The following is a 56859-nucleotide window of genomic DNA, read 5'->3' as shown; positions in this document are numbered from 1 at the left end:
CGTCGCCGGCCTTCAGCTTCGGGACGAAGGAGTACGGATGCCCGCACTTGGTGCAGAAGCCCTCCGTCCGGCCCTCCCGCTCGCCGCGCGCCCGGCCCACCGGCGCCCCGCAGTCGGAGCGTGAGCAGAACCGCTTGCGCTCGGGCACCTCCGGGTTGTCGAGGACCATCGCGCGCGGGTCGGGACGCGGCACCTGCGGCACCGAGACCAGGCCCACCCCGAGCCGGGCCCGCCCCGAGGAGCCGGCCGTGGAACCGGAACTGCGCACCGACACCGAACGGCCGGTGGACTTGCCCGACAGCGACCGCGAGAGCCGCCCGGACACCGAGCGGCGCGACTTCGAGGACTGCGAGGAGGTGCGCGAACTGCGGGCGCTGCGCGCGCTGGAGCTGGAACCGCTGCCGGTCGAGCCCCCGCCCCCGCGGGTCAGCCCGGTCGGGGGCGACCCGACCATGCCTCCCCCGGAGGGGGGACCTCCGGACGCGACGACGGGCGCCAGACCGCAGGTGTCGCAGTACAGCTCGCCGCCGCCCACGTCCTCGTACGAGCCCTCACAGCCCGGTCGCTGGCACGTCTGCCCTTCCTGACTCATGACCTCTGCTCCCCCCTGTGGTCCTGAGGTCCGCCCTGCTCGGGCACGCGCGGTGCGGCGAGCAGTTCGGCGGCCGCCTGCTGGTAGCGCAGGACGGCCTGTTCGGCGACGCGCAGATCGCAGGGCGCGCTCCACAGCATCCGCCGGGCCGCGTCGTAGCGCTCGATGAGGAACGGGTCCTCGGCGAGCCCGTGCCGGGCGACCTTCGCCTTGTACGCGTCGAGACGGCCGCGCAGTTCCGCGCGGACCGCGAGCGGCGCGGTGACCGCGGTCAACGACTCGCGGGCGCGCAGCAGTTCGTCCTCCGCCTTGCGCTCCAGGGACTCCAGGAGCGGGGACAGACGGTGCCACTGGCCGTGCCGGCGGTACTCGGAGGCCGCCGCCACCTGCTCCTGGAGCACGGTCGGCGGGCCGCCGACGACCGGCACCTCCGTCGCGGCGATCTTCGCGAGCACCTCGCCGCGCGCGGTGCGCGCCTCGGCGAGGGTCCGGTCCGCGCGGCTGAGCACGTCCCGCAGCCGCATCAGCCGCTGCTCGGCGTCCTGACGAACCGTCAGCACGGCGTCGATCTCCCGGCGTACGTCCTCCAGGGCGCGCGCCTCACGGTCGTACACGGTGGTGTCCGGGCGGCCGCCGCCGGGCGCCGAACTGCCCTGTGCGGGCACCCAGAACGCCAGCGGGTCGGAGATCACCTGCTCGCGCAGCGAGGTCAGGGTGTGGGTGATGCGCTCCAGGTCGTCGCCGGCCGGGTGCTCGCCGGGGCGTACGCCCACGGAGTGCGCGAGCTGCCGGGTGCGCTGGAGTTCCGCGGCCAGGAGATCGATCCGGGCGGGCAGCGCCGACCACACCGCGTCGGCGGCGACGACCAGGTCCAGCGAGGACGCGTACAGGTCGTTCATCCGGTCGACGAGGGTGGCCAGGGAGAAGCTCTCGCTGAGCTTGCCGGTGCCGGCCAGGGTCGGCGCGTTCGCCGTGGCGGTGGCCGAGCCGGCCACCGTGACGGACTCGCCGCGCAGCAGCTCCGTCAGCTCCACCAGGTCCTCACGGCTGGACCAGCGGCGCCGCGAGCGGATGTCCCGCGCCGCGCGCAACGCGTCGCTGTACGCGTCGAAGTACGCCCACAGCAGCGTGATCGACGCGTCGGCGGACGCCCAGCGCTCCTTGGTGACACCGGTCAGCCCGGCGCCTTCGAGAAGTCTGCGGCCCGCGTGGTCCTGGAGGGCGAGGAGCGAGGTCTCGATCGCCTCGTGCTCCGCGCCGAGCCGCGCCAGCGCACGGTCGACCTCGTCCCGGTCCATCACCGGCCCGGGGGGTCCCGTGACGCCCATCGATCACCTCTCGTCGCTGTGTCCGTCTCCTGGTCGGTCCGCCGTCCGCCGGCCGTCCCGTCAACTGGTGCGCAGATACTGCGGCGCGGGCGGCATCGACGTCGCCGAGTCCGAACCCAGTGTCGCCGACAGCCAGTCGGTGTACGACCGCTGCCAGCCGTTCGCCCGGTACTCCACCAGGATCTGGTTGACCCGGCGTACCAGATCGTCTGCGTCCTTCTTCATCGCCACGCCGTAGTACTCGGCCGTGAACGCGGCGCCCTTCAGCTCCACCGTCGGGTCCTGCGCGGCCTGGCTCGCCGCCAGGGCGCCGTCGGTGACCACGGCGTCCACCTCGCCGAGCTGCAACCGCACCAGGCAGTCCAGCTGGTTGGGGACGGTGGTGGAGATGTCGGCGGTCGCGGGCAGCTTCCCGGCCTTCAGGTCGTTGGTCAGCTGGGTGTTGGCGGTCGAACCGGCTGCCGTGCAGATCTTCTTCTTCGCCAGCGTGCCGTTGTAGCCGGTGATCGTCGAGGACTTGGGAGCGAGCACCTGCTGGCCCGTCTTGAAGTACGGCGCGGAGAACGCGACGTCCTTCAGCCGGTCGCAGGTGATCGTCATCGTGCGGACCACCATGTCGACCCGGCCCTCCTGGATGGCCGGGACGCGCTGGTTGGTCGGAATGGCCTTGAACTGGACGGCGTTGCGGTCGCCCAGGATGACCTCGGCGATCCGCCGCACCAGGTCGATGTCGAAGCCTTCCAGCGCGGCCCCCGTGTTGTTGGGGTCGCGGTAGCCCCACCGGTAGCTGTTCTGGTCGACGCCGACGATCAGCTTGCGCTTCTCGCCCGTACGGGCCTTGATCGCGGCGATCGTCGGACCGTCCGTGGCCGAGGGCGACAGCGTCTGTTTCTCGGGGGCCTGGCACGTCGCGTCGACCACCGGAGTGCCCTCGGCGACGCCCGGACCACCGGTGCCGGTGCTGCCGTCGCCCTGCGACTGGGTCCACGGCAGCAGCAGCATGAACGAGAGGGCGAGGACGCAGACGAGCGCCATCGCGCCCACCCCGCCCCAGCCCCGCAGACCGGCCCGCACCCGTCGAGCATGCATCGTCACGCCCCCTTTCACCGGTACTCCGACAGCCTGCGGCCGATGCCGAGGACCGCGCCCGCCGCCGCCAGGATCGCCAGGACCGCCGCGCCCAGCGGCAGCCCGCCCATCGCGTCCAGGCCGTCGCCGGCCGCCTGCTTGAACTCGTTCTGCTCGTGGTCGAGCGCGGTCGCCAGGCTCGCGTCGACGCCGTCGAAGCACTCGCCGGTCGCGCCCTTCGCGCCGATCACCAGGGCCAGCGCCTGCTCGTAGTTGCCGTTGTCGTCCTGTGCGCGGGCCGCGGTGTGGCGCTTCTTCCACTCCGCCATGTTGCTCTCCGCCGTGGTGACCGGCTTCTCGCCCGCCTGGTCGTCGGCGAGCTTCGCCGCCGCCGCGAGGCCCTTGCCGAGGGTGGCGATCTCCTCGGTGAAGTCGTGGTCGTACGCGTCGACCGTCGTCTCACCGACCTTCACCGTTTCGGCGCCGCGGGCCACCAGGGTGAGGTTCTCGTTGCCGCGCGCCTTCAGCGACGCGATGCGGGCGTCGTGCAGGACGTTGAGGGAACGGACACCGTGGTCGTAGGAGTCGTTCAGCCCCGCACGGGCCACGCTGTGACCGACCACCAGCCACAGCAGTACGACCGCGGAGGCCGCGGACGCCGCGACCATGCCGTGGTTGAGGACCCGGTTCGTACGCCGGTAGTTGCGGTGCTGGGCCCAGGCCAGGGCGGACAGCGCGAGGACGCCGAGGGCGATCGCCGCCCACGGGTACGGCTTGGCGGCCGCGTAGTCGTCCTGGAGGCGCTGGTTCTCCTTCTTGTAGAGATCCTCCGCCGCCGGGAGCATCTCGTCCTGCATCTTCTGGTTGGCGTAGCGCAGATACGCGCCGCCGACCGGGAAGCCCTGCCGGTTGTAGGTGCGGGCGCGCTCGACGAGGCCCTTGTACTCCGGGAGCAGCTTGTTGAGCTTCGTGATCGCCGCGGTGGAGGGGGAACCGGCGTCGGAGTTGTTCGCCGCGGTGACGAGTTTCGCGGCGGCCGTGTCGATGTCGTCCTCGTAGCGCTTGCGCGACTCGGCCGTCTCCTGGCCGCCGGCCAGGAAGCCGCTCGACGCGGCGGTGTTGGCGTCCGCGAGGGAACGGTAGATGTCCGCGGCGGCCGTGCTGAGCGGCTGGCTCTTGTGCAGCACGTCGTCGGCGGCGGCCGCGCGGTCGCTCATCTGCCAGGACGTGACGGCACCGAACGCGACGACGAGGAGGGCGAGGACGGCGCCGATGATACGGAGCCTGCCCGGCTCGGTGGTCGCGGCGGAGCGCAACTGGTCCACACCCTCGGCGAATGCCGTCCGGCGGTCGGGCGGTGACGCCGTGATGGTTGTCGGCGGGTTTGCCACGTTTGTCTGACCTCCCCCATGGTCAACTGTCGGCGCCAGTATCGCCGCTTGGCGCGGTGCTGCGCACCGGACTTCGCTGGATCTTGATCAGATCGCAGTTCGGCCCTGCGGGTGAACACGTTGTGGGTGTCTGTTCGGTTCCGCCGCGGGGGTGGGGTTGTGGGACGGGTGCGGGTGATTCGTGGCTGGTCGCGTCCACGCGGCGGAGCCGCACATGGGTACGGCCCCGCGCCCCTTGGCAGGTGCGGTCACGGGCGGGTGAGGCGCCAGGTCCGCCAAGGCGCAGGCGCGCGCGGCAGACAGGCAGGCAGGCCCGCCGAGCCGCGGGCGGGCGCGGCGGCCAGGGCTGTTCAGCCGCGGGCATGCGTGTCGCCTGGGGCGGCACGGGTGGGCGCGGGCGGCGCCCCGGTAGCGCCCGGTTGCGCGGCCCACCCCCCCCGGCGACATTCGCGCCGGTCAGCGCTCGAAGTGGGACCGGACCTTCTCCTGCGTCTCCGGGCCCGCTCCTGCCCGGTCCAGGCCCAGGAGTGCCGCTCCCAGGACCGGGGGCTGGCGTACCACCCTCGGGACCGCCTTCGGGGCTTCGGCCGCCAGCAGTTCGCCGATCGTCTCGTCCAGTCGGGGGTGGCCCGCCGTGAGGACCCCTCCGCCCAGGAGGACCGGGGTTTCCTCCTCGAGGAGGTCCAGGCGGGTCAGGGCGACCGTGGCCATGCTGACGACCTCCGCGGCGAGGCGGTCCACGAGGGCACGGGCCACCGCGTCACCGCCGGAGGCCGTCGCGAAGAGGACCGGGGTCAGCTCGTGGCGCCGGGACGGGGGGAGGCGTTCCAGGTGGAGGGCCTCGATGAGGGCGTACACGGTGGGGAGGCCGAAGTGGGCCGGGAGGGTGTGCGCCAGGGCGGTGGAGGGTCCCCGGCCGTCCTCGGCGCGGGCGGCGTGCCACATGGCCTCCTCCGCGAGGGCCCATCCGCCGCCCCAGTCGCCGGAGATCCGCCCGAGCGCGGGGAAGCGGGCGGTGCGGCCGTCGGGGCGCATACCGACGCAGTTGATGCCGGCACCGCAGACGACGGCCACGCCCCGGGGTTCGGCGACGCCGGCCCGCAGGATCGCGAAGGTGTCGTTGCGGACCTCGACGGTCTCGCCCCACCCGCGCGCGTGCAGCGCCGCCGCCAGTTGTTCCTCCTCGACGGGCAGGTCGGCGTTGGCGAGGCACGCCGAGACATGGGTCACGGAGGTGACGCCCGCGGCGGCGTACGCGCGTGTGACGGCGTCCGCGAGGGCGTCCACGGCCGGGCCCACGCCCACCGAGGGCGGGCGGAAGCCGCCGCCGCGGGCCGTGGCGAGGACCTCCCCGTCGGCCGCCACGACCGCGACGTCGGTCTTGCTGTTGCCCGCGTCGATGGCGAGGACACTTGCGGTCAGGCCCACGCGAGATGCTCCCGGTTGTGTGCGAGGAGTTCGTCGGTCAGCGTCTCGGCGTACGCGTGCTGGCCGATCAGGGGATGGGCGAGGAGGGCCCGGAAGACGCGGTCGCGGCCGCCGCGCAGGGCCGCGTCCAGGGCGAGGTCCTCGTAGGCGGTGACGTTCGCCGTCAGTCCCGCGTACAGCGGGTCGACCGGCGTCACCGGCAGCGGGGTGGCGCCCTTGGGGCCGACCGCCGCCTGGACCTCGATCACCGCGTCGTCGGGAAGGAAGGGCAGCGTGCCGTTGTTGTGGGTGTTGACCACCTGGTAGGGGCTGCCGGAGCCGGTGAGCAGCGCGGCCGCGAGGTCCACGGCGGCCTCGGAGTAGTAGGCGCCGCCCCGCTTCGCCAGCAGCGCCGGTTTCTCGTCCAGGGCCGGGTCGCCGTACATCTCCAGCAACTCGCGTTCCATCCGCGCCACTTCGGACGCCCGGGACGGCTTCGTGCGCAGTTCGCGGACGACCTCGTCGTGGGCGTAGTAGTAGCGCAGGTAGTAGGACGGGACGACGCCCAGCCGGTCCAGCAGGGGGCGCGGCAGGTGCAGGTCGGCGGCGATCGCGTCGCCGTGGCCGGTCAGCAGTGCGGGCAGGACGTCCTCGCCCTCGGGGCCGCCGAGGCGTACCGCCGTCTCCCAGGTGAGGTGGTTGAGGCCCACGTGGTCGAGGTGGATCTCGGGCGGGGTGACGCCCAGCAGCCCGGCGAACTTGCGCTGGAGGCCGATGGCCACGTTGCACAGGCCGACCGCCCTGTGCCCGGCCTGGAGCAGGGCGCGGGTGACGATGCCGACCGGGTTGGTGAAGTCGATGATCCAGGCGCGGGGGTTGGCGCGGCGGACCCGGTCGGCGATGTCGAGGACCACGGGGACCGTGCGCAGCGCCTTGGCGAGGCCGCCGGCGCCGGTGGTCTCCTGGCCGACGCAGCCGCATTCCAGGGGCCAGGTCTCGTCCTGCTGCCGGGCGGCCTGGCCACCGACGCGGAGCTGGAGCAGGACGGCGTCGGCGCCGTCGACTCCGGCGTCGAGGTCGGCGGTGGTGACGATCCGGCCGGGGTGGCCCTGCCGGGCGAAGATGCGCCGGGCGAGTCCGCCGACGAGCTCGAGCCGGTCGGCGGCCGGGTCGACGAGGACCAGTTCCTCGATCGGCAGGGTGTCCCGCAGACGGGCGAAGCCGTCGATCAGTTCGGGCGTGTAGGTCGAGCCTCCGCCGACCACGGTGAGTTTCATATCCGGGCTAACCCTTCACTCCGGTCAGGGTGACGCCCTCGACGAACGCCTTCTGCGCGAAGAAGAACACGAGGATCACGGGGGCCATGACCAGCAGGGTGGCGGCCATGGTGAGGTTCCAGTCGGTGTGGTGCGCTCCCTTGAAGGACTCCAGGCCGTAACTCAGTGTCCAGGCACCGGGGTTCTCGGAGGCGTAGATCTGGGGGCCGAAGTAGTCGTTCCAGGCGTAGAAGAACTGGAAGAGGGCGACGGCGGCGATGCCCGGTTTGGCCATCGGGATGACCACCCGCAGCAGGGTGCGCAGTTCGCCGCAGCCGTCGACCTTGGCCGCGTCGACGTACTCGTTCGGGATGGTCGTCAGGAACTGCCGCAGCAGGAAGATCGAGAAGGCGTCGCCGAACGCCATGGGGACGATCAGCGGCCACAGCGTGCCGGACAGGTCCAGCTGCCTGGCCCAGAACAGGTACATCGGGATCACGACGACCTGGGGCGGCAGCATCATCATCGAGATGACGAGCATCAGCGTCAGATTGCGGCCCCGGAAGCGGAACTTGGCGAGCGCGTACGCCACCGGGAGCGACGACACGACCGTCAGGACGGTGCCGAGGCCGGCGTACAGCAGGGTGTTCCGCCACCAGGTGAGGAAGCCGGGTGTGTCGAAGACGCGCCGGTAGTTGTCCCACTGCCAGGGGTCCGGGACCAGGTTCCGGCTGAGGGCCTGCGAGTCGCTCATCAGGGAGGTGAGGAGCACGAACACGAAGGGGAGGGTGAAGAAGAGTGCGGCGGCCACGCCGAGGGAGTGGACGGCGATCCACTCCAGCAGGGCCCGGCGGCGGGCGGTGCGTTCCGCCGGGGTGGCGGCGGGCGACTCCACCGGTTTGTCGAGTACGTGGGTCATGGGTCAGTCACCTGCCTGGATGAGCCCGCCCCGGCGCCGCATCAGCAACGCGGTGAACGCCATCGACAGGGCGAACAGGACCAGGGCGACCACGCAGGCCGAGCCGTAGTCGAAGCGCTGGAAGCCGAGGTTGTAGACGAGCTGGGGGAGGGTGAGCGTCGACTTGTCCGGGTAGCCGGGCTCGAACAGCGTGCCCGCGCCCTGGATCACGCCCGAGGCGACCTTCCCGGCGACCAGCGGCTGCGTGTAGTACTGCATCGTCTGGATGACTCCGGTGACGACGGCGAACATGACGATCGGCGAGATGTTCGGCAGCGTCACGAACCGGAACCGCTGCCACGCCGACGCGCCGTCCAGCTCCGCCGCCTCGTACTGCTCCTTCGGTACGTCGAGCAGCGCGGCCATGAAGATGACCATCAGGTCGCCGACGCCCCACAGGGCGAGCAGGGTGAGGGCCGGTTTGGACCAGGCCGGGTCGTTGAACCAGCCGGGTGCCGGGATGCCGACGTTCTCCAGGAGCGAGTTGACCGGGCCGGTGCCGGGGTTGAGCAGGAAGGCGAACGCCATGGTGGCCGCGACCGGCGGGGCGAGGTAGGGCAGGTAGAAGAGGGTGCGGAAGACGCCCGTGCCCGTCTTGATCCTGGTGATGAGCAGGCCGACGCCGAGTCCGAAGACGACCCGGAGGGTGACCATCACCAGGACCAGCCACAGGGTGTTGCGCAGGGCGGGCCAGAAGTAGGGGTAGTGCTCGAAGACGTAGGTCCAGTTCCTCGTCCCGGCCCAGGTCGGCGGCTTGAAGCCGTCGTAGTGCATGAACGAGAAGTAGGCCGTGGACAGCAGCGGGTAGGCGAAGAACACCGTGAAGCCGATCAGCCACGGCGACAGGAAGGCGGCGGTGCGGAGCGCCGACCGGCGGTGCTTCGACCTCAGCGTGCGGGACTTCGACGTAGGTGTGCTCACGGCTACTTCGCCTGCGCGATGTCCGTGTCGATCTGCGCGGCCGTCTTCTTCAGGCCGTCCTTGAGGTCCTTGAGCTTGCCGCTCTCGTAGTCGAAGCCGAGCTGCTGGAGCGTCGAGAGGTAGACGCCGCCGTTGACCGAGGCCGGGGAGGTCGTGGAGTTCGGGTTGCCGGCGATGTCGAGGAAGGTCTTGAAACGCGGGTCGTACTTCAGCTTGGGCGACGTGAGGGCGGCGAGCGTCGAGGGCACGTTGTGGATGGCGTTGGAGAAGTTCACGACCGCGTCCGTGTCGGTCGTCATGTACTGCACCAGTTCCCAGGCCGCGTTCTGCTTCTCGCTGGTGGCGGCGATGCCGGCGATGGTGCCGGTGATGTAGCCCTTGCCGTACTGGTCCACCTGGTCGTCCGGGACGGGCAGCGGGGCGACGCCGATCTCGAAGCCGGGCTTGGCGTCCAGGGCCATGCCGAGCCGCCACTCGCCGTCGAGCTGCATGGCCACCTGGCCGGTGTGGAAGGGGTGCTTGGGACCCCACTCGTCACCGAGGCCGGCCCGGTACTTCTCCAGTTTCCGGTAGCCGCCGAGGGAGTCGACGAGCTTCTTCTGGAGGACGAAACCGGCTTCGACGGCCGGGTCGGTGGCCACGGTGGACTTGCCGTCCTGGTCGAAGTACGTCGGCGAGAACTGGCCCAGGTAGTGCTCGGTCGTGGTCTCCCAGCCGTGGTAGTTCGGCATGAACCCGAGCTGCTCGTAGGTGTCGCCCTGGGGGATCGTCAGCTTCTTCGCGACGGCCTCGAACTCGGACCAGGTCTTCGGCGGCCCGCTGATCCCCGCCTTCTCGAAGGCGGTCCTGTTGTAGTAGAGGCCGTAGGCGTCACCCAGCAGCGGGACCGCGCAGCGGTCGCCCTCGAACTGGGTGTACTGGTTCATGGCCTTCGGGAACGTCGTCTCCGGGTCGATGTCCGCCTTCTCGAAGAAGGGGTTGAGATCGACCAGGGCCCCCGACGAGCAGAACTTGCCGACGTTGTTCGTGGTGAACGACGAGATCACGTCGGGCGCCTTCGAACCGCCCGCGCGCAGCGCCTGGTTGATCTTGTCGTCGGTCATGTTGCCGACGACGTCGACCCGGATGTTGGGGTGCGTCTTCTCGAACCCGGCGACCAGGTCCTTCACGGCCTTCACCTCGCCGGGCGCGCTCCAGGCGTGCCAGAAGGTGAGGGTGGTCTCCTTCGAGGCGTCGTCGTCGGCGCCGGAGGAGGCCTGGCCGGTACAGGCGGTGGCGAGCAGGGCCAGGGACGCGGTCAGGGCGAAGGCCGCTTTCCGGGCCGTTTCGGGGATGCGTGTGGGCATGACGGGGCCTCCCAGGGACGGGCGTGGCGATGAGGGTGACGGGGGGTGGGCGCAGGGGGTGGATCAGCGCGAGGTGTCGAAGACCTCGTCGCGGGTGGCCGCCAGCGCGCTCTCCAACGCGCCGCGCAGCACGGGCCGTTCGGTGACCTCGCCGACGACCAGCTTCGGCCGGGACGCGGCCAGCTCCTCCAGTTCGGCCTGGACGAGGGCGCGCAGCACCTCGCCGCCGGCGGTCAGGGAGGCGCCGCTGAGGACGACGAGTTCGGGGTCGAGGACGGAGACGAGGGAGGCGAGACCGGTCGCGAGCCGGGTCGCGTAGGTGCCGAGCAGTTCCCGCAGCGGGCCGTCCTCCTCGGCGGCGGCCCGCGCGACGAGGGCGGCGGCGGTCTCGGCGTACGGCCCCGAGGGGATGCCGGTGACGCCGAGTTCGCGGGCCAGTTGCGGTACGGCCTGCGAACCGGCCAGTTCCTGGTAGCCGCCGCTGTTGGCCCTGGTGACCTGCCGGACCAGGGGTGCGCCCGGCACGGGCAGGAAGCCGACCTCGCCCGCGCCGCCGGTCCAGCCGCGGTGCAACCGGCCGCCGAGGACGAGGGCGGCGCCGAGGCCGCCCTCGTTCCACAGCAGCACGAAGTCCTCGTGCCCGCGGGCGGCGCCGAGCCGCTGTTCGGCCACGGCCACGAGATTGACGTCGTTCTCGTACTCGACCGGCATGGGCAGGGCCGCCGCGAGTTCGTCGAGCAGCGTGGAGGAGTGCCAGCCGGGCAGGTGGGAGGCGTACCGCAGCCGGCCGGTGGTGGGGTCGAAGGCGCCCGGCGTGGCGACGACCAGCCGCCGCACGTCGTCCCGGGCGAGCCCGGCGGCCTTCACCGCACCGTCCAGCGCCCCGGTGACCTGCCGTACGACGGCCCCCGCGGTCTTTCTGCCGGGCGTGGGCACCTCGTACGTGCCCACCGTGCGGCCCGTGATGTCGGCGACGGCGGCGAGGACGCGTTCGGGGGTGACGTCGAGGCCCGCGGCGTGACCGGCGGCCGGGTTCACCTCGTACAGCTGGGCGTTGGGTCCCGGCCGTCCCTCGGTGGTGCCGGTGGCCAGGACCAGGCCCGCCGCCTCCAGACGGGCGAGGAGCTGGGAGGCGGTCGGCTTGGACAGGCCGGTGAGCTTGCCGATCCGGGTGCGCGACAGGGGGCCGTGCGCCAGCAGGAGGTCCAGGGCGGCGCGGTCGTTCATGGCGCGCAGGACGCGCGGGGTGCCCGGCGTGCCGGCGGTTCCTGCCATGGGTCTGGCACCTGCCTCTCTCGGTCGCCCAGCTTCTCATGATCACTGTTAGGAAAGTTTCCTGTTTGGTGCACGGAAGGTAAGCCCGACGGCATGGAGGCGTCAAGGGAGGTGCGGAATCACGAACCGAAGTGCGTCACACGGCCCGATGGTCTTGGATACGGCTCGTGGACCGAAGACTTCTGCTCGCTCGCTGGCGCGCCGTCCTCACGGACAGCGGGCTGTTCGTGGTCATGGCGCTGTGTCTGCTCCCCGTGTGGAAGGACGGGGTCACCTGGCGCAACGCGGCGGAGTCCCTCGTCGTCGGGCCGGGCGTCGTGGCCCTGGCCCTGCTCGTCGCCGTCGGGCAGTGCGCCGACCTGGCCCGACGGGCCCGCGGCAGCGGCCTCCCGGTCACCGTGCACGCGGACGACGACATCCAGACGGTGACCTTCCCGGAGGCCTGGCGCCCCGAGGACCGCGACCGCTTCAAGGCGGCACTGCTGGCGGCCGGACGCACCTCGGGCGTCGAGGAGACCCCGGCCGGCGAACTCCGCTTCCAGTGGCGCCCGCTCCGCTCCTGGCGGTTCGTGCGGGCCACGGTGTCCCGCGACGAGACCACGGGCGGCGTACGGCTGGACATCCGTGGCGGCGAGGAACAGAGGGGCAGGGACGACAGGCGGCGGCAGCCGGGCCGACACGGGTTCCGCCTGCCCCCGGGCAGCAGCTTCGTCGCCCTGTGCCAGCTCGTCCGGCTGGCACGCGGCCGTCACTCCCCGAGGACGGATGCGGCCGCTGTGTCCGGGACGGGCTGACTCCGCTACTTCGCCGCCCCCGGCGGAGTCAGGGGCGTCAGCGGGGAGGCCGCCGCGGACTGCGGGGACGCCGTGTTGGCGTAGACCGACGGGGCGGCGACCGCGGCCGTCGGGTCGAGGGCGGGGTCCTCCTCCGGCGGGACCGTGGCGCCGCCGACGATGCGGATGTCCGCCGCGTCGAAGGCGCGCTTGATCCGCCAGCGCAGCTCGCGCTCGACGGTCAGGGACTTGCCGGGCATCGTCTTCGCGGAGACGCGGACCACCATCGAGTCGATCAGGACGCTGTCCAGGCCGAGCACCTCGATCGGGCTCCAGAGGAACTCGTTCCAGGGCTCCTCCTTGTTCATCTTCTCGGCGACCTCGACGAGGGTGGCCTTGACGCGGTCCAGGTCCTCGGAGGCCTTGACCGTGACGTCCACCCCGGCGGTCGCCCAGCCCTGCGACAGGTTGCCGATCCGCTTGACCTCGCCGTTGCGGACGTACCAGATCTCGCCGTTGTCGCCACGCAGCTTGGTCACGCGCAGGCCGACCTCGATGACCTCGCCGGAGGCGACACCCGCGTCGATCTGGTCGCCGACGCCGTACTGGTCCTCAAGGATCATGAACACGCCGGACAGGAAGTCCGTGACCAGGTTGCGGGCGCCGAAACCGATCGCGACGCCCGCGACACCGGCGGACGCCAGCAGCGGGGCCAGGTTGATCTGGAAGGTGCCGAGGATCATCAGGGCCGCGGTGCCGAGGATGAGGAAGCTCGCCACCGAGCGCAGTACCGAGCCGATCGCCTGCGACCGCTGGCGGCGCCGCTCGACGTTGACCAGCAGCCCGCCCAGAGCCGTGCCGTCGACCGCCTGGACCGTGCGGTTCATCCGGTCTATGAGCTTGGTGATGGCCCGCCGCACCACCACTCTCAGGATCGCCGCGATCACCAGGATCAGCAGGACGCGCAGGCCGATCGCGAGCCACGTCGACCAGTTCTCCTCGACCCAGCCGGCGGCGTTCGTCGCGCTCTCCTGGGCGTCCTGGAGCGACGGGACGGTCACGGCGGTCGGCGACTCCGAAGGGGTCGGCGTCGGCGACGAACCGGCGGCCGGCAGGACGGCGGACAAGGACACGGCAGGTACCTCCAGGTGCGGCGCTGCTCCCTCCGGCGTTGCGGTCAAGGTGGTCCAGGTCACGAAAAGGTCACCGGTGGGGCAGGAGCCCCACACTAACGGGGCATCGTGTGTGCCTCGGCGGGATGTGTGAAGGAGAGACCGTGTTCACCTGCGCTTGAACAGGCGGGGGCGCGGGGGAAGTATCCGGGTGTGGTCGAAAACACTCCCAGCCCGTTACCGGGACATGGTGGCGCGTCCACCAGGCAAGAGGAGAGACTGACGTCAGATCGTCCCGGCGCGAGCCACGCGCCGCCGACGCCCAAGGAGGCATCCGTGCCGCATGTCCTGGTCCTGAACGCGTCGTACGAGCCGCTCGGCGTCGTACCGCTCCGCCGCGCGCTCGTCCTCGTCCTGGAGAACAAGGCAGTCTCCCTGGAGGAGTCCGGCGCCTTCCTGCACAGCGCGACCGTCACAGTCCCCGCACCCAGCGTGGTCCGGCTCAAGCGATTCGTCCGGGTTCCTTACAGAGGGCCCGTTCCTCTCACCCGCCGGGCGCTCTTCGCCCGCGACGGTGGCCGGTGCATGTACTGCGGTGGCGTCGCAACCAGCGTCGACCACGTCATCCCGCGCAGCCGCGGGGGCAAACACGTGTGGGACAACGTCGTGGCGTCCTGCCGTCGTTGCAACCACGTCAAGGCCGACCGCCACCTCGTCGAGATCGGCTGGCGGCTGCGGCACAAACCCGCCCCGCCCACCGGTCTGGCCTGGCGCATCATCGGGACCGGCCATCGGGACCCGCGCTGGCTGCCGTACCTGCAACCGTACGGCGCGGATGACGCCCTGGCCCGGATCGACGGCATTTCCGCCTGACCGATCCGGGCTTTTGCGTGCCCCGTGGCCGGTGCCACGGGGCCCTTCGGGGCGGCTCAGCCGCGTGAGCGCTCCGGGCGGGCGCCCCGCGCCGCGTACAGGGCCGTACCCAGCACGAACGCCGTGACCGCGGTCAGCCATGCCCACGGCCGGTCGCCCGGCTGCACCGGCCAGGCCCACACCGTGACCGCCCGGCCGCCCACCCCGGCCGCCGCCGGGATCACCGCGCCGACGTAGCCGAGGACCGGCAGCCAGCTCAGGCGGGCGCCCAGCAGGACCGCCGCGGCGGCCGTGACGCCGGTGCAGCCCAGCAGGTTGCGGATCAGGGGCGCGGGGCCGAGGGCGAGACCCTCGTCGAGGACGGTGAGCGCCAGCAGCGCGCCCGCGAGGGCGGTCGGGCCGAGCAGGTGCGCCAGCCGACGGGGCCACCAGGGGCGTACCGCGGTACGGTCCAGCTCGTCGAAGGGGGCGTACAGGCTGCCGCCGATCACCGCGGCGGCCAGCATCGGTGCCAGGGCGACCAGGGCGCGCACCCGCCCCGGATCGGGGACGGTGTCCGTCCGCGGCGCCGCCCACCCGGCGAGGGCGACCGTCCCGGCGAGCGCGGCCAGCGCCCAGGGCAGGGCGCGGGAACGGGCGTACAGCAGGGTGCCGGTCACAGCGCGGGCACCCCGTCGGGGACGCAGTCGCCCGCCGTGGCGAAGTACGCCGACAGCCACGTCCGCCGCTCGTCCGCGTCCATCGACGTGAGGCGGGCACGGGCGGCCCGCCGATCGCGCAGCTCGGCGCGGGATGCCTCGTCGCCGTCGGCGTCCAGCTCGTCGAAGTACTCCTGCGCCGGGCTCGGTGCGAGGAGGTTCTCCACCGCGTCGTCCGCGCGGCTCACGCGCGGGTCCAGCGGCCCCTCGCAGTCCCCACGGTTCTGGAGCGCCATCACCGCCTCCCACGCGTACTGCTCCGGATCGGTCAGCCGCCCCCGGACGAACGACCAGCCCATCGGCGTCAGCATCGGCAGCTCCGCCTCGTCGGGGCGGGGCGCGCCCGGCCGGTCCTCGAACCGCGCCGGCAGGTTCCGTACGCCGTCCAGGGAGCCGGTGACACCCGAGAGAGCGGCCGTGACCTGCGGCAACAGCTCGCCGTAGCGGGCGCTCACACAGATCTGCGGAGTCGTCGAGGTGTCACAGACCTGGCGGCCGCCGACCGGATCGGTGTGCCACCACCCGGCCCCGCCCTGCACCAGCAGCGCACCCGCGGCCGTCGCCGCCGCCAGCGGCAGCAGGGCCGTGTACCGGCGCCGCGCCGCGTACGCCAGCACCGCGGCCGCCGCCGGCCCGGCCGCCCACACCGCCGCCGCGACGGGTTGCCACGCCACCGGAACCACGCCCTCCGGGACGGGGAGCGCCGGGTTCAGATAGCGGCCGGCGCCCGCGTCCCCCCGCGACGACAGAGCCAGCAGGACGTACCCGCCCACTCCCAGCAGCGGCGCCGTCGGCCGCCAGGCGACCAGCCGCCCGACCACCTGACCGGCCACCGCGGCGGCCGCCACCGCCACCGCGTCCGCCGGCAGCAGATCCAGATACGGCCGGTCGCCCCGGGCGTACGGCCAGGTCGCCAGCAGCGCCCCGGCCGCCACCGCCACATACCCGGCCGTCACCCACGCCGCCACCGGCAGCGCCGACGCGAGGAACCGCGCCAGCGGCCCCCGCGCCGCCGTCGCCCACAGCTCCTCCGTCCGGCGCCGCCGCTCCCGCCCGCCCTGCCAGCAGCCCGCCGCCGCGGCCAGGGGCAGGACGATCAGCAGGACGCCGTGCAGTTCGGTACGGGTCTCCGCCCAGCCGCCCTGCCAGCGGTCCGCCACCGCGGCCAGCAGCGCGCCGACCGTCAGGAACACCGCGAGCCCGGCCCAGGGGGCGAACCCGCGCACCACCTCGGCGCGCAGGGGGTGCACCCGGACGCGCACGCGCTTCGCTTCCGTCGCCGTGAGGGTCATCGCGCCGCTCCTTCCAGCGGAGTGCGCGAGGCGCGGTGGGCCCGCAGCGCCGCCGTGTAGCCGCGCTCGATCGGGTTGTCGCCGACCCCCTCGTCCTCGCCGGTCTCGCCCAGCGCGCTGAGTGCGTCGGGGGTGCCGCGGTAGGCGACCCGGCCCGCGTCGAGCAGGGTGACCTCCGTGCAGGCGGCGGCCACGTCCTCCACCAGGTGCGTCGAGACGATCACCGTGGCCGAGGCGCCCAGCCTGCGCAGCAGCGCGCGGAACTCGACGCGCTGCTCGGGGTCCAGGCCCGCGGTGGGCTCGTCCAGGAGCAGCACGTCGGGGTCGTTGACGATGGCCTGCGCGATGCCGACCCGGCGGACCATGCCGCCGGACAGGGTCCGGAGCTTCGCGTCGACGCGGTCGCCGAGACCGACCCGTTCCACGGCCCGCTCGACCGCGGCCGGGGTGTCGGCGGTGGGCAGCTCCTTCAGCCAGGCCACGTACGCGACGAACTCGCCGACCGTGAACCCCGAGTAGTGGCCGAACTCCTGCGGGAGGTAGCCCAGTCGGCGGCGGACCGTGCCGCGCCGCCCGGCCTCGCCGACGTCCTCGCCGAGGATCTCCACCCGCCCTTCGGCGGGCTGGGCGACCGTGGCCAGGACCCGGATCAGCGAGGTCTTGCCCGCGCCGTTGGGACCGAGCAGGCCGTGCACACCCCGGCCCAGGGTGAGGTCCACCCCGTCGAGGGCGAGGGTTCTGCGATGCCGGACGCGCAGCCCGGTCACTCGTATCGTGCTCAAGGGATCTCCATCGGACAGAGGTGTGCCGGTCGGTGAGCGGGCGTGCTCAGGGCAACCGGTCGTACACGGAACGGCGGGCGCCCAGCGCGGCGGCGCACAGGACGGCCGCGGCCGCCCAGGCGCCCTGGGCGAGGGGCCCGGCGAGGACGGCGGAGAGCTGCTCGGCCAGCCGGGCCAGTGGGGCGCCGGACGGCGAGACCAGGGCCGGGGCGAGCACCGCGCACAGCCAGCCCCCGCCGGTCACCGCCGCGCCGGCCCGGGGGCCGACGTACCCGGCGAGGGCCAGCGAGGCCAGCGTCAGCGCGAGGCCCGGCAGCAGCCAGGCCGCCGCGCCCGGCGCCCCCGAGCCCGGCAGCAGCAGTCCGGCCAGCGTCAGCAGCGGCAGGCTGACCAGCAGGACGGCGACCGTCCGGGTCAGCAGCAGCCGCAGCCCGCCGGCGGGCGAGGCCGCGGCGATCTCGTGCACCGGGTCGGCGTGCGGCCCGTACGACAGGGCCACCCCGAGCACCGGGACGGCCGGCGCGAGGGCGAGGAGCAACGGCCGTGCCCCGGCCACCCCGGCCCCGTACCCCAGCGCGACCGCCCCCAGCGCCACGACCAGCACGGCGACGGACCAGGCACCGCGCACGGCGGGACCCGCGGCCCACAGGACACGGCCGAGACGGGGGAAACGGCCGGTTCCGGGGATTCCGGACACTCGGGGCACGGTGAACCGGCCGGAGGTACGGGAGGACCAGAGGCGGGCGCGGGGGGTGGGGGCGCTGGGGGTGGGCCGCGCGGGGGCGTCCGGCCGGGTGGTGCCGGGCTGGTCGACGGTCGGCCGGGGCACCGGGGCCTTCGCGGGCCCCCTCCGCGCGGCGGGTGCCCCGGCCGCCGACGACCGGACGGCTTGCCGGGCCGCGCCCGGAACGGACGGGAGAGCCGCCGGCAGGGCGGCCTCTCGCACCCGCGCCGGGGCGCGCGCGGGGGCGGGCGTCGTCGGCAGCACGGCCCCGCTCGCCTCGGCCGACGCCGAGCCCGAAGCCTCCTGCGACAGAGCCTCCCGGAGCACCGCCTCCCGGACCTCCCGCAGCACCGCCCCCGCGGTCCCCGCCCGCACCGCGTGGGACACGCGGGTCGCGCAGGACGTGCAGTGCTCCAGGTGTTTCTCCAGGGACCAGGCGTCGGACTCCGGGAGGGTGCCGTCGGCGTAGCGGGCGGCCAGGGTGTCGGTCGCGTGCCATCGGGGCTGGGTCATGCCGGGCCTCCCGCCGGGGTCGGGTTCAACTGGGCGAGGGCCACGCGCAGTTCGGCGCGGGCGCGCATCGCGCGGGTCTTGACGGTGCCCTCGGGGATGCCGAGCAGCCGGGCCGCCTCGCGGGTGGTGAGCCCGTCGACGACGGTCGCGCGCAGCACCTCCCGCAGCTCGGGCGAGATCCGGTCGAGGGCGGTGCCGATGTCGCCGAACTCCAGCCCGGCCAGCACCCGGTCCTCCGCGGACGGCAGGGCCGCCGCCGGCGCCCGCTCGACCCGGTCGGTGTCCATCGGCGCCGTCTCGATCCGCGCGGCGCGCTCCTGGACCCGCCGCGCGTCGACCAGCCGCCGGGCGGCGATGGTCCACAGCCAGCCGCCGGCCTCCCCGCCGCCGTGTCCGGCCGCCGACCGCCACACGGTCACGAACGTGTCCTGCACCACCTCCCGCACCACCTCGGGATCGGCGCAGCGCCGGGTGAGCCGGGCGTGCAGCCAGCCGGCGTGCCGGTCGTACAGCGTGGCCAGGGCGCGGGCGTCCCCGTCGGCGACGGACCGCAGCAGCGCCGCGTCCGTGTCGCCCTCCCCGTGGCCCCTCATGGGGCGGAACAGTCTCACACCCTCTCTGTCGGCCGGCCCGGCGCCGACGGTTCACGCCGGAAACCGAACGGCGCGCGGTCTGCCGTAATCACCCCTGATTGGGGAGAATGTCAGGGTGAGGAATGTGACGAGATGCGTGTTGTCCGATACGGGGACGTCTGCGGCCGCGCCCGCTGGGTAGGGCTTTGCGGTAACCCGCCAGACACCGTCAGGCGCCGCCCGGCGCCGTACGACGCCGCCGCGCACCCTGCGAAGGCGCCGTCCCCGACAAGGAGGCCACCGTGGTCGCATCGGCACACCAGCTGCTCCCGGACCGTTCCAAACGCCCGGCGGCGCCGTCCGCCTACACCGAGGAACCCCACCTGTACGTGTGCAGCGCGGAGGGCGCCCGTGCCGAGGCCCCGTTGACCAGCGAACCCCCGCTGCCCGACGCCGAGCCCCTCACCAGCGAACCGCCGCTCGCCGCCGCGGACTCCGACTTCACGAGGCCGTAGATGACCGAACCCCTCGGAGAGGACCTCACCCGGCTCGCCGCCCTGCACGGCGTCGCCGTCTCCTTCCGGCCCTCCCCGGACCGCACGGTCACCGCCTCGGCCGCCGCCGTCACCCGCGCCCTGGCCGCCCTCGGCGTGGACGCGGGCACCCCCGAGGCGACCCGTGCCGCGCTGGCCGACCGGGAACGCGAACTGGCCGGGCGCCTGCTGCCGCCGACCGTGGTCCGCTGGAGCGGCGGCGACGGGCCCGACGCCCTCGCCGCCCTCCCCGAGGGCACCCGCCTGCTGATCGAGACGGAGCAGGGTGAGGTCCGCGCCTCCCTCGACCAACTCCCGCCGGGCGTCCACACAGTGACCGCGACCGCGCCCGACGGCCGCACCGCCCGCGCCCACCTGGTCGTGGCCCCGCCCCGGCTGCCCACGCCCGACGGACGCTCGTACGGCCTCCTCGTCCAGCTCTACTCGCTGCTGTCCGGCCGCTCCTGGGGCATGGGCGACCTCGGGGACCTGGCCGAGCTGACCGGCTGGGCCGGACGGGCGCTGGGCGCCGGGTTCGTGCAGGTCAACCCGTTGCACGCGGCCGTGCCCGGCGCCCCCACCGACCCCTCCCCGTACCGGCCCTCCTCGCGCCGCTTCCCCGACCCGGTGCACCTGCGGATCGAGGACGTCCCCGAGTTCGCGTACGTCACCGACCCCGAGCGGATGCGCGGGCTGCGGGAACGGGCCGCGCGGCTGCGCGAAACCGTCCTCGACAAGGGGGCGTTGATCGACCGGGACGCGGTGTGGGAGCTGAAGCGGGAGGCGCTGGAGCTGATCGCCGCCGTGCCGCTCGGGCCGGGCCGGCGCGCCGCCTACTGCGACTTCCTCGCCCGCGAGGGGCAGTCCCTGGAGGACCACGCCACCTGGTGCGCGCTGGCCGAGGTGCACGGCTCCGACTGGCACCGGTGGCCGGAGGGGCTGCGCGACCCGCGCTCCGCCGAGACCGCCCGCGCCCGCCTGGAGCTGATGGACCGCGTCGACTTCCACTCCCGGCTCGCCTGGCTCACCGACACCCAGCTCACCGCCGCCCAGCGCACCGCGCGCGAGGCGGGCATGCCCCTCGGGATCGTGCACGACCTCGCGGTCGGCGTGCACCCCGGCGGCGCCGACGCCTGGGCCCAGCAGGACCACCTCGCGACCGGCATGTCGGTCGGCGCGCCCCCGGACGCCTTCAACGCCCGCGGCCAGGACTGGGGCCTGCCCCCGTGGCGCCCCGACCGCCTCGCCGAGTCCGGCTACGACCCGTACCGCCGCCTCCTGCGCGCCCTCTTCCGCTACGCCGGCGCCCTGCGCATCGACCACGTGATGGGCCTGTTCCGGCTCTGGTGGGTCCCCCAGGGCCAACCGCCGACCGAGGGCACCTACGTCCGCTACGACGCCGAGGCCATGCTGGCCCTCCTGGTCCTGGAGGCCTCCCGGGCCGGCGCGGTGGTGATCGGCGAGGACCTCGGCACCGTGGAGCCCGGAGTGCGCGAGGCCCTGCGCGAACGCGGGGTGCTCGGCACCTCCGTCCTGTGGTTCGAGCGTGACTGGGACGGCGACGGCCGCCCGCTGGCCCCCGACCGATGGCGTGCCGACTGCCTCGCCACCGCCACCACCCACGACCTGCCCTCCACCGCCGCCCGCCTCACCGGTGAACACGTCGAACTCCGCGACCGGCTGGAGCTGCTGAACCGCCCGCTGGAGGAGGAACGCGCGGAGGCCGCCGCCGACACCGGCGAGTGGCTCGACCTCCTCTCCCGGCTCGACCTCCTCCAAGGCGCCGGCGGGGGCGCCGACACCTCCTCGGAGGAGGCCGAGATCCAGGCCGTCCACCGGTTCCTGCTGCGCACCCCGGCCCGCATGATCGGCGTCTGGCTCCCGGACACCGTCGGCGACCGACGCCCGCAGAACCTCCCCGGCACCTGGGACCAGTACCCGAACTGGCGCCTGCCGATCGCGGACGCCGAGGGCCGGCCGGTGACGCTGGAGGAACTGGCGGCGTCCCCGAGACTGCACGCGCTGATGGAGGTGCTGCGGCAGGGGGAGTGACGGGGGGCCGGGGACGTCGGTGCCTCGTACGGCACCCCGGACGCGCGCGCCCGAAGACGGTTCGCTAACTTGGCACCGTGGACACGAAGAACGCCCTGCGCGCCGGCGCCCTGGCTGCCGGTACGACGCTGATGATGCTGCTCATGTCGTCCCCCGCGCTCGCGCTGACCCGCGACGACGGCGACGACCCCGGTCAGGGCCTCAGCGTCGTCGAGACGCTGGGCCTCTATGTGGTGGCGCCCATCGCCCTGTTCGTGGGCATCGCCGGCCTGGTGTGGGTGCTGGACCGCTCGAAGGACCGCGGCGACACCACCAGCTCCAACATCACGGTGAAGGGCGAGGCCGCCAAGACCGGCTGACCCTTCCCGCTCGGCACACCTTCCGAGGGCGCCGTCCCCGACCGTCGTACGCGCACACCGCCGCACGACGTCGGAGACGGCGCCCTCGCGCGTCGTACGGCCCCTGAGGCGGGAGCCGGCCGCCCCTCGCCGCACCCACGGTCGCCCTCGCGCACTTCGGCCGACAGCGAGCCCCTCGGTCTCGACGAGGTCGAGCAGTCACCCGGCCGGCCCTCGGCCGCGACGTCGGGATGCACGACGCCCGCTGGACGTCGCGCTTCCACGGCGACGAACGCCAGGCCGGTACGTCGCCCTGGGCGGCGGACGGCGCCGGGCCCGCGGCGATCGAGGCGGCGCTCGCCGCGCACGTCGGCCGAGCCACCGGCTGTCGGTGCCGGCCGTCGATGCCCGCCGTCGGTGACCTCCGGCGCCTACTGCTCCGTCGCGAGCAGCAACTCTCGTAGCAGGCCGGCCAGCTGGCCGGCCCGTTCGGGGTCCAGGGCCGCGGTCAGGGCCTCCGTCTGGACGGCGAGACCCGCGCCGACCGCCTCCTCGACCACGGCCAGGCCCTGCTCGGTGAGGGTCACCCGGAGGCCCCGGCGGTCGTGCGGGTCGGGGGAGCGGCGCAGGAGCCCGGCCCGTTCCAGTTTGTCGAGGCGGCCGGTCATGCCGCCGGTGGTGAGCATCAGCGTCGCCGACAACTGCCGGGGCGAGAGGGCGTACGGCTCGCCGGAGCGGCGCAGCGTGGCCAGCACGTCGAACTCGCCGCGCGAGATGCCGAGGCCCGCGTAGGCCTTCTCCATGCGGTCGCCCATCGCGCGGGCGAGCCGGGAGACGCGGCCGAAGACCTCCATGGCGGTGGTGTCGAGGTCGGGCCGTTCGGCCGCCCACTGCTCGACGATCGCGTCGACGGGGTCCTTGTGCTGTGCACTCATGCGGGGAGTATCCGCCCGCTTCCGGTCGCCCGCAAGAAAGTAGCTTGACGGCAAGTTGCTTAGGGCTAAGCTAATCACTTACAAGTAATCTTCCCCGCCCGAGAGGGGTGCCGGTCATGAACCGGGCCGCAACCGTTCTGCTCACCGCCCTCGCCCCCCTCTCCTGGGGCACCACCTACGCCGTCACCACCGAGTTCCTCCCGGCCGACCGCCCACTGTTCACCGCCCTCATGCGCGCACTGCCGGCCGGCCTGCTGCTGCTCGCCCTCGTGCGGGTGCTGCCCCGCGGCGCCTGGTGGGGGAAGGCGACGGTGCTCGGCGCCCTCAACATCGGCGCCTTCTTCCCCCTCCTGTTCCTCGCCGCGTACCGGATGCCCGGCGGCATGGCGGCCGTCGTCAGCTCGGCCGGACCGCTGTTCGTCGTCGGGCTCTCGGCGCTGCTGCTCGGTCAGCGGCCCGCCGCCCGCACCCTGCTGACCGGGGTGGTGGCCGTGTTCGGCGTCAGCCTGGTCGTGCTGAAGGCGACCGGGGGACTGGACGCGGTCGGGCTGCTGGCGGCGGTCGCCTCCACGGCCTCGATGTCGGCCGGTCTCGTCCTGGCCAAGAAGTGGGGCACCCCCGCCGGAGTCGGCCCGCTGGCGCTCGCCGGGTGGCAGCTGACCATCGGCGGCCTGCTCATCGCGCCCCTCGCCTTCCTGGTCGAGGGCGCCCCGCCCGCCCTGGACGGCGCGGCCGTCGGCGGCTACCTCTACCTGGCCCTGGCGGGCACCGCGGTCGCGTACTGGCTCTGGTTCCGCGGGATCGGCCGGCTCAGCGCCACCCAGGTCACCTTCCTCGCGCCGCTCTCCCCGCTGACCGCCGCCGTGGTCGGCTGGGCGGCCCTCGGCGAGGCACTGAGCGCCCTGCAACTTGCCGGGATGGCGCTGGCGTTCGGCGCGACGGTGGCCGGACAGCTCGCCCCGCGCCGTACCGAGGTCACCGCGACCGTGGACGGCCGCCGGGAGGCGCCGGAGAAGGTCGTCGCCCGACGCGGTGCCGCCGTGGAAGGATGACGCAACCGACACATAACGAGGAGATGACCGCGTGCCTGGCACAAACCTGACTCGCGAAGAGGCGCAGCAGCGGGCGAAGCTGCTCACCGTTGACTCGTACGAGATCGATCTCGACCTGTCCGGTGCGCAAGAGGGCGGGACCTACCGGTCCGTGACCACGGTGCGCTTCGACGTCGCGGAGAAGGGCGCCGAGTCCTTCATCGACCTGGTGGCGCCGACCGTCCACGAGGTGACGCTCAACGGCGACGCCCTCGACCCGGACGAGGTGTTCGCCGACTCCCGGATCGCCCTGTCCGGCCTGCTGGAGGGCCGTAACGTCCTGCGCGTCGTCGCCGACTGCGCCTACACCAACACCGGCGAGGGGCTGCACCGGTTCGTCGACCCGGTCGACGAGCAGGCCTACCTGTACACGCAGTTCGAGGTGCCGGACGCCCGCCGCGTCTTCGCCTCGTTCGAGCAGCCGGACCTCAAGGGGACCTTCCAGTTCACGGTGAAGGCGCCGAGCGGCTGGACGGTCATCTCCAACTCGCCGACGCCGGAGCCCAAGGACGACGTCTGGGTGTTCGAGCCGACCCCGCGGATCTCCACCTACATCACCGCGCTGATCGTCGGCCCGTACCACTCCGTGCACAGCGTGTACGAGAAGGACGGGCAGAGCGTGCCGCTCGGCATCTACTGCCGGCCCTCGCTCGCCGAGTTCCTCGACTCCGACGCGATCTTCGAGGTCACGCGGCAGGGCTTCGACTGGTTCCAGGAGAAGTTCGACTACGCGTACCCGTTCAAGAAGTACGACCAGCTGTTCGTGCCGGAGTTCAACGCGGGCGCGATGGAGAACGCGGGCGCGGTCACCATCCGCGACCAGTACGTCTTCCGGTCCAAGGTGACCGACGCGGCGTACGAGGTGCGGGCCGAGACGATCCTGCACGAGCTGGCCCACATGTGGTTCGGCGACCTCGTCACCATGGAGTGGTGGAACGACCTGTGGTTGAACGAGTCGTTCGCCACCTACACCTCCATCGCCTGCCAGGCGTACTCCCCGGACAGCCGGTGGCCGCACTCCTGGACGACGTTCGCCAACTCCATGAAGACCTGGGCGTACCGGCAGGACCAGCTGCCGTCGACCCACCCGATCATGGCCGAGATCCGTGACCTGGACGACGTCCTGGTCAACTTCGACGGCATCACCTACGCCAAGGGCGCCAGCGTCCTGAAGCAGCTCGTGGCGTACGTCGGCATGGACGCGTTCTTCGCGGGCGTGCAGGCCTACTTCAAGCGGCACGCGTTCGGCAACACCCGCCTGTCCGACCTGCTGGGCGCGCTGGAGGAGACCTCCGGCCGCGACCTGGGCGTCTGGTCGGAGAAGTGGCTCCAGACCGCCGGCATCAACATCCTGCGCCCCGAGATCGAGACCGGCGCGGACGGCGTCGTGACCTCCTTCGCGATCCGCCAGGAGGCCCCCGCGCTGCCCGCCGGAGCCAAGGGCGAGCCGACGCTGCGGCCGCACCGCATCGCCGTCGGCCTGTACGACCTGGACGAGGCGAGCGGCAAGCTGGTGCGCGGGGAGCGCGTCGAGCTGGACGTGGACGGCGAGCTGACGGCCGTACCGCAGCTGGTCGGCAAGCGGCGGCCGGACGTCGTGCTGCTCAACGACGACGACCTGTCGTACGCCAAGGTCCGCCTCGACGAGCAGTCCCTCGCCTTCGTCACCGAGCACCTCGGCGACTTCGAGGCGTCCCTGCCGCGCGCCCTGTGCTGGGCGTCCGCCTGGGACATGACCCGCGACGCCGAACTGCCCACCCGTGACTACCTGTCCCTGGTGCTGTCCGGCATCGGCAAGGAGTCCGACATCGGTGTCGTGCAGTCCCTGCACCGCCAGGTCAAGCTCGCGATCGACCTGTACGCCGACCCGGCCGCCCGCGAGGCGCTGCTGACCCGCTGGACCGACGCCACGCTGGCGCACCTGCGGACCGCCGAGGCGGGCAGCGACCACCAGCTGGCGTGGGCACGGGCGTTCGCGTCCACGGCCCGTACGCCGGAGCAGCTGGACCTGCTGGAGGCGCTGCTGGAGGGCACGCAGACGATCGAGGGCCTCGCCGTCGACACGGAGCTGCGCTGGGCGTTCGTGCAGCGCCTCGCGGCGGTCGGCCGGTTCGACGAGGCGGAGATCGGCGGCGAGTACCAGCGCGACAAGACCGCGGCCGGCGAGCGGCACGCGGCGACGGCCCGTGCCGCCCGTCCGACGGCGGAGGCCAAGGCGGAGGCGTGGGCGTCGGTCGTCGAGTCCGACAAGCTGCCCAACGCCGTCCAGGAGGCCGTCATCGGCGGTTTCGTGCAGACGGACCAGCGTGAGCTGCTGGCGCCGTACACGGACAAGTACTTCGACGTCGTCAAGGACGTCTGGGACTCCCGTTCGCACGAGATCGCCCAGCAGATCGCGATCGGCCTCTACCCGGCCGTCCAGGTCTCCGAGGAGACCCTGCGCAAGACGGACGCCTGGCTGACCTCGGCCGAGCCGAACGCGGCCCTGCGCCGCCTCGTCTCCGAGGCCCGTTCGGGCGTGGAGCGCGCCCTGAAGGCCCAGGCGGCGGACGCGCGCTAGCGGCAGTCGTCCGTACGGGTCGTACGGTGGTGAGGGGCGCCCGGTGTCCGGCCGGGCGCCCTTCGCCGTGCCGGGGGAGCGTTCACAGCCGCAGGGGCAGGCCGAAGGCCGGGAAGAGATGCGGCTCGAAGGACGTGATCTCCACGATCCCGCCGTCCTCGACCCGCAGCACGTCGAGCGCCTGGGCGCGGTACACGTTCGTGCCGGGCCGGCGGAGGTAACCCCCGGCCGCGGGCTGCCCGTTGGCGCGGGCGGGCAGGTGCCGCCAGTGGCCCGGGAAGGCGGTGGAGGCCGGGTCCCGGCTCGGCCGCAGGAAGGCCAGGACGGCGTCCCGGCCCCGGCACCAGTAAGGGTTCGGCGGCGCGGTGAGCAGCACGTCGTCGGCGAGCAGCCCGCCCAGCGCGGCCAGGTCGAGGGCCTCGACGGCGGCCGTGTACCGGGCGAGCAGCGCCGCTTCGCCCTCGGCCGGCCCCTGTGTACGCCCGCCCGGCAGCAGGTCGCGCAGGGCGGGCCGGGCCCGCCGCAGGGCATCGTCGACCGAGACCGGCGTCAGGTCGAGCGTCTCGGCGGTCTCGGCGAGGCTCAGCCCCAGCACGTCCCGCAGGATCAGCGCGGCCCGCTGCCGGGGCGGAAGATGCTGCAACGCCACGAGGAGCGGCAACTCCAGCGTGCCGTACGGCCCGACGGTGTCCCCGGCCGCCTCCGGCAACTCGTCGTCCGGGTAGGGCTGGAGCCAGGTGACGCGCGCGGGCGGTTCACCGGCGCGGCGGTCCGTGCCGGGCAGCGGCGCGTAGTCGTGGGGGCGGCGCGCGGTGCGGCGCAGCAGATCGAGGCAGGCGTTGGTGGCGATCCGGTACAGCCAGGTCCGCACGCTCGCCCCGGCCCGGAAGGTGTCCCGGGCCCGCCAGGCCCGCAGGAAGGTCTCCCGGACGAGATCCAGGGCGTCGTCGAAGGAGCCGGTCATGCGGTAGCAGTGGACCAGGACCGCACGGCGGTGCGTCTCGGTGAGCGCGGCGAAAGCGGCTTCCGGCAGGGCGAGTTCGGGCGGTCCGGCGTCCGGCTCGCCGTACCCCTGGTTGTCGTCCGCCGCCGCGTCCCGTGCCGTCCGGGCCACCCGCCGCAGCCGGTCCACGGAGGCCGTCAGCTCGGCCACCCCGGCGTACAGCGCGGCGGGCTCGCCGGGCGTCAACTCCGCCGCCCCGCGTCCGATGCCGTCGATGAGGCCCTCCACGGTCACCTCACCGCCGGGGCGGGACCCTGCGTCGGTCGAGGCCACGCTCACCTCCAGAAAGTTGAGATCGAGACGACCGTACGCCGGATCACGACCCCGGCAGACCGGGACGGTGAGATGTGCGCGATGTCCGGAACCCGCCGGTGGGACGGCCCGCGACGCGTGAACCTGGAACGCATGACGACCACCACCGCGACCCCGCCGTACACCGCCCGTCCCATCGCCCCCGGCGCCCTGGCGGAACTCCGCGTCACCGACGACGCCGGACGCCCCACGACGCCGTTCACCGACGAGGAGGGCCGCGCCCCGCTGCGCTGCTGCCTGCGCCGCAGCACGCCCGGAGAGCGGATCGCCCTCGTCTCGTACGCCCCCCTGCGCCGCTGGGCCGCCACGACGCGCACCGACCCCGGGGCCTACGACGAACAGGGCCCCGTCTTCGTCCACGCCGACCCGTGCCCGGACCCGGGCCCGGACGGCGGGACCCTGCCCTTCGCGAACGCGCACCGCACGGTCCGCCGCTACTCCGCCGAGGGCCGCATCCTGGGCGGCCGGCTCGTCGAGGACCCCTCGCCGGAGGCGTTCACGCGGGCCTTCCGGGAAGCGTTCGACGACCCGGCCGTGGCATTCGTCCACGTCCGGGCCGTCGAGTACGGCTGCTACCTCTACGAGGTCACCAGGGGCTGACTAGCCCTTCAGCTCCTTCGCCACCAGCTCCGCGATCTGCACCGCGTTCAGGGCCGCGCCCTTGCGCAGGTTGTCGTTGGAGACGAACAGGGCGAGGCCGTTGTCCACGGTCTCGTCCTGGCGGATGCGGCCCACGTACGACGCGTCCTTGCCGGCCGCCTGGAGCGGGGTCGGGATGTCGGTGAGGACCACGCCGTCGGCGTCCGCGAGCAGCTCGGTGGCGCGCTCGGCGCTGATCGGGCGGGCGAAACGGGCGTTGACCTGGAGGGAGTGGCCCGAGAACACCGGGACGCGCACACAGGTGCCGGAGACCTTCAGCGCGGGGATCTCCAGGATCTTGCGGGACTCGTTGCGGAGCTTCTGCTCCTCGTCCGTCTCGTTCAGGCCGTCGTCGACGATCGAACCGGCCAGCGGGATGACGTTGAAGGCGATGGGCCGCTTGTAGACCTGCGGCTGCGGGAAGTCGACGGCCTCGCCGTCATGGGTGAGCCTGTCGGCCTCGGCGACGACCTTCTGCGCCTGGCCGTGCAGCTCCGCGACGCCCGAGAGACCGGAGCCGGACACCGCCTGGTAGGTGGCGACCACGAGGGCTTCGAGGCCCGCCTCCGCGTGCAGCGGCGCGAGGACCGGCATCGCGGCCATCGTGGTGCAGTTCGGGTTGGCGATGATGCCCTTGGGGCGGTTCGCGATCGCGTGCGGGTTCACCTCGGAGACGACCAGCGGCACCTCGGGGTCCCGGCGCCAGGCGGAGGAGTTGTCGATCACGACCGCGCCCTGCGAGGCGACCTTCTCGGCCAGCGCCTTCGAGGTCGCGCCACCGGCGGAGAACAGCACGATGTCGAGGCCGGTGTAGTCGGCGGTCGACGCGTCCTCGACCGTCACGCCGTCCAGCTCGGTCCCCGCCGAACGGGCCGAGGCGAACAGGCGCAGCTCGGTGACCGGAAAGTTTCGCTCCTTGAGGATCCTGCGCATGACCGTGCCGACCTGACCGGTGGCTCCGACGATTCCGACCCTCACGGCGACTCCCTCTGTCTGTGCTTCCACGTGCGTATTGCCTGGCCCAGGCGTTTCCATGATGCGGCCGACATGGCCCCGCCTGTCCAATCCTTTGGCCGGCATGCCCGAGGGCTGGGACACCCCGGGCCTCCACGATATTCCGGAACTCCGTCCACACCCGCGCTGAGCTGGAGGAATTCGCCCGGCGAGGGCTTGCTGCCGCAAGCTGTGCTGCCGGGCGCGGCGGTGTGACGTACGCCTCCGAACGATTTCCCGGCGCCGAGCCGAACGTTTCCGCGGGCTACGGCGTCGTAGAGGTGACGCGGGGAGGGGACGGGTGTCTGTGCTGCGCAGAAAGGCCCGCCGCGGACCGGGGGAGGACACCGCGCACGGTGATCCCCTGGACGCGGCGCAGGAACGCCGGGTGCGGGCGGTGCTCGCGCTCGGCGGGGTACCGCAGGCGGACCTGCCGGACGGGGTGCAGCAGGTCCGCCTGCGGCTGCTGGAACGTGCCGCCAAGGGGGACGAGGCGCCGCGGGACGTCTCGGCGTGGGCGGCCGTCGTCGCCTCCAACCTCGCCATGGACTGGCACCGCGCCAAGCGCCGCCAGGAACGCCTCGGCGAACGGCTGGCCTCCCTGCGCCAGCACGAGCACCCCTCCGGCGAGGACACCAGCGTGCTCTCCCTCGCCGTCGCCCAGGGCCTCGACGACCTGCCCGACGCCCAGCGCCAGGTGGTCGTCCTGCGCTTCTACGCCGACCTCCCGGTGCGCTCGATAGCCGAGGAACTGGGCGTTCCCGAGGGCACGGTCAAGAGCCGCCTGCACACGGCGGTCCGCGCCCTGCGCACCCGCCTGCACGAGGACGAGGTGGTGTGACATGACCGCCGAACACGAACACGAGAGCTATGACGATGGCCGGGATGGCCGGGATGGCCGGGATGGCCGGGATGGCCGGGATGGCCGGGATGGCCGCGAGGGCCCGGAGGCCCGCGGCGGCTACGGCGGCCGGGATGCCGACGGGACTGACGATGGCCGCGAGGCCGGGGAGGCACGCGAGGCGGGGGAGGCCAGGGAGGCCCGCGAGGCGCGGGAGGCACGGGAGGCGCGCGGGGCCGGGGATGGCGGAGAGGCCTGCGACGGCTGGAACGACCGCGACGGCTGGAATGCCCGCGACGGCGGCGAGGCTCGAGAGGCCGGCGGAGCTGGCGATGGCCGGGATGCGCGCGAGGCCGGCGAGGCGGGGGAGGCCCGCGACGGCCGGGAGGTCCGCGACGGCAACGAGGGTCAGGAGGCCGGTGACGGACACGACGGCCCGGTCGGTGCCGATGCCCGCGGCGGCCGGGACGGCCGGGAGGCCTGCGACGGCTACGAGGGTCGTGATGCCCGCGGTGGCTACCAAAGCCGGGACGGTCGCGAGGCCCTCGACGGCTACGTCGCCCGCGGCGGCCGGGAGGTCCGCGACGGCAACGTGGGTCAGGAGGCCGGTGACGGACACGACGGCCGGGTCGGTGGCGATGCCCGCGGCGGCGGGGACGGCCGGGAGGCCTGCGACGGCTACGAGGGTCGTGATGCCCGCGGTGGGTACGAAAGTCGGGACGGTCGCGAGGCCCTCGACGGCTACGTCGCCCGCGGCGGCCGGGAGGTCCGCGACGGCAACGAGAGTCGCGAGCACGACGACGGCCACGACAGCCGGGACGGCGATGACCGTCACGGCGGGCATGGCGGGCATGGCGGCCATGGCGGCGGTGAAAGCGACCGCAGTGACGGGAGCGACGGCAGTGACGGTGGCATGGACCCGTTGATGGCCGCCCTCCTGGGTGCGCCGTTGTCCGTGGAGGCCCGCAGTGACCCGGCCTTCCTGGCCGGGCACCGGGCCGCGACGGCCGACGTGGACCTCCTGCGCGAGCAGTTGGGCGTCCTCGCCGACGCCCTGACCCGGCCGCCGGAGGCAGCCGTGCGGCGACCGGTGGTCGTTCCGCTGCGGCCGTCGCGGCGGCGTCTGTTCCCGCTGGTCCTGAAGACGGCCGGGGTGGCCGCCGCCGGCGCGCTGGTCGTCGGGAGCGGATGGCTGCTCGGCCAGGTGAGCGGGGACGCGAGCGACATCGGCTCGTCCAGCGGTGCCGACAAGGCGGTCACCGACGAGAAGTCCGCCGCGTCCGGCGCCCCGGACAGCCCTCTCGGTGATCCCGGCTATCTGGCCTGCGCCCGGCTGGTGGTCGAGGGGGACGTCACGGACGTCGCCCCGGTGCGCGGCACCTCCCGCGAGCGCGTCACCCTGCACGTGACCCGCTTCCACAAGCCGGAGGCGTCGGCGGAGGACGAGGTCGAGTTCGTGATGGAGCGGGACATGGACCCGCTTGTCGCGGAGGGCGACCACGTCCTGGTCGGCTTCGTACGGGGGTCCGAGGTCCCCGACGTCTGGGCGGTCGGCGAGGCCGACATCGCCGCCGAGCGCTCGGCGCTGGCGCGCGCGCTGCCCGAGGCGAGCGGCACGGTCTGCGAATGAGCGAGGGGCGGGCGCCCGACCGGACGCCCGCCCCCTTGATGCTCACCTCGGTGCTACGGCAGGACCTTCTCGATGGACACGCTGCCGAGGCCCGCGACGGTGCCGCGCGCGTTCACCAGCTGGACCTGGCCGAAGAAGGACCGGCCCTCCGGCGCGGGGGCCGCGGCGGTGACGGTCGCGGAGACCGCCGTCGAGGCCCCCGTGGCCAGCTTCACCGGCGTCGTCTCGTCGACGCCGACCGTGCCGAGCGAGGACGAGAAGAACACGTCCAGGTAGTCGTACGCGGTCGTGCCGGCCGGCACCGAGTAACCCGCGACCTCGATGGTGTACGTCCCGGCGGCGGGCGACGGGATGGACACGGCCTCGTTGGAGTCACCGTCGGCCTGCTGCGCGACCTGGTTGCCGGCCGCGTCGTACACGGTCAGGTCGAGGTCGGCGGAGGCGTCGGAGACACCGCCGATGGAGACGTCCAGGGACTTGGCGCCCGCGGGCACCTCGACCGTGGTCGTCTGGTTCTCGTGGTCCGCGATGGTCGGACGGGCCTGCTTGGAGGAGCCGAGCGGGCCGCCCACCAGCTTGCCGTCGACGGCGGCGAAGTTGTTCGTCACCTTCCAGGAGACGGGGGCCGGGGTGCCGACCTTCGCCTCGGGCACGGTCACGGTCGCCGGGTCGAAGGCCGCGCCGAACACGGTGACGTCCAGCTTGTACGGGTTGTCGAGCAGCGGCGACGTGCGGCGCGACTCGACCTCGATCTCCCAGACGCCGGGCTGCGGGTCGGTGTACGACCGCGCGTCGGGCCGGCAGCCGTTGCCGTCGAGGTAGTTGTTGTAGCAGTAGATGGTGGCGCTGTCCTCGACGGCGACACCGTACGGGTGGATCGAGATGAACCGGGTCTGGCTCTTGTCCTTGAGCCCGCCGATCGCGACCTCCAGCGACGACGCGCCCTCGGGCACGGTCACGAAGTAGTGCTGCGAGCTGTTGCGCTGCACGGTGCTCTTGGCGGAGAACGTGTGCGCCACCGGCGTCGACACGACGACCGTGTTCAGGACCAGCTTGTCGGTGCCCTCGGTCTTCGGGTCGTCGACCTCGAGGATCGCGCTCTTGATGCCCGCGGACTTCGGAGCGGCCTGGATCCTGACGGTCACCGGCTTGTTCAGCGGCAGCTTCACCTCGTCCGAGCCGACGATCCGGAAGGCGCCGGCCGCGTTGTTCTCGAGGTGCAGCTCGTGCCGGATCGCCTTGTCGGCACCGGTCGTACGGGTGATGGTGACGTCGTACGTCTTCTTCTGACCGGCCTTCAGACCGCCCTCGCGGTCGTAGATGCCGGTGCCGAAGCCCGGCGTCTTCAGCGCGGCGTCGAGCGCGGTGTCGACCGGGGCCTTGACCGTGTACTCGTGGGCGGTGGCGCCGTCCTCGATGGCCTCCCAGGCGTCCACGATGTTGATGGCGCCCGCGCCCTCTTCGTAGGCCTGGAGGCCCTTGATGTGGTCGGCGGTCGAGGTGAGCGCCGTGCGCAGGTCGGCCGGCGTCAGCTCGATGCGCTTCTGCTTGGCGGCGCTCAGCAGCAGCGCCGAGGCGCCCGCGGCCTGCGGGGACGACATCGACGTGCCCTGGAGCATCCCGTAGCCGGCCGGCAGGGTGTAGCCGGACTCGGCGACCGGGGCGCCCGGCAGCCAGGTCTGGATGGTGTTGATCGCGGCGCCGGGGGCGACCAGGGTCGGGGTGAAGCCGCCGTCCTCACGCGGGCCGCGCGAGGAGAAGGGCAGCAGCGCGTACTTCTTCGTCACCTGCGAGCCGTAGTTGGCGGCCCAGGTCTCCTTGGAGATGGCCGCGCCGACCGAGATGACCTTGTCGGCCAGGCCGGGGTCGCCGACGGTGTTGGCGCCGGGGCCCTCGTTGCCCGCGGAGATCACCAGCTGGACGCCGTAGGTGTCGATGAGGCGCGTGTACATCTCGGCGCGCGCGTTGTTGCCGTCGTTCAGCGCCGGGAGGCCGCCGATCGACATGTTGACGATGTCGACACCGCGGTTGACGACGAGGTCGATCATGCCCTCGGTGAGCGCGACGTTGGTGCAGCCGGGGCCGAAGACGCAGGCACGCGAGGAGACGATCTTCGCGCCGGGGGCCGCGCCGTCCATCTCGCCGCCGAACAGGCCGTTCGCGGCGGTGATGCCGGCGACGTGGGTGCCGTGCTCGCTGGCGATGAGACCGATGTTGGCGAAGTCGGCCTTCTTGCCGACCCAGTCGCCGCCGTACGGGTCCATCGGGACGTCCTTGCGGACCTCGACGACGAACGGCTGCCGCTCGGCGACGTCGGTCGACGGGTCGTCGGTGCCGAAGTACCCGATCTGGTAGCCGTCCTTGTACGGCTTCATGGCGGTGTCGTCGGTGAAGTCGCCGTTGGCGTTCACATCGACGGTGACCGTGCCCGCGGCGGCGTCGTACAGCACGCCCCAGGAGTCGGTGGTGTCGCCGTCGCGGTTGACGTCGCCCTGGGCGTCGCCGCCCGCGGTGGCCGACTCGCGGAACAGGTTGATCGAGTGGGTGCCCGCCGGTGCGGTCCAGGTGCGGCCGCCGTAGGTGAAGGTGGGCCCGGAGACCGAGTTCACCATGGCGCGCCAGCTCGCGTCGCCGTCCAGGATCGGGTCGGTGGCGGTGACCCAGTCGACGATCTTGCGCTCACCCGTGGTGGTCTTCTGCAGCGCGGGGTGCGCGAGGTCCACGCCGGAGTCCAGCACACCGATGGTGATGCCGCGGCCGTCCGCCTTCGGGTGGTCGTCCACGAAGTCGACGGCGCCCGTCTCGAAGGACGGGTTGTACGGGTTCTCGGCGGGCGTCTTCCTGTTCGGCGCGGGGTAGGTCTTCGCGCTCGAGGTGCCGCCCGCGCTCTTGGCGGCGTCCGCGGTCGGCGTCGGGTCGTCGAGGACGATCTCCTGGCGCAGGTCGATCGCGCGCACCGAGGACAGCTTCGTGGCGGCGGCGATGGCCGAGTCCGCCTTGCCGGTCGGGACGGTGGCGCGGACGTAGCCGAGCTTGTCGTAGGCCAGGCCCACGGAACCGCCCTTGACCGCGTCCAGCTCTCCGGCGACCTGCTCGGTCTGACCGGGTGCCGTGGCGACCATCAGCGTCACGTTCTTGTCGCCGGCGGCCTTGGCCTCGGCGAGGAGGTCGGCGTCGTCGGATCCGAGCTTCTCGGCTGCGGACTTCACGCCGGGGTCGGCGGCGGCCGGGGCCTGGTCGGCGGAGAAGGCCAGGGGTATCGGCCCGGCCGCGGACAGCGCTGCCACCAGACCGGCGGCCACGGCTATCCGGACCACGCGTCTTGCGCCGGGTATCGGTTCGCGCTGGGGGGTGTGGGTCATCGGCATCCCTTGTAGGTAAAGGAACGAGCGTCGCGCGACCGGGCCGTTCCTGCCTGATCGCGAACGTCCGGAACGCGGTCCCGGACGATCGCACAGCCTTGTCCAAGGGACAGTCTTTTGGGGATAGTTGACCGAATCGATATGGATGTATGGGGAAAACCCTCTACGAGTCACCCGTGCAAGGGTTGTGGCCCGTCCGTGTGACGGGGGCCCGGTGTCCGCGTCTTCGTGCGGGCCGGTCAGGCGTCCTTCGTGCGGGCGTAGTGGCGGGACGCCTTCGCGCGGTTGCCGCAGCCGGCCATCGAACACCAGCGGCGGGTGCCGTTGCGCGAGGTGTCGAAGAAGTGCAGGACGCATGCCTCGTGCGCGCAGCCGCGGATCCGGTCGGGCGCGGTGGCGAGGAGTGCCAGGTAGTCGCGGGCGGCCAGCCAGGCCGGCCCCCAGGACTCGTCCGCGAACTCTGCTCGTTCGCCGGGGCCTTCGGCGGTGAGGGTGGGCCGGATGCGCCCGTGCTCCAGCACGGCGTCCACTTCGGCGGTGGCCGCCTCGCGCGTCGCCGCGTCGCCCGTGGCCCCGCCGGCCGCGGTGGGCCCGTCCACGGCCGCCTTGAGCGCGTCGCGCGCCCGCAGGACGTGCCGCAGGGTGGCCGCGTCCGCGGTGAACCGCCCGTCCAGTCCGTTCGCGGCGAGCCACACCGCGAGCCCGGCCGTGTCGGTCAGCAGGTCCTGGAGGGACCCCTCCCGCATCCAGCGCGTGTTGAGCAGGTCGAGCGCGAGGGGCTCGCCGGTGAGGGGGCGCGGGTCGGGGGTGGTGGTGGGCATCGGAACTCCTTCCGCACTAACCACCGAAGAGTACGTGACCGGTTGACGCGACCTCTTCTAACCTCTAACGTGATGAACAAAGGTTAGAACTGTTGAGCTGTTTCCGTCGAAGGGGACACCCGTCATGACCCTGCGCACCGGCCACATCGGCCTGAACGTCACCGACCTCGACCGCTCCCTCGCCTTCTACCGGGACGTCCTGGGCTTCGCCCTCGTCGGAGAGGGCAAGGAGGAGGGCCGGCGGTACGCCTTCCTCGGTGACGGCGACCGGTTCGTCCTCACCCTCTGGCAGCAGGCGCAGGGGCCGTACGACGGAGCCCGCGCCGGACTGCACCACCTCGCCTTCGAGGCCGACTCGGTCGAGCGGGTCCGGGAGTACGAGGCGGCCCTGCGGGCCCACGGCGCCGACTTCGCCCACGAGGGTGTCGTCGCCCACCACGAGGGCGCGGCCTCCGGCGGCATCTTCTTCCACGACCCCGACGGCACCCGGCTGGAGATCTCGGTGTCCGACGGGCTGGACGGAGCCCCGGCGCCCGGCGACGCGTCCGCTCCGACCTGCGGCTTCTTCTAGGCACGGATCAGGTCATGGACCTCTACCACGCAGGCTCGCGCACCCTCCAGGACCGGCTCGGGGTGCGTGACCTCGCCGACCACGTCGGCCGGTCCGTCGGCGAGGGCATCCGGTCCGTCGCCGCCGCCTTCCTGGAACTCCAGCCGCAACTCGTCCTGGCCGCCGCCGACCCCGCGAGCGGCGCCGTGTGGGCCTCGGTGATCACGGGTACGCCCGGCTTCGTGCGGGCCACCGGGCCCCGGCAGATCTCCGTCACGGGAGGGGCGGCCCCGGCCGACCCGCTCGCCACGGCCCTCACCACCCCGCACACCCCCGTCGGCACGATCGCCCTGGACCCGCGCACCCGCCGCCGTATGCGCCTCAACGGGCGGTTGCGGCCCACCCCGCGCGGCTTCGCCGTCGAGGCCGACCAGGTGTTCGCCAACTGCCCCAAGTACCTCCAGAGGCGGGAGACCTACGACACGGTGTCCGGCCGTCTTCCCGGTGCGCCCCGGCGCGGCACCGAACTCACCCCGGACCAGGACGGGTTCGTCGCCGCCGCAGACACCTTCTTCCTCGCCAGCGTCCGCGAGGGCGGCGCCGACGCCAGTCACCGCGGCGGCAACCCCGGCTTCGTACGGGTCGTCTCACCGGGCGAACTGGCCTGGCGGGACTACCCCGGCAACGCCATGTTCCTCAGCCTCGGCAACCTCACCGCGGATCCGCGCGCCGGACTGCTGTTCCTCGACTGGACGACGGGCCGCACCCTCCAGATCACCGGGGAGGCCCGCACCGAGTTCCGCCCCGACGGCGAGCGCACGGTCCGCTTCACCGTGACGCACACCGTCGACACCCCCGCCGCGCTCCCCCTGCGCTGGTCCGCACCCGAATACTCACCTGCCAACCCGGACCCTGGCCGCTAACGTCTCGGTGTGCGCAAGAAGTTGAGGGTGGCGGCCTACGCCGTGTGCGTCCGGGACGGACAACTGCTGCTGGCCCGTTCGCCCGCGCCCGACGGCACCCCGGAGTGGGTGCTGCCCGGCGGCGGCATGGAGCACGGCGAGGACCCGCACGACACCGTCGTCCGGGAACTGGAGGAGGAGACCGGCTACCGCATCGAGGTGACCGGTCTCCTCGGCGTGGACTCCTCCCACCGCACCTTCCGCCAGGGTGGCCTGCGCGGCCCCGTCGACCACCACGGGGTGCGGATCGTCTACGAGGGCCGGGTGACCGGCGGCGAACTCCGCAACGAGATCGGCGGATCGACCGACCTGGCCGCCTGGCACGACCTGACGGCCGTACCGGAACTGACCCGGGTCCGGCTGGTCGACGTGGCGCTGAAGCTGTGGCGCGAGCGGCCCGTGAACGGGCGGGTGTCGGTGCCGCCGGAGGCATGACGCAGCGCGGTGCGCGACCTCGGCCCGCTACGCGAGGAGGGGCCGCCGGGTCGCACCCGATGGCCCCTCCTCTCCCCTCCTGGTACCGCTCCGGTCCGTCACTACCGGGGCAGCACCACGACATACGCCGCCGGATCGCGGTCCCCCGACGCCATCAGCGCCGTGCGCACCACCGCCGCCTGCTGCTCCATCCCGTCCCGGAGCTTCCTCGGTGTGATGTACACGACCGTGATACCCAGCCGCTCCAGATGCTCCCGCTTGCGGGCGTACTCCGACCAGAGCGCGTCCTCGTCCTGACGCGGGGCCCGCGTGTCCAGCTCCACCGCCACCGCCTGCTCCGGCCAGTACGCGTCCAGGCCCCCGAGGTGCGGGCCGCCCGGCAGCCGCAGGTCGACGTTCCACACCGGGTCCGGCAGGCCGAACTCGCGCACCATCGAGTAGAGGCGTTCCTCGGCGATCGCCCGCCCCTCGGCCAGCAGCGAGTCCACCGCGTCCACCACGTGCGGCCGGCTCAGCAGCTTGGCGTTGCTCAACTCCCGTACGACCGTCGCCGGTTCGCAGTGCCCGTCGCGCACCGCCTCCGACAGCAGCCGCCGTACCGCACCCGCGTCCGTCAGCTGGGACACGGCGTCCGCCAGGGCGCGTGGCACCGGCGCCACCGGAACCCCCGTGGCCTCCTCGGGAGCCGGCAGGGACGCGGCGCGCAGGACGTGTGCGCAGCCCGTCGAACGCAGCCGGCGCAGCCGGGGCACCAGGACGTCGATGCGGTCCAGCGAGAGCAGCGGCGGCGCGGAGGTGAAGCCGTGCAGGGTCAGCGCCGCCAGCCCCGTGATCATCGCCTCGCGGTACACGGGCCGGTGCGGCTGCCCCGGCTCCGGCTGGGTGGGCACCCCGGGCGCCGTCACCTCGCGGGCCGCGTACAGCAGCACCGCGTGCAGCCGCTCCTCGCTGGTCGGCGGCCCGGGGTGCAGCAGGTACACGCCCGGCAGGAGCTGCTGCCAGGGGCCGCCGGACCGGCACTGCTCGTCCGTCTCGGCCGGTGACACGCCGTGCGAGCGGAGCTGGGCCGTGGTCAGTAGCCGCCGCTGCACCTCCGAGAGGTGACGCAGGGGACGGGCGGTGGCCTGGGGCAGGGGGGTGTTGTGGTTCATGACCCGGAGATTCCCGTCCCTGATCCCTCCTGTAACCGCTGTTACACGCTCGTCGACAAATCCGGACAAGCTCGTCCTAAAGGATGGGTGTTCGGGTGCCGAGTAGGCGCCGAAAACCCCTGGTCCATTCGGTGGGAGCCAGGGGTTACGGGTCGGATTGACGGAATTCCGTAACGGTCACCGTCCGCCGGATCTCGGGCCAAAGGTCGGGCGGTGCCGGTCGGGATCGGCCGCCGTCAGCCGGTGCCGGCCCCGCCCGCCGCGTCGCACGCCTGTCCGCGCAGCCCCCGCGCAAGGTCGTCCCGCGCCTCCAGCACCAGCCTGCGCAGGGCCGGCGGCGCCGACTCGTGCGCGGCCAGCCACGCGTCCGTCGCCGCCAGCGTCTCCGGGGAGTCCAGCAGGGCCGGGAACAGGCCCTTGACCACGTTCATCGCGATCTGGATGGACCGCTGCTCCCAGATCCGCCCGATCACCGCGAAGTACTTCTCCGCGTACGGGGCGAGCAGCGCGCGCTGCGAGGGCTGCTGGAAGCCCGCGATGGTCGCCTCGACCAGCGCGTTGGACAGCGCGTCCGACTCGACGAGCTGCACCCAGGCCTGCGCCTTGACCGCCGCCGACGGACGGGCGGCGAGACAGCGCACCTGGTGCCGCTTGCCCGACGCGGTGTCGTCACGGGCCAGCTCCGCCGCCAGGACGCCCTCGTCGGCGCGGCCGTGCGCGGCCAGCGGCTCCAGGAACGCCCAGCGCAGCTCCTGGTCCACCTCCAGACCGTCGATCTCCGCCGAACCCTCCAGCAGCCCCCGGAGCAGGTCGAGGTCGGCCGGGCCGGACGCCGCCGACGCGAAGAACCGCGCCCACGCCAGCTGGTGCTCGCTGCCCGGCTCCGCCGACCGCAGCTCCGCCAGCGCGCCCTCCGCGAGCAGCCGCTCGCCGGCCGGCCGCCAGTCGGGCGCCGCGTAGTGCACCAACGCCGAGTCCGCCCACGCGTGCAACATCTGGAGCACGCCGATGTCGCTCTCGCGCCCCGCGAACCGCAGCACCAGCTCCACGAAGTCCCGCGCGGGCAGCAGCGCGTCCCGCGTCATGTTCCACAGCGCCGACCAGCACAGCGCGCGGGCCAGCGGGTCGGTGATGTCCCCGAGGGACTCCCTGAGCGCCGCCAGCGAGGTCTCGTCGAACCGGATCTTGCAGTACGTCAGATCCTCGTCGTTGACCAGGATCAGCTCCGGCGCCTCCGCGCCCGCCAGCTCCGCCACGACCGTCCGCGGCCCCTCGACGTCCGCCTCGGCACGCGCGTAGCGCACGAGACGCCCGTCGACCCGCCGGTACAGACCGATGGCCACCCGGTGCGGCCGCAGCTCCGGGTACGCCTCCGCCGCCTCCTGGAGCACCGCCAGCTCGTCGACCCGGCCCCCGGCGTCCAGCAGCACCTGCGGGGTCAGCGAGTTCACCCCGGCCGTCTGGAGCCAGGACCGCGCCCATACGGCCATGTCCCGGCCGCTGGTCTCGCCCAGTACCGACAGCAGGTCGCCCAGGCGGGTGTTGCCGTAGGCGTGCCGCTTGAAGTAGCGGCGGGCGCCCTCCAGGAACGCGTCCTGGCCGACGTACGCCACCAGCTGCTTCAGCACCGAGGCGCCCTTGGCGTAGGTGATGCCGTCGAAGTTGAGCTTGGCGTCCTGGAGGTCGCGGATGTCGGCGGTGACCGGGTGGGTGGAGGGCAGCTGGTCGGCCCGGTAGGCCCATGCCTTGCGGCGGTTGGCGAAGGTGATCCAGCCGTCGGTGAAGCGGGTCGCGCCGACCAGCGAGAAGGAGCCCATGAAGTCCGCGAAGGACTCCTTCAGCCACAGGTCGTCCCACCACTCCATGGTGACCAGGTCGCCGAACCACATGTGCGCCATCTCGTGCAGGATGACGTTGGCCCGCGCCTCGTACGACGCCTGTGTCACCTTGCCCCGGAAGATGTACTCCTCGCGGAAGGTCACCAGACCCGGGTTCTCCATCGCCCCCAGGTTGTACTCGGGCACGAACGCCTGGTCGTACTTCCCGAAGGGGTAGGGGTAGTCGAAGTGGTCGTGGAAGAAGTCCAGGCCCTGCTTGGTGACGAGGAAGACGTCGTCGGAGTCGAAGTAGGGCGCGAGTCCCTTGCGGCACAGGGCGCCGAGCGGGATCTCCAGCGTCGAACCGTCCTCCAGCTCGCGCGTGTAGGAGTCCGTCACGTAGTGGTAGGGGCCCGCCACCACACAGGTGATGTACGTCGAGATCGGCTTGGTCTCCGCGAACCGCCACACGCCGTCCGCGCGCTCGCCGGTGCCGTTGCTCCACACCACCCACTCCTCGGGCGCCCGCACCTCGAAGCGGAACGGCGCCTTGAGGTCGGGCTGCTCGAAGCCCGCGAACACACGGCGCGAGTCGGCCGGCTCGTACTGGGTGTAGAGGTAGACCTCGCCGTCCTCGGGGTCGACGAAGCGGTGCAGGCCCTCGCCGGTGCGCGAGTAGGCGCACCGGGCGTCGACGACCAGCTCGTTCTCGGCGGCGAGGTCGTCGAGCTGGATCCGGGATCCGTCGAAGACCTCGCCGGGGTCGAGGTCGCGGCCGTTGAGGGAGACGGCCGTCACGCTCGGCGCGATCAGGTCCGCGAAGCTGGACGCGCCGGGCTCGTTGCAGCGGAAGCGGATCGTGGTGACCGAGCGGAAGGTGCGCGGCTCACCGCCCTCGTCGCCGCCTCCCTCGCCGCTCGCGTCGCCGATCGCGGAACGCACGTCGAGGGACACGTCGTACCCGTCGACGGACAGCAGTGCGGCCCGCTCCCGGGCCTCGTCACGGGACAGGTTCTCACCGGGCACGGGCGGTACTCCCTCGATGTGTCTGCGCAAGGGCGATGTGCCCGCGCAAGGGCTGTGGACAGCACCGATCCTGCCATGCGCCCCTGACGCCCGGCAGCGGGGAATGACCGGTGCGGGCCGTGGCGTTCACCAGGGAAACCGTTCCTCCTGAGGAGAGACATGTCGCAGAAGACCCCCGTCGACTTCTGGTTCGACCCGCTGTGCCCCTGGGCCTGGATGACCTCCCGCTGGGTGCTGGAAGTGGAGAAGGTCCGTGACATCGAGGTCCACTGGCATGTGATGAGCCTGGCCGTGCTCAACGAGGACAAGCTCGACGAGCTGCCCGAGGAGTACCGGGACATGCTCGCCACCAAGGCCTGGAAGCCCGTCCGGGTGGTGACCGCCGCCTGGCAGAAGCACGGCGCCGAGGTCCTCGGCCCGCTCTACACCGCGCTCGGCACCCGCTTCCACAACAACGGCGAGGGCCCGACCCTGGAGGCCATCGCCGGCGCTCTCGAGGACGCCGGACTCCCCGCCGACCTCATCGAGTACGCCGAGCAGGAGAACTTCGAGTTCGAGGCCGAGCTGCGCGCCTCCCACAAGGAGGGCATCGACCAGGTCGGCCAGGAGGTCGGCACCCCGGTCATCGCCGTGCCCGGCGCCGACGGCGAGCAGATCGCCTTCTTCGGCCCGGTCGTCACCCCCGCCCCCAAGGGCGAGGACGCCGCGCGGCTGTGGGACGGCACCCTCGCGGTCGCCTCGGTGCCCGGCTTCTACGAGATCAAGCGGACCCGCACCAAGGGCCCCGACTTCAGCAACCTGTAAACCCCGGCCCACCGACGTGGATGCCCCCGCGAGCCGCGCCCGCGGGGGCACCATGGTCTACGGCCGTCGCAGCAGGCCCCGGTCCAGCGCCACCACCACCGCCCGGGTCCGGTCGTTGACGTCCAGCTTGGCGAACAGGCGCAGCAGATGCGTCTTCACGGTGGCCTCCGTGATGACCAGCCGGCGGCCGATCTCTGCGTTGGTCAGCCCGTCGGCCACCGCGTTCAGCACCTCGCTCTCCCGCGCGGTCAGCGGGTCGTGCACCGGGCGCCGCAGCCGGGCGACCAGCTTCTCCGCCACCCGCGGCGCCAGCACGGTCTCCCCGCGCGCCGCCGCCCGGATCGCGTCGACGAGCTGCTCGCGCGTGGTGTCCTTCAGCAGATATCCGATGGCCCCGGCCTCCACCCCTCGCTCGATCTCCGCGTCGGTGTCGTACGTCGTCAGGATCAGCACCCGGGTGCGCGGATACCGGGCGACGATCTCGGTGGTGGTCGCCACCCCGTCCAGCACCGGCATCCGCAGGTCGACGAGGGCCACGTCCGGGTCGTACCGCTCGACGAGGTCGAGGGCGGCCCGTCCGTCGCCCGCCTCGCCGACGATCTCGATGCCGTCCTCACCGGCCAGCAGCGCGATCACCCCCGCCCGCATCACCGTGTGGTCGTCGACCACGACCACACGCAGTCCCGCCTCGCTCATGCCGTCCCCTCCGTGCCCCCGGCGAGGGGAACCGTCGCCAGGATCCTCGTCCCGTCGCCGACCGAGCTGGTGACCGTCAGCCGCCCGCCCAGCTCCGCCAGCCGCTTGCGCATCCCGTCCAGACCGAACCCGGTGGACTCCTCCACCACGAACCCGGTCCCGTCGTCGGTGATCTCCAGCTCCACCCCGTACGGCAGCCGCGCCAGGACCACCCCGACCGTGGAGGCACGGGCGTGCTTGCGCACGTTGGCCAGCGACTCCTGCGTGCAGCGCAGCAGCGCGATCCGGGTCTGCTGGTCGCACTCCGGGTCCGCCAGATCGGCGTCCACGGCGAGCCCGGTGTCCTCGGCGAACCGGTCCAGCACCCGGCGCAGCGTACCGGCCACCGACCCCGCCGCCACCTGCCCCTGACTCCCGCCCGAGCCCACCAGCTCCCGGGCCTCCGCGAGGTTCTCGCGGGCCGTCGACTCGATCGACCGCAACTGCTGGGCGCTGCGCCCCGGATCGGCCGCCAGCCCCGCCCGCGCCGCCTCCGCGAGGACCACGATGGACGCGAAGCCCTGCGCCAGGGTGTCGTGGATCTCCCGCGCCAGCCGCTCCCGCTCGTCGGCAGCGCCCTGCCGCTGGTGCGCCGCCGACAGCTGGGCCTGCGCCCGCTCCAACTCGTCGATGAGCCGGGCCCGTTCGGTGCTCTGCTCGACCACCGAGTGCGCCCACAGGCCGATCAGCACCCCGACCGCGACGACGATCAGGGTGGACACGGCCGTCTCGCCGAGGAACTCCGCCGACCAGCCCAGCTGGAGCCAACTGCCCAGCAGGGTCGTGAAGGTGGCGAGCCCGAGGAACCCCATGGAGATCCTCGGGGTCCGCCCGAACATCCAGTAGTGCGGCAGCGTCACCATGAACAGCGCCGCATAGCTGGTGCGCAGATACGCCAGCCCGCCCAGCGCGAGCGCCAGCACGGCGAGATAGCCGTGCGGGCGGACGATCCGGTTGCCGGGGAAACGGTCGAGGAGCGCGTAGCCGAGCACCACGCAGCCCAGCAGGCCGAGCGCCCCGTACATCTCCCCGCCGGGCCGGCCCATCGCCGCGATCCCGAAGGCCATCGCGGCGAACAGCACCCAGCACACCGTGTTCCAGCGGCGCAGGGACGTGGCCCAGAAGGTGGCGGCGGAGGGGCCGGTCAGCGCGGTCATACCGGTCAACGTACGTCGACCGCCGCCCGCTCCGGAGCCGTTCGGCCCCGCGGGGCCGGTGCCGCGGGCCGTACCGGCCACCAGGTGCGCTCGCCGAGCAGCAGCATCGCCGACGGCAGCACCAGGATCCGTACGACGAAGGCGTCCAGCAGGACGGCCGCGGCGAGGACGAAGCCGATCTGCTTCATCTCGATGATGTGCAGGAAGACGAAGCTCACGAACACCGTGGTCATCACGACCGCCGCGCTGGTCACCACGCTCGCCGAGCTGCGGATCCCGTCGAGCACCGCCTGCCGGGTCGGGGCGCCGGCGAGGACGGCCTCGCGGATCCGGCTGACCACGAACACCTGGTAGTCCATGGACAGGCCGAACAGGATCACGAACAGGAACAGCGGGACGCGCGAGCCGATCGACCCGGTGGAGGTGAAGTCGAGAAGCCCTTCCGCCCACGTCCCCTGGAAGACGAGGACGAGCAGGCCGAGCGAGGCCGCCGCCGACAGCAGGTTCAGTACGACGCCGATCAGGCCGAGGACGACCGAGCGGAACGCGTAGAGCGTCATCAGGAACGTGACCAGGAGCAACGCCCCCAGCACCAGCGGGAGTTTGCCGTTCTGGTGGGCCGGATAGTCGGCGTAGCGGGCCACGTCGCCGCTCACGCCGTACTCGGCGCCGGGGACCCGGCCGACCGTGGCGGGCAGGTAGGTGTCCCGCAGGTGGTCGAGGGAGGCGTGGGCCTCGTCGGAGTTGCCGAGGTGGGGCACGTTCAGTTCGAGGGTGCTGGTGCGGTGGTCGGCCGAGCCGCGCAGCCGGGATGTGCCGGTGAACAGCGGGTCGGCGTCGGCCCGTTCGGCCAGCTCGCGCAGGGCGCCGGTGACCTGGGCGGCACGGGAGGCGTCGGCGCGGACCACGACCTGGTGGGTGACGCGCCGCTCGGGGAACGTGTCGTTGAGCCGGTCGTACACCCGCATCGCGGGGATGTCGCGGGAGTGCGTGTCGCGGCTCATCTCGGTGATGTGCAGCCCGGCCAGCGGGACGACGAGCGCGAGCAGGGCGAGGACGGACAGGCACAGGGTGGCCAGCGGATGCCGGGCGGCGGGGCGCAGCAGTGCCGTCCAGAGGCGGCCGCCGCCGGTGGCACGGGTACGCCGGGCCGGCTTTCCGCGCGCGGCCCGCCGCTCCGCTCGGCGCTCGGCCCGCCGGCCCAGCACGGTCAGCAGCGCGGGCAGCGCGGTCAGGGAGCTGGCCACGGCGACCAGGACGACCACGACGGTGCCGGTGGCGAGGGAGGAGAAGATGACGTCCGACGCCAGGTACAGGGTGGCGGTGGAGGCGACGACCGCGAGCCCGGAGACCACGACGGCCCGGCCCGAGGTGGCCGCCGCCAGCTCCACCAGCGCCTCGGCGCTCAGCCGGCCCTCGCCGCGGGCCCGCTCCTCGCGCTCCCGCTTCAGGTGGAAGAGTGTGTAGTCGACGCCGACGGCGAGACCGATCATCAGGATGACGTTGGTGCCGACGCCCGCGTCGGGGGAGAGGTGCGAGGCCACCATCGACAGGCCGACGGCCGCCGCGATCGAGGACAGCGCCAGCAGCAGCGGTACGGCGGCCATGGTGAGCGAGCCGAAGACGACCAGCAGGGTGAGCAGGGTGACCGGCAGCGTGATCTTCTCGGAGAGGGCCAGGTCGGCACTCCGCTGGGCGTCGACCCCCTTGCTGATGGAGGGACTTCCGGTCTCCTCCAGGAGCAGGCCGGGATGGAGCTCCTGGACGGCGGCCGTCTGCGCGGTCAGGGCGTCGACCTTGTCCTTGGCGTCCCGTTCCTCGCCCTTCAGCGCCACCTCGACCAGCAGGGTCCGGCCGTCGGCGGAACGGACGGGCGCGGCGACGTCCGCCACGTCCGGGAGCCGTTCCATGCGGGCGGTGAGATCCCGTACGGCCGCCGCCGAGGCCCGCTCGTCCAGGGCACCCGACCGGGCCGAGATCAGCACCTGCTCGGTGGATCTGCGCTCCAGCAGGCCCTCGGCGGCCAGGGCCTCGGCGCGGCCGGCCTCGCCGACCCGGTAGTCGGCGGTCCGGGCGCTGTTCGTGCCGACGGCGCCGCCGACGCCCAGGCACAGGGCCACGAACACCAGCCAGCCGACGATCGCCCGCCAGGGGTGCCGGGCACTGCTCCGTGCCATGCGCACAGTGAGTGAGTTCATGCCCCAAAGCCTTGTCGGCGGGGGCGGTCGGCCGACAGAGGTGACCGGTGGAACCCGTCGTCCACCGATCGGTTGACCTGAGGGAGCGGGAAACCCCCGCGAGTCACGTCCTCGCGGGGGTCTCCTTCCTTCCGCCCGCCGTCGTGAAGGGTGAGAAGACGATCACGAGGCGGGACGTTGAGCGGCGCCCTACGGCACGAGCAGCAGCACGTCGGCGCGGGACTTCGCGGCCAGGTAGCGGCGCTGTACGTCCTGCCAGTTGACGACCTGCCACATGGCCTCGATGAAGTCGACCTTCTGGTTCTTGTACTGGAGGTAGAAGGCGTGCTCCCAGGCGTCGAAGACGAGGACCGGCACGGAACCCTGGCCGACGTTGCCCTGGTGGTCGTAGACCTGCTCGACGATCAGCCGGCCACTGAGGGGCTCGTAGGCGAGGACGCCCCAGCCGGAGCCCTGGGTGGTCGCGGAGGCCTTGGTCAGCTGGGCCTTGAACCCGGCGAAGGAGCCGAAGGACTCGGTGATGGCGTCCGCCAGCTCGCCCACGCCGTCCGCCGCGAGGGGCTCGCCGCCGCCCTCGCCGGTCATGTTCTGCCAGTAGACCGAGTGCAGGATGTGCCCGGAGAGGTGAAAGGCCAGGTTCTTCTCCAGCCCGTTGACCGAGCCCCACAGCTCCTTGTCCCGCGCCTCCGCGAGCTGCTCCAGCGTGTCGTTGGCGCCCTTCACATAGGCCGCGTGGTGCTTGTCGTGGTGCAGCTCGATGATCTCGGGGCTGATCACGGGGGCGAGCGCGGAGTAGTCGTACGGCAGTTCAGGAAGCGTGTAGACGGGCATGGCGGGGTTCCCCTCCGAACCTTATTGCAATGAGGTTGCAAGTGCAGGTTAGCAACAACAAGGATCCCACGGGCAAGCAGGACGCAGGCAGACGGCCGGCCGTGGCCAACGGAAAGGCCCCCACGTGTCGCTCACGTGGGGGCCTCGCGCCTGACGACCGTCTCAGAGCTTGGCGCGTGTCCGCTGCCAGGCGTGTCCGCCCAGCGCCAGCGCCGCCGTCATCGCGCCCGTCGAGTACAGCTGCACCCGTGTGCCGGGCTCCCGAGCCATCAGGACGAAGATCGCCGCCATGCCGGCCAGCGCGATCCACGTCAGCACCGGGAACGCCCACATCCGCACGACCAACTGCCGCGACGCCTCGCGCTCCAGCCGTCGGCGCAACCGCAGCTGCGACACCGCGATGAAGATCCACACGACGAGGATCACCGCGCCGATCATGTTCAGCAGCCAGGCGAAGACGTCGTCGGGCCGCCAGTAGCTGAGCAGCACGCAGCCGAAGCCGAACACGCACGACACCAGCACGGCCGTGCGTGGGACCCCGCCCGACACCCGGCCCAGCGCCTTCGGCCCCTGCCCCCGCTCCACCAGCGAGTAGGCGATCCGCGAGGAGCCGTAGATGTTGGCGTTCATCGCGCTCAGCAGCGCGGCCAGGACGACGACGTTCATGAGCTGACCGGCGCCCGGGATGCCCAGCTGGTCGAGCGCGGCGACGTACGGGCCCTTCTCGACGACCGCCTCCGAGTCCCACGGGACGAGGGTGACGACGACCGCCATCGAGCCGATGTAGAACAGCGCGATGCGCCACATCGCCGTACGGACCGCGCTCGCCACGCCCTTGACCGGGTCCTCCGACTCGGCCGCCGCGATGGTGACGGTCTCCAGGCCGCCGTACGCGAACACCGAGGCCAGCAGGCCGACGACCAGGCCCTCGCCGCCATGGGGCAGGAACTCCGTCAGATGCGAGGTGCCGGGGGAGTCGGTGCCGGGCAGGACGCCGGCGATCGCCAGCACGCCCAGCACCAGGAACAGGCTGATCGCGCCGACCTTCAGCGCCGCGAACCAGAACTCGAACTCGCCGAAGTTCTTCACGGCGGCCAGGTTCGCCCCGCAGAACACCACCATGAACAGCGCCACCCACGCCCACTCGGGCGTGCCCGGCAGCCAGCCGGTGACGATCTTCGCCGCGCCGATGCCCTCCAGGCCGACGGCCGTGCACAGCAGGACCCAGAACGACCATCCCGCCGTGAAGCCCGCCCAGGGGCCGATCGCCCGCTCGGCGTGCGCCGAGAAGGAGCCGGAGGAGGGATACGCGGCCGACATCTCGCCCAGCATCCGCATCACCAGCATCACGAGGAGGCCGGAGAGGGCGTAGGCGAGGACGATCGAGGGACCGGCGGCGGCGATGCCCGCCCCGGAGCCGATGAAGAGGCCGGCGCCGATGACGCCGCCGAGGGCGATCATCGACAGATGGCGTTGCTTGAGGCCGTGCGAGAGGGAGACGTCGTCGGACTCCGGGGGAGTCCCGACCGTGGTGCTGGGCATGGGCGCGGCTCGTCCAATGCGTGAGAGGGCAAAAACGCCCACAGTCTGGGCAGCCCGTTCGCTCACCGAACGGACTGCCCACTATCCGGACACATCCGGAACGGGCTGTGTCTACGCCGCTACGGAGGTGTAGTGCGCGGCGTCACCCTCCACCGGCCGGCTCTCCCGGCCGTCGATGCCCACCGGGACGTCACCGGCCACGGTCACCCGGTGCAGCCGGCGCGGCCGCCGGTCGTAGTTGTCGACGGCGTAGTGCTGGGTGATGCGGTTGTCGAACAGGACGAGCTGGTTCGGCGACCAGCGGTGGCGCAGGATGTTCTCCGGCCGGGTGACATAGGACTGGAGCAGGTCCAGGATCGTGCGGGACTCGCCCACCGACAGCCCGACGATCCGCTGCGCGAACCCGCCGATGAACAGCCCGCGCTCACCGGTCAGCGGATGGACGCGGACCACCGGGTGGGCGGTGCGGTACTTGATGGACGTGAACCGGGCGCGCTGGGCGGCCCGTTCCTCGTCGATGTCCTCGGCGGGCACCGCGTAGTCGTAGTCGTTGGTGTGCTCCGCCCACAGCCCGTCCGCCAGCCGCCGCAGCGGCTCGGGCAGCTGCCGGTAGGCCGCCGCCGAACTGGCGATCAGCGTCTCGCCGCCGTACGGCGGGAGGGTGAGGCTGCGCAGGGTGCTGGCCTGCGGCGGGTTGAGGACGAAGGTGACGTCGGTGTGCCAGTGGTTGGCGCTGCCCTGCTCGCTGTCGACGGGCAGCACGTTCGGGGCGCCGTCGACGGCGGGCACGGTCGGGTGGGCGGTGGTGAGGTCGCCGAAGTGGCGGGCGAAGGTCTGCTGGCCCTCGTCGTCGAGGTGGACGTCGTCGAAGACCAGCGCCTTGTGGACGTTGAGCGCCTCGCGGAGCGCGGCGACCGTCTCGCCGTCCAGCGGCTTGGAGATGTCGACGCCGAAGACATGGGCGCCGATGTGCGCGGTGACCTTGCGGAGGTCGAGGGTCATGACAGGACGTCCTTTCAGACGAGGGCGGGAGCGGGGGCGGCGGCAGGGAACCGGGTGTACTGGTTGGCGGGGCGCGGGAGGCCGTACCTGTCGCGCAGGGTCCGGCGGGGGCCGTACTCGGTGCGGAGCAGACCGCGGGCGCGCAGCAGCGGGACGACGTGGTCGACGAAGGAGTCCAGGCCGGAGGGCAGCAGCGCGGGCATGATGTTGAAACCGTCGGCGGCACCGCGCGTGAACCAGGTCTCGATCGCGTCGGCGACCTGCTCGGGCGTCCCGGTGAAGGTGAGGTGCCCGCGCCCGCCGCCCAGCCGCCCGATCAGCTGCCGCACGGTGAGCCGCTCGCGCCGGGCCAGCTCCACCACGAGCGTGTAGCGGCTCCTGGCGCCCTCGATGGCGTCCTCGGGCGGCAGATCCGCGGGCAGTTCCGCGTCCAGGGCGAGTGTGCCCGGCTCCAGCTGGAGGAGCTGCTCCAGCCGCCGGACGCCGTGCGCGTGCACGATGTGCTCCTCCAGCTCCCGCTCGTGCGCCCGCGCCTCGGCCTCCGTGGAGCCGATCACCGGGACGATCCCCGGCAGCACCTTGATGTGGCCGGGGTCCCGGCCCGCCCGGACGGTCCGTGCCTTGAGGTCGGTGTAGAAGGCCTGCGCGTCGGCGAGGGTCTGCTGCGCGGTGAACACCGCCTCCGCGTACCGGGCGGCGAACGCCTTGCCGTCCTCCGAGGAGCCCGCCTGCACCAGCAGCGGGTAACCCTGCGGTGTGCGGGGCACGTTGAGGGCCCCCTCGACGCTGAAGTACGTTCCCTGGTGCCGGGGCGGGTGGATCTTCGTGTCGTCGCCCCAGACGCCGGCCGCCTTGTCGGCGACGATCGCGTCGTCCTCCCAGCTGTCCCACAGCTTCAGCGCCACGTCGAGGAACTCGGCGGCCCGTGCGTACCGTTCGGCGTGGGCGGGCTCCGCGTCGAGCCCGAAGTTGCGGGCGGCCTCGGCACCGGCGGTGGTGACGATGTTCCAGCCGGCCCGTCCGCCGCTGACGATGTCCAGCGAGGCGAACCTGCGGGCCAGGTTGTAGGGCGAGTTGTAGGACGTGGACGCGGTGGCGATCAGGCCGATGTGCTCGGTCGCCGTGGCCAGCGCGGTCAGCAGCGTGAGCGGCTCCAGCGCCCCGGCGGGCCGCTGCGCGACCGTCCCCCACAGCTGCGGCCCGTCGGCGAGGAACAGCGAGTCGAAGGTGCCGCGTTCGGCGATCCGCGCCAGGTGGACGTAGTGCGCGAGGTCGACATGGGCGTACGGATCGCTCTCGGGGAGCCGCCAGGACGCCTCGTGGTGGCCGGTGTTCATCAGGAACGCGTTGAGGTGGAGTGTTCTCGTGGTCACTGGTGGTCCTCCGTGACGCCCAGGGCGGCGAGCAGCCGTTCGCGGTATTCGCCGAGCAGCGGGTCCCGGTACGAGCGCGGGTGCGGGCGGTCGATGGTCAGGTCGAGGCCGATACGGCCCTGGTCGAGGACGAGGACCCGGTCGGCGAGCACGATCGCCTCGTCCACGTCGTGGGTGACGAGCAGCACGGACGGCCGGTGCCGCTCCCACAGTTCCCGCAGCAGGGCGTGCATCCTGATGCGGGTGAGGGCGTCGAGCGCGCCGAACGGCTCGTCCGCCAGCAGCAGTTCGGGCTCACGCACCAGGGAGCGGGCCAGCGCCGCACGCTGGGCCTCGCCGCCGGACAGCTCGTTGGGCCAGGCCCGCTCACGGCCCGCGAGACCCACCTCGGCGAGCGCCTCCCGGCCCCGCTCCCCGGCCGCCTTGCCGTCGAGCCCGAGCAGGACATTGGCCAGCACCCGCCGCCAGGGCAGCAGCCGGGAGTCCTGGAAGACGACGGACACCCGCTCCGGGGCAGTCAGCCGCCCGCTCCCGGTCACCTCGTGGTCGAGTCCGGCGACGGCCCGCAGCAGGGTGCTCTTGCCGGACCCGCTGTGCCCGAGCAGGGCCACGAACTGCCCTGCGGGGATGTCCAGGTCGACGCCGTCGAGGACGGTACGCCCCTCGAAGGACCGGGTGAGGCCCTCCAGCCGTACGGCGGTACGGGTCAGTTGCTCAGTGTGCGGCGCCATGACAGCACCCTCCGTTCGACGAGACGGACCACGCTGTCGGAGACCAGGCCGAAGACGCCGTAGACGACCAGACCGACGAGGATGACGTCCGACTGGCCGTAGTTCTGGGCCTGGAACATCAGATAGCCGAGGCCGCTGGTGGCGTTGATCTGCTCCAGGACCACCAGCCCCAGCCATGACCCGGTGACCCCGAGCCGCAGCCCGACGAAGAAGCCGGGCAGCGCGCCGGGGACGACGATCTCCCGGATGAAGGCGAGCTTCGACAGGCCCTGCACCTCGGCGAGTTCGACGAAGCGGTGGTCGATGCCGGACAGTGCGGCATGCGTGTTCAGGTAGATCGGGATGTAGACGACGATGGCGATGATCGCGATCTTGAAGGTCTCGCCGATGCCCAGCCAGAGGATGAACAGCGGGATCAGACCGAGCGTCGGGATCGCCCGGTTGAGGTTGACCGTCCCGTCGATCAGCGCCTCCCCGGTCCGGGTCAGCCCGGACGCCAGCGCCAGCAGCACCCCGGCGGTCAGCCCGATCGCGAAGCCGGACCCGGCCCGTTGCAGCGAGGTCAGGACGTCATCGGTCAGCGTGCCGTCGGTCCACAGGCGTACCCCGGTCTCCAGCACCGTCCAGGGCGCGGGCACGGCACCGGGGTCGAGCCGCCCGGCGGCCGAGGCGGCGGCCCACAGGGCGAGCAGCAGCAGCGGTCCGCTGAGCCGGGCGGCGGGCAGACGTTTGCCGGGGGCGAGCCCGCGGCGACGGGTGCGGGGCCGCTCGTCGGCGACGGCAGCGGGGACGGTCCTCTCCGAAGGAGCGGTGGTCACGGTGGTCGTGGTGGTCGTGGTCATGGCGGTCACTTCCGGTACTCGGCCGGTACGGACGCGGCGGCGATGCCCTCGAAGCGGTGGTCGAAGAGCGTGCCGACGTCGAAGCTCTTCACGAAGCCGCCCTCGGCGAGCAGATCGGCGGTCTCCTGCTCCCAGGCGATCGCCTCCGTCCAACTCGGCGGGAACAGCGGCTTGTTGGCGAGGGCGGTGATGGACCGGGCCTGGGGGAGCGTGAGGTTCTGCGTCTTGACGTAGAACTCCTCGTTCCAGACGTCCGGGTGCTCGTACTGCCAGACCTGGCCCTGCGCCCACCGCGGGACGTACGCGGCGACCGCGGCCGCCTTGGCCCGGTCGTTCAGCACGGAGACCGGCGCCCACAGCAGGCTGAGCAGGTCCACGACATCGGTGGTGATCGTGCGGGCGCCCTTGGACTCGTACTGCGCCAGGTACGCCGGTGCCTGCGTGTTGCCCAGCGGGGCGATGTCGACCTGGCCCGACTGGAGGGCGGTCAGGAACTGGTTGCTGGTCAGCGGGACCAGGTCGACGTCGTCGTACTCCAGGCCCGCCTTCTTCAGCGCCCGCAGCAGGACGACACCCTGCGCCTGCCCCTGCGAGAAGGCGAGTTTGCGGCCCTTGAAATCCGCGATGCTCCGGATGTCGCTGCCGGGCTTGGTGGCGAAGAGATAGTTCGGCTTGCGCGTGATGTTGATCGCGACGATCTTCGCGTCGAATCCCTGGTAGTGCGCCTGGATCGGCGGAATACCCGCATTGTTGGCGACGTCGAGGGACTTCGCGCGGAACGCGTTGATGACATCGGGACCGGCCCCGATGTTCAGCCAGCCCGACACCTTGAACGGCGGATCGGGCAGCTTCGCCAGCTTGAACTGGAGCTGCTGGACATTCTGGTAGGAGGCGATCTTCAGGCTGGTGCCGGCGGGCACCTTGTCGGCGAGCGGGGCCGTCGACGCCCCCTCGGACCCGGCGGCCGCACTGCTCTCGGCGCAGCCGCTCAGCCCGGCGGCAGCGGCGGTGACCCCCAGCAGCGAGGTGAGGAAGAGGCGCCGGTCGACACCGGACGCACGGGAAACGGGCATGACGGGACTCCCTGAGGGAAAGGCAGGACAAAGCGCCGTACGAAGGCGGGAAAGCGTGCGTGATTCCGGGCCGGAAAGGGCCCGCGAAGGGAATTCACGCAGGAGAAGATGAGCGCTCGGGGCGCGTCAACGCGTCAGCAACAAAGGGTGCGACAGCTCATGAGGAAGATGCTCCTGTTCCCGGACCGTGCCTGTCAACATCCGGAGTTTTTGAATTAATTCGGCTGAGGTGGGGCGGCCGGGGAATCCCCGCGCAACAGGTTCAGCGGGTCCCGGTACAGCACGTCCAGGGCCACCGCTCCGCCCGCCACCGCGAGCACGGCGTCCGGAAAGCTGGTCGGCGACACCGACGCCGCCCGCTCCGCCCCGACCTCCGCCCGCAGCGCGGCCAGACAGTCCGCCCGGAACATGGCCCCCACCTCGGTGACGACCACGCTCTCCGGGTTGAGCACGTCCAGCAGCAGCCCGGCCGCCCGCCCCGTCATCCGCGCCCGCTCCAGCAGCAGCCGTACGGCAACCGCGTCACCGTCGGCGGCGGCGGCGACCACGTGCATCGGGTTCGTCCCGTCGATCAGCCCGGCCGCCCGTGCCCGCCGGCACAACGTCCGCTCGCTCAGTTCCACCTGGAGGCAACCGGTGCGCCCGCAGTCGCACGGCTCGCTGCCGCCGGCCAATGGCAGATGGGCGATGGCGCCCGCCTGCGAACGCGGCCCGTGATGCACCTGGTCATGGGTGGCGAACGCCGCGTCGACCACGTTCCCGACGAACAGGTGCAGCAGACTGCGGCTGCCGCGCGCCCGCCCGAACAGCCGCTCCGCGTTGACCAACGCCCGCGCGTGCCCGTCCACATGGACCGGCAGCCCCGTACGAGCGCCGACCAGCTCCCGCACCGGCACGTCACGCCAGCCCAGCAGCGGATGTTCGACGACGGTCCCCGAATCCCGGTCCACCCAGCCGCCCACGGCCACCCCCACCCCCAGCGGGCGGCGGCCGGACCCCTCGGCGCACAGCGCGGCCAGCCCCTCGGCCGCCCGCGCCAGCACCCCGGCCGGCCCGGTGCCGCGGTGCTTCAACTCCCGCCGCGCCAGCACCCGTCCCCGCAGATCGAGCAACGCGACCGTCGTGTACGGCACGGCCACATGCACCCCGCCCACCACGAACCGCGTGCCGTCCAGGTCCACGGGGACGTGCGGCCGGCCGACGCCGTTGCTGCGCCGCGGCAGATCGGCCTCCCGGACCAAGCCGAGCCCGGCGAGGCGCGCGCAGTGGTCGGTGACCGAGGCGGGGGACAGCCCGGTCAGCCGGGCGATGGTGCTGCGCGCCACCGGCCCGTGCTCCAGCACGGACCGCAGGATCACACTGGCGCTCGTACGCCGCCGGTCACGGTCGGCGGCACGGGGAACGGGGTTGAAGGCAAGGGGAACTGTCGCGGTACGGGGCATGGAGATTCCTCACGGGCCGGTCCGACACTGCGCCGTCGTCGTACGAGGCGCCACGGATCGGCTCCGCCCGCCTCAGACCGGAGGGCGACAGGCGGCCGCGCCCACGCGTCGCAGATCGACGTGGCGACGCGACGAGAAGTTCAGGGCCTGGGCAACCATGCGCCCGAAGCTAACAAAGCCGCCGACGTCTGCCCAGACGGCGACCGACGGGTGAGACGGCGGCGGCCCGCTGCCGGGACGGCTGCCCGCGCGCCGCCGAGACGCCGGTCGGTCCGATGGGCGAAACACCACAGACGCCCGCCACACCCCCCGCGTTGCCGTCGCCACGGCACCTCAGTGACCAGGGTCACGCCGCACCGCGTGTAACCGCCAACCTTTGTCCGGAGCCCACCAAGCCCCCGCTCGCCCGTTTGTCGACCACTGACGGTGATCGGGCCGAGTCCCCTGGGATAGCGTCACGGTGTCCCGAACCGCACCTACCTCGCGGAGTCCCCATGAGCACCGCCGCCACCCCCGTCAGCCCCGGACGGGTCCTCGCCGACCTGATCCCGGCCTCCCGTGTCCGGGATGTCACGCTCGTGCTCGGCGGCGCCGCGCTCACCGGACTCGCGGCCCAGATCGCGGTCCCCGTACCCGGCTCCCCGGTGCCGGTGACCGGCCAGACCTTCGCCGCCCTGCTGGTCGGCACGGCCCTCGGCGCCCGGCGCGGCTTCCTCTCCCTCGCCGTCTACGCGCTGGTCGGCATGGCGGGCGTGCCGTGGTTCGCGGAGGGCGGCTCCGGGGCGGGCGCGGTCTCCTTCGGCTACGTCCTCGGCATGATCCTCGCCTCGACGGTGGTCGGCGCCCTGGCCCGCCGCGGCGCCGACCGCTCGGTCCTGCGCATGGCGGGCACGATGCTGGTGGGCGAGGCGATCATCTACGCGATCGGCGTGCCCTACCTCGCCTACGCCGCCGACATCTCCGCCTCCGCCGCGATCGCGGCCGGACTGACGCCCTTCCTGATCGGCGACGCCCTCAAGGCGGCCCTGGCGATGGGTCTGCTGCCCACCGCGTGGAAGCTCGTCAACCGCTGAGCCGAGGGAAGTTCACCGGAGAGGGGGGGCGGGGGGCCCCAGGGGGGGCACCCGCCGACCCGAGACCGAGGGCACCCCCGGCGGGGGCGCCGAGGCCGACGGCGCGCGGCGCGCGCAGGGGCAC

50 protein-coding genes (1 of these 50 only partly in view) are annotated in these 56859 nt (G+C 72.7%); 15 read left to right on the top strand and 35 right to left on the bottom strand.

Annotation, left to right across the window (positions count from 1 at the left end):
* The 10 genes from ACFWJX_RS15005 to ACFWJX_RS14960 all read right to left on the bottom strand — a co-directional run.
* Nucleotides 1-592, bottom strand: partial view of a tetratricopeptide repeat protein gene (locus ACFWJX_RS15005; RefSeq protein ID WP_383242063.1) — the beginning only. Its footprint begins 1991 nt before the window's first position; 592 of the gene's 2583 nt are visible here — the first part of the coding sequence; it begins with the start codon at nt 590-592; the stop codon falls past the left edge of the window.
* Entirely contained in the window at nt 589-1920 is a 1332-nt protein-coding gene (locus tag ACFWJX_RS15000; protein WP_383242060.1) for a hypothetical protein, read from the bottom strand. Before ACFWJX_RS15000 ends, ACFWJX_RS15005 begins: the two co-directional genes overlap by 4 nt.
* A 60-nt stretch (nt 1921-1980) precedes the next feature.
* Nucleotides 1981-3009 (bottom strand): glutamate ABC transporter substrate-binding protein, encoded by a 1029-nt coding sequence (locus ACFWJX_RS14995; protein ID WP_383242961.1) that lies wholly within the window; start codon nt 3007-3009, stop codon nt 1981-1983.
* 14 nt (nt 3010-3023) lie between these two features.
* Complete coding sequence (locus ACFWJX_RS14990; RefSeq protein ID WP_383242057.1) at nt 3024-4379, bottom strand: hypothetical protein; 1356 nt, start codon at nt 4377-4379, stop codon at nt 3024-3026.
* A gap of 456 nt (nt 4380-4835) precedes the next feature.
* Nucleotides 4836-5807 (bottom strand): N-acetylglucosamine kinase, encoded by a 972-nt coding sequence (locus ACFWJX_RS14985; RefSeq protein WP_383242054.1) that lies wholly within the window; start codon nt 5805-5807, stop codon nt 4836-4838.
* Nucleotides 5798-7063, bottom strand: a complete 1266-nt coding sequence (locus ACFWJX_RS14980) for a 6-phospho-beta-glucosidase (RefSeq protein WP_383242051.1) — start codon at nt 7061-7063, stop codon at nt 5798-5800. The genes ACFWJX_RS14985 and ACFWJX_RS14980 overlap by 10 nt, the downstream gene beginning before the upstream one ends.
* A 7-nt stretch (nt 7064-7070) precedes the next feature.
* The gene (locus tag ACFWJX_RS14975) at nt 7071-7961 is read right to left on the bottom strand and encodes a carbohydrate ABC transporter permease (protein WP_383242048.1); all 891 of its coding nucleotides are present in this window, start codon (nt 7959-7961) and stop codon (nt 7071-7073) included.
* Nucleotides 7962-7964: 3 nt separating this feature from the next.
* Nucleotides 7965-8921, bottom strand: a complete 957-nt coding sequence (locus tag ACFWJX_RS14970) for a carbohydrate ABC transporter permease (RefSeq protein WP_383242045.1) — start codon at nt 8919-8921, stop codon at nt 7965-7967.
* Nucleotides 8922-8923: 2 nt separating this feature from the next.
* The gene (locus tag ACFWJX_RS14965) at nt 8924-10267 is read right to left on the bottom strand and encodes an ABC transporter substrate-binding protein (RefSeq protein ID WP_383242043.1); all 1344 of its coding nucleotides are present in this window, start codon (nt 10265-10267) and stop codon (nt 8924-8926) included.
* Nucleotides 10268-10330: 63 nt separating this feature from the next.
* Nucleotides 10331-11542, bottom strand: coding sequence for an ROK family transcriptional regulator (locus tag ACFWJX_RS14960; RefSeq protein ID WP_383242040.1), 1212 nt, complete (start codon nt 11540-11542; stop codon nt 10331-10333).
* Between the two features lie 167 nt (nt 11543-11709).
* Here ACFWJX_RS14960 and ACFWJX_RS14955 point away from each other — a divergent pair, with 167 nt between their 5' ends.
* Nucleotides 11710-12336: a hypothetical protein gene (locus ACFWJX_RS14955; protein WP_383242037.1), complete on the top strand. Its 627-nt coding sequence runs from the start codon at nt 11710-11712 to the stop codon at nt 12334-12336.
* Between the two features lie 5 nt (nt 12337-12341).
* Here the strand turns inward: ACFWJX_RS14955 and ACFWJX_RS14950 are convergent, their stop codons facing one another.
* Nucleotides 12342-13448, bottom strand: coding sequence for a mechanosensitive ion channel family protein (locus ACFWJX_RS14950; RefSeq protein ID WP_383242034.1), 1107 nt, complete (start codon nt 13446-13448; stop codon nt 12342-12344).
* 315 nt (nt 13449-13763) lie between these two features.
* Here ACFWJX_RS14950 and ACFWJX_RS14945 point away from each other — a divergent pair, with 315 nt between their 5' ends.
* On the top strand, nt 13764-14300 hold the full coding sequence (locus ACFWJX_RS14945; RefSeq protein ID WP_067244152.1) for an HNH endonuclease: 537 nt from the start codon (nt 13764-13766) through the stop codon (nt 14298-14300).
* 56 nt (nt 14301-14356) lie between these two features.
* On the opposite strand, the gene ACFWJX_RS14940 is transcribed toward ACFWJX_RS14945, so the two are convergent.
* From ACFWJX_RS14940 to ACFWJX_RS14920, 5 genes are read right to left on the bottom strand one after another with little or no spacing between them, the layout of a single operon-like run.
* The gene (locus tag ACFWJX_RS14940; protein ID WP_383242031.1) at nt 14357-14959 is read right to left on the bottom strand and encodes a hypothetical protein; all 603 of its coding nucleotides are present in this window, start codon (nt 14957-14959) and stop codon (nt 14357-14359) included.
* The gene (locus ACFWJX_RS14935) at nt 14956-16290 is read right to left on the bottom strand and encodes a hypothetical protein (RefSeq protein WP_383242028.1); all 1335 of its coding nucleotides are present in this window, start codon (nt 16288-16290) and stop codon (nt 14956-14958) included. Before ACFWJX_RS14935 ends, ACFWJX_RS14940 begins: the two co-directional genes overlap by 4 nt.
* A complete protein-coding gene (locus ACFWJX_RS14930) occupies nt 16287-17072 on the bottom strand; it encodes an ABC transporter ATP-binding protein (RefSeq protein ID WP_383242025.1) in 786 nt (261 codons plus the stop codon). Before ACFWJX_RS14930 ends, ACFWJX_RS14935 begins: the two co-directional genes overlap by 4 nt.
* A gap of 46 nt (nt 17073-17118) precedes the next feature.
* Complete coding sequence (locus ACFWJX_RS14925; protein WP_383242022.1) at nt 17119-18309, bottom strand: zf-HC2 domain-containing protein; 1191 nt, start codon at nt 18307-18309, stop codon at nt 17119-17121.
* Nucleotides 18306-18902, bottom strand: coding sequence for an RNA polymerase sigma factor (locus ACFWJX_RS14920; RefSeq protein ID WP_383242019.1), 597 nt, complete (start codon nt 18900-18902; stop codon nt 18306-18308). Before ACFWJX_RS14920 ends, ACFWJX_RS14925 begins: the two co-directional genes overlap by 4 nt.
* 281 nt (nt 18903-19183) lie before the next feature.
* Between ACFWJX_RS14920 and ACFWJX_RS14915 the strand changes: the two genes are divergently transcribed.
* The 3 genes from ACFWJX_RS14915 to ACFWJX_RS14905 all read left to right on the top strand — a co-directional run bounded on the left by ACFWJX_RS14915 (nt 19184) and on the right by ACFWJX_RS14905 (nt 21825).
* On the top strand, nt 19184-19396 hold the full coding sequence (locus ACFWJX_RS14915; protein WP_383242016.1) for a hypothetical protein: 213 nt from the start codon (nt 19184-19186) through the stop codon (nt 19394-19396).
* Entirely contained in the window at nt 19397-21466 is a 2070-nt protein-coding gene (gene malQ, locus ACFWJX_RS14910; protein WP_383242013.1) for a 4-alpha-glucanotransferase, read from the top strand.
* Between the two features lie 77 nt (nt 21467-21543).
* Nucleotides 21544-21825 (top strand): hypothetical protein, encoded by a 282-nt coding sequence (locus ACFWJX_RS14905; RefSeq protein ID WP_383242011.1) that lies wholly within the window; start codon nt 21544-21546, stop codon nt 21823-21825.
* Nucleotides 21826-22235: 410 nt separating this feature from the next.
* Here the strand turns inward: ACFWJX_RS14905 and ACFWJX_RS14900 are convergent, their stop codons facing one another.
* Nucleotides 22236-22739, bottom strand: coding sequence for a MarR family winged helix-turn-helix transcriptional regulator (locus ACFWJX_RS14900; protein WP_383242008.1), 504 nt, complete (start codon nt 22737-22739; stop codon nt 22236-22238).
* A 116-nt stretch (nt 22740-22855) separates the two neighbouring features.
* Here ACFWJX_RS14900 and ACFWJX_RS14895 point away from each other — a divergent pair, with 116 nt between their 5' ends.
* Both ACFWJX_RS14895 and pepN (ACFWJX_RS14890) read left to right on the top strand, forming a co-directional pair.
* Nucleotides 22856-23791 carry an EamA family transporter gene (locus tag ACFWJX_RS14895; protein ID WP_383242005.1) on the top strand — a complete coding sequence of 312 codons (936 nt, stop codon included), beginning with the start codon at nt 22856-22858 and terminating at the stop codon, nt 23789-23791.
* Nucleotides 23792-23822: 31 nt separating this feature from the next.
* On the top strand, nt 23823-26390 hold the full coding sequence (pepN, locus tag ACFWJX_RS14890) for an aminopeptidase N (protein ID WP_383242002.1): 2568 nt from the start codon (nt 23823-23825) through the stop codon (nt 26388-26390).
* 82 nt (nt 26391-26472) lie between these two features.
* Here the strand turns inward: pepN (ACFWJX_RS14890) and ACFWJX_RS14885 are convergent, their stop codons facing one another.
* The gene (locus ACFWJX_RS14885; protein ID WP_383241999.1) at nt 26473-27666 is read right to left on the bottom strand and encodes an RNA polymerase subunit sigma-70; all 1194 of its coding nucleotides are present in this window, start codon (nt 27664-27666) and stop codon (nt 26473-26475) included.
* Between the two features lie 132 nt (nt 27667-27798).
* Between ACFWJX_RS14885 and ACFWJX_RS14880 the strand changes: the two genes are divergently transcribed.
* The gene (locus tag ACFWJX_RS14880; RefSeq protein WP_383241996.1) at nt 27799-28305 is read left to right on the top strand and encodes a DUF1203 domain-containing protein; all 507 of its coding nucleotides are present in this window, start codon (nt 27799-27801) and stop codon (nt 28303-28305) included.
* On the opposite strand, the gene ACFWJX_RS14875 is transcribed toward ACFWJX_RS14880, so the two are convergent.
* Nucleotides 28306-29322, bottom strand: coding sequence for an aspartate-semialdehyde dehydrogenase (locus ACFWJX_RS14875; RefSeq protein WP_383241994.1), 1017 nt, complete (start codon nt 29320-29322; stop codon nt 28306-28308).
* Nucleotides 29323-29644: 322 nt separating this feature from the next.
* On the opposite strand from ACFWJX_RS14875, the gene ACFWJX_RS14870 reads away from it, so the two are divergent.
* Nucleotides 29645-30178 (top strand): sigma-70 family RNA polymerase sigma factor, encoded by a 534-nt coding sequence (locus ACFWJX_RS14870; RefSeq protein ID WP_094102913.1) that lies wholly within the window; start codon nt 29645-29647, stop codon nt 30176-30178.
* Here the strand turns inward: ACFWJX_RS14870 and ACFWJX_RS14865 are convergent.
* Nucleotides 30111-31040: a hypothetical protein gene (locus ACFWJX_RS14865; RefSeq protein ID WP_383241991.1), complete on the bottom strand. Its 930-nt coding sequence runs from the start codon at nt 31038-31040 to the stop codon at nt 30111-30113. The two genes, ACFWJX_RS14870 and ACFWJX_RS14865, sit on opposite strands and share 68 nt — an antisense overlap.
* A gap of 63 nt (nt 31041-31103) precedes the next feature.
* Between ACFWJX_RS14865 and ACFWJX_RS14860 the strand changes: the two genes are divergently transcribed.
* Nucleotides 31104-31808: a hypothetical protein gene (locus ACFWJX_RS14860; RefSeq protein WP_383241988.1), complete on the top strand. Its 705-nt coding sequence runs from the start codon at nt 31104-31106 to the stop codon at nt 31806-31808.
* Between the two features lie 53 nt (nt 31809-31861).
* Here the strand turns inward: ACFWJX_RS14860 and ACFWJX_RS14855 are convergent, their stop codons facing one another.
* A complete protein-coding gene (locus ACFWJX_RS14855) occupies nt 31862-35170 on the bottom strand; it encodes a S8 family serine peptidase (RefSeq protein WP_383241985.1) in 3309 nt (1102 codons plus the stop codon).
* 239 nt (nt 35171-35409) lie between these two features.
* On the bottom strand, nt 35410-35991 hold the full coding sequence (locus tag ACFWJX_RS14850) for a CGNR zinc finger domain-containing protein (RefSeq protein ID WP_383241982.1): 582 nt from the start codon (nt 35989-35991) through the stop codon (nt 35410-35412).
* A gap of 124 nt (nt 35992-36115) precedes the next feature.
* Here ACFWJX_RS14850 and ACFWJX_RS14845 point away from each other — a divergent pair, with 124 nt between their 5' ends.
* The 3 genes from ACFWJX_RS14845 to ACFWJX_RS14835 are packed head-to-tail and all read left to right on the top strand — an operon-like array spanning nt 36116 to nt 37938.
* Nucleotides 36116-36562, top strand: coding sequence for a VOC family protein (locus tag ACFWJX_RS14845; RefSeq protein ID WP_383241979.1), 447 nt, complete (start codon nt 36116-36118; stop codon nt 36560-36562).
* A gap of 14 nt (nt 36563-36576) precedes the next feature.
* Complete coding sequence (locus ACFWJX_RS14840; protein WP_383241976.1) at nt 36577-37464, top strand: pyridoxamine 5'-phosphate oxidase family protein; 888 nt, start codon at nt 36577-36579, stop codon at nt 37462-37464.
* A gap of 9 nt (nt 37465-37473) precedes the next feature.
* On the top strand, nt 37474-37938 hold the full coding sequence (locus tag ACFWJX_RS14835) for an NUDIX hydrolase (protein ID WP_383241973.1): 465 nt from the start codon (nt 37474-37476) through the stop codon (nt 37936-37938).
* A gap of 101 nt (nt 37939-38039) precedes the next feature.
* On the opposite strand, the gene ACFWJX_RS14830 is transcribed toward ACFWJX_RS14835, so the two are convergent.
* Together ACFWJX_RS14830 and pepN (ACFWJX_RS14825) are read right to left on the bottom strand one after the other, a co-directional pair.
* Nucleotides 38040-39089: a hypothetical protein gene (locus tag ACFWJX_RS14830; protein ID WP_383241970.1), complete on the bottom strand. Its 1050-nt coding sequence runs from the start codon at nt 39087-39089 to the stop codon at nt 38040-38042.
* A gap of 236 nt (nt 39090-39325) precedes the next feature.
* Nucleotides 39326-41932, bottom strand: coding sequence for an aminopeptidase N (gene pepN / locus ACFWJX_RS14825; protein ID WP_383241967.1), 2607 nt, complete (start codon nt 41930-41932; stop codon nt 39326-39328).
* Nucleotides 41933-42091: 159 nt separating this feature from the next.
* On the opposite strand from pepN (ACFWJX_RS14825), the gene ACFWJX_RS14820 reads away from it, so the two are divergent.
* On the top strand, nt 42092-42736 hold the full coding sequence (locus ACFWJX_RS14820) for a DsbA family protein (RefSeq protein ID WP_383241964.1): 645 nt from the start codon (nt 42092-42094) through the stop codon (nt 42734-42736).
* 57 nt (nt 42737-42793) lie between these two features.
* On the opposite strand, the gene ACFWJX_RS14815 is transcribed toward ACFWJX_RS14820, so the two are convergent.
* The 11 genes from ACFWJX_RS14815 to ACFWJX_RS14765 all read right to left on the bottom strand — a co-directional run bounded on the left by ACFWJX_RS14815 (nt 42794) and on the right by ACFWJX_RS14765 (nt 55662).
* Nucleotides 42794-43432, bottom strand: a complete 639-nt coding sequence (locus ACFWJX_RS14815) for a response regulator (RefSeq protein WP_383241961.1) — start codon at nt 43430-43432, stop codon at nt 42794-42796.
* Nucleotides 43429-44628, bottom strand: a complete 1200-nt coding sequence (locus tag ACFWJX_RS14810; protein ID WP_383241958.1) for a sensor histidine kinase — start codon at nt 44626-44628, stop codon at nt 43429-43431. The genes ACFWJX_RS14815 and ACFWJX_RS14810 overlap by 4 nt, the downstream gene beginning before the upstream one ends.
* A 5-nt stretch (nt 44629-44633) precedes the next feature.
* Nucleotides 44634-46826, bottom strand: a complete 2193-nt coding sequence (locus ACFWJX_RS14805) for an MMPL family transporter (RefSeq protein WP_383241955.1) — start codon at nt 46824-46826, stop codon at nt 44634-44636.
* A 189-nt stretch (nt 46827-47015) separates the two neighbouring features.
* Nucleotides 47016-47657 (bottom strand): superoxide dismutase, encoded by a 642-nt coding sequence (locus ACFWJX_RS14800; protein WP_383241952.1) that lies wholly within the window; start codon nt 47655-47657, stop codon nt 47016-47018.
* Between the two features lie 162 nt (nt 47658-47819).
* Complete coding sequence (locus ACFWJX_RS14795; protein ID WP_383241949.1) at nt 47820-49199, bottom strand: amino acid permease; 1380 nt, start codon at nt 49197-49199, stop codon at nt 47820-47822.
* 111 nt (nt 49200-49310) lie between these two features.
* The gene (locus ACFWJX_RS14790; RefSeq protein WP_383241946.1) at nt 49311-50201 is read right to left on the bottom strand and encodes a TauD/TfdA dioxygenase family protein; all 891 of its coding nucleotides are present in this window, start codon (nt 50199-50201) and stop codon (nt 49311-49313) included.
* A 14-nt stretch (nt 50202-50215) separates the two neighbouring features.
* Nucleotides 50216-51574, bottom strand: coding sequence for an LLM class flavin-dependent oxidoreductase (locus ACFWJX_RS14785; RefSeq protein WP_383241943.1), 1359 nt, complete (start codon nt 51572-51574; stop codon nt 50216-50218).
* Nucleotides 51571-52305: an ABC transporter ATP-binding protein gene (locus ACFWJX_RS14780; RefSeq protein WP_383241940.1), complete on the bottom strand. Its 735-nt coding sequence runs from the start codon at nt 52303-52305 to the stop codon at nt 51571-51573. Before ACFWJX_RS14780 ends, ACFWJX_RS14785 begins: the two co-directional genes overlap by 4 nt.
* A complete protein-coding gene (locus tag ACFWJX_RS14775) occupies nt 52281-53156 on the bottom strand; it encodes an ABC transporter permease (protein WP_383241937.1) in 876 nt (291 codons plus the stop codon). Before ACFWJX_RS14775 ends, ACFWJX_RS14780 begins: the two co-directional genes overlap by 25 nt.
* On the bottom strand, nt 53153-54220 hold the full coding sequence (locus tag ACFWJX_RS14770) for an ABC transporter substrate-binding protein (RefSeq protein ID WP_383241934.1): 1068 nt from the start codon (nt 54218-54220) through the stop codon (nt 53153-53155). The genes ACFWJX_RS14775 and ACFWJX_RS14770 overlap by 4 nt, the downstream gene beginning before the upstream one ends.
* A gap of 215 nt (nt 54221-54435) precedes the next feature.
* Nucleotides 54436-55662 carry an ROK family protein gene (locus tag ACFWJX_RS14765; protein ID WP_383241931.1) on the bottom strand — a complete coding sequence of 409 codons (1227 nt, stop codon included), beginning with the start codon at nt 55660-55662 and terminating at the stop codon, nt 54436-54438.
* A 494-nt stretch (nt 55663-56156) separates the two neighbouring features.
* Here ACFWJX_RS14765 and ACFWJX_RS14760 point away from each other — a divergent pair, with 494 nt between their 5' ends.
* A complete protein-coding gene (locus ACFWJX_RS14760; RefSeq protein WP_383241928.1) occupies nt 56157-56735 on the top strand; it encodes a biotin transporter BioY in 579 nt (192 codons plus the stop codon).
* Nucleotides 56736-56859 lie beyond the last annotated feature (124 nt).

It is taken from the genome of Streptomyces sp. NPDC058335, assembly GCF_042723915.1.
Classification (GTDB): domain Bacteria; phylum Actinomycetota; class Actinomycetes; order Streptomycetales; family Streptomycetaceae; genus Streptomyces.
This window is presented reverse-complemented; position numbering and strand designations above follow the sequence as displayed.

What these genes read in the sequence shown, in the direction of transcription:
- ACFWJX_RS14810 (WP_383241958.1), bottom strand. Translation starts at nt 44,628, where the DNA reads ATGACCGCGCTGACCGGCCCCTCCGCCGCCACCTTCTGGGCCACGTCC.
- ACFWJX_RS14820 (WP_383241964.1), top strand. Translation starts at nt 42,092, where the DNA reads ATGTCGCAGAAGACCCCCGTCGACTTCTGGTTCGACCCGCTGTGCCCC.
- ACFWJX_RS14780 (WP_383241940.1), bottom strand. Translation starts at nt 52,305, where the DNA reads ATGGCGCCGCACACTGAGCAACTGACCCGTACCGCCGTACGGCTGGAG.
- ACFWJX_RS14860 (WP_383241988.1), top strand. Translation starts at nt 31,104, where the DNA reads ATGGCCGCCCTCCTGGGTGCGCCGTTGTCCGTGGAGGCCCGCAGTGAC.
- ACFWJX_RS15000 (WP_383242060.1), bottom strand. Translation starts at nt 1,920, where the DNA reads ATGGGCGTCACGGGACCCCCCGGGCCGGTGATGGACCGGGACGAGGTC.
- ACFWJX_RS14840 (WP_383241976.1), top strand. Translation starts at nt 36,577, where the DNA reads ATGGACCTCTACCACGCAGGCTCGCGCACCCTCCAGGACCGGCTCGGG.
- ACFWJX_RS14935 (WP_383242028.1), bottom strand. Translation starts at nt 16,290, where the DNA reads ATGACCCTCACGGCGACGGAAGCGAAGCGCGTGCGCGTCCGGGTGCAC.
- ACFWJX_RS14760 (WP_383241928.1), top strand. Translation starts at nt 56,157, where the DNA reads ATGAGCACCGCCGCCACCCCCGTCAGCCCCGGACGGGTCCTCGCCGAC.
- ACFWJX_RS14995 (WP_383242961.1), bottom strand. Translation starts at nt 3,009, where the DNA reads ATGCATGCTCGACGGGTGCGGGCCGGTCTGCGGGGCTGGGGCGGGGTG.
- ACFWJX_RS14770 (WP_383241934.1), bottom strand. Translation starts at nt 54,220, where the DNA reads ATGCCCGTTTCCCGTGCGTCCGGTGTCGACCGGCGCCTCTTCCTCACC.
- ACFWJX_RS14830 (WP_383241970.1), bottom strand. Translation starts at nt 39,089, where the DNA reads ATGAACCACAACACCCCCCTGCCCCAGGCCACCGCCCGTCCCCTGCGT.
- ACFWJX_RS14865 (WP_383241991.1), bottom strand. Translation starts at nt 31,040, where the DNA reads ATGGCCGCCATGCCCGCCATGCCCGCCGTGACGGTCATCGCCGTCCCG.
- ACFWJX_RS14790 (WP_383241946.1), bottom strand. Translation starts at nt 50,201, where the DNA reads ATGACCCTCGACCTCCGCAAGGTCACCGCGCACATCGGCGCCCATGTC.
- ACFWJX_RS14895 (WP_383242005.1), top strand. Translation starts at nt 22,856, where the DNA reads ATGAACCGGGCCGCAACCGTTCTGCTCACCGCCCTCGCCCCCCTCTCC.
- ACFWJX_RS14925 (WP_383242022.1), bottom strand. Translation starts at nt 18,309, where the DNA reads ATGACCCAGCCCCGATGGCACGCGACCGACACCCTGGCCGCCCGCTAC.
- ACFWJX_RS14805 (WP_383241955.1), bottom strand. Translation starts at nt 46,826, where the DNA reads ATGAACTCACTCACTGTGCGCATGGCACGGAGCAGTGCCCGGCACCCC.
- ACFWJX_RS14920 (WP_383242019.1), bottom strand. Translation starts at nt 18,902, where the DNA reads ATGAGGGGCCACGGGGAGGGCGACACGGACGCGGCGCTGCTGCGGTCC.
- ACFWJX_RS14795 (WP_383241949.1), bottom strand. Translation starts at nt 49,199, where the DNA reads ATGCCCAGCACCACGGTCGGGACTCCCCCGGAGTCCGACGACGTCTCC.
- ACFWJX_RS14765 (WP_383241931.1), bottom strand. Translation starts at nt 55,662, where the DNA reads ATGCCCCGTACCGCGACAGTTCCCCTTGCCTTCAACCCCGTTCCCCGT.
- ACFWJX_RS14880 (WP_383241996.1), top strand. Translation starts at nt 27,799, where the DNA reads ATGACGACCACCACCGCGACCCCGCCGTACACCGCCCGTCCCATCGCC.
- ACFWJX_RS14815 (WP_383241961.1), bottom strand. Translation starts at nt 43,432, where the DNA reads ATGAGCGAGGCGGGACTGCGTGTGGTCGTGGTCGACGACCACACGGTG.
- ACFWJX_RS14855 (WP_383241985.1), bottom strand. Translation starts at nt 35,170, where the DNA reads ATGACCCACACCCCCCAGCGCGAACCGATACCCGGCGCAAGACGCGTG.
- ACFWJX_RS14960 (WP_383242040.1), bottom strand. Translation starts at nt 11,542, where the DNA reads ATGGCAGGAACCGCCGGCACGCCGGGCACCCCGCGCGTCCTGCGCGCC.
- ACFWJX_RS14975 (WP_383242048.1), bottom strand. Translation starts at nt 7,961, where the DNA reads ATGACCCACGTACTCGACAAACCGGTGGAGTCGCCCGCCGCCACCCCG.
- ACFWJX_RS14965 (WP_383242043.1), bottom strand. Translation starts at nt 10,267, where the DNA reads ATGCCCACACGCATCCCCGAAACGGCCCGGAAAGCGGCCTTCGCCCTG.
- ACFWJX_RS14800 (WP_383241952.1), bottom strand. Translation starts at nt 47,657, where the DNA reads ATGCCCGTCTACACGCTTCCTGAACTGCCGTACGACTACTCCGCGCTC.
- malQ (WP_383242013.1), top strand. Translation starts at nt 19,397, where the DNA reads ATGACCGAACCCCTCGGAGAGGACCTCACCCGGCTCGCCGCCCTGCAC.
- ACFWJX_RS14980 (WP_383242051.1), bottom strand. Translation starts at nt 7,063, where the DNA reads ATGAAACTCACCGTGGTCGGCGGAGGCTCGACCTACACGCCCGAACTG.
- ACFWJX_RS14900 (WP_383242008.1), bottom strand. Translation starts at nt 22,739, where the DNA reads ATGAGTGCACAGCACAAGGACCCCGTCGACGCGATCGTCGAGCAGTGG.
- ACFWJX_RS14850 (WP_383241982.1), bottom strand. Translation starts at nt 35,991, where the DNA reads ATGCCCACCACCACCCCCGACCCGCGCCCCCTCACCGGCGAGCCCCTC.
- ACFWJX_RS14845 (WP_383241979.1), top strand. Translation starts at nt 36,116, where the DNA reads ATGACCCTGCGCACCGGCCACATCGGCCTGAACGTCACCGACCTCGAC.